This window comes from Pseudomonas sp. GW821-FHT02H09 (assembly GCF_059421425.1).
In genome coordinates, this window is the sequence record NZ_JBWKVA010000011.1 from 57,331 (window position 1) to 114,205 (window position 56,875).

Genomic DNA, 56,875 nt, shown 5'->3' on the forward strand with positions numbered 1-56,875 from the left:
CCCGAGGGGGCGTATTGGCCGGTGCCGGCCATCAGGGGTTCATTCAGCTCGTTGACGCCGTATTGCAGGAAGTTGGGCGTCGAAACCGGGCTGGTGCCCTTGAACGTGTAGGGGTTGAGTGTATCGAAGGTGCCAAATGCCATGATCCGCAAGATACCGCCTTTTGGCGCTGCAGGATTGACCCAATCGAAATGGGTGAATTTGGCCGGATACTTGAGCGTGCCGAACTGCGCATAACCATGGCTTTCGCTGATCGTCGCGCTTGCGGGAAAGCTCAAGGCCAGACTGATTAGGAGCAGGAGGAGGGGACGCGTCAAGGCAGAGATCCGATCCAGGCGGCTTGGGCTTTGTGATCGGTACAGTAACAGCTTGTATCGACAGGAAAAAGGTCGTGCACCTGTGGCGAGGGGGCTTGCCACAAGCGCCTGACTTTAACCGCTCTCAATGCGATAAATAAACGGTCAGCGTCTGCCCCGGCTTCAGTGCCTTGGCCGTGTTCGGGTTCCAGCGCTTGAGGTGCTGCATCTCTACATTGAAACGTTTGGCAACCATGTACAGCGAGTCGCCTTGCTTGACCTTGTACTGGGTCGCCTTCTTGCTGCTGGCAACGCCGTTGCTTTTGCCTTTGCTGGTGTCTTGCATGACCAGCGTCTGCCCGACTTTCAGATTTTTGCCGGTCAGTTTGTTCCAGCGTTGCAAATCCTTGATGTCGACCTTGTTGGCCTTGGCGATCAACGACAGGTTGTCACCGTGTTTCACCCGATAGTTGCGTTTCAACCTGGCCAGTTCGTGGCTGTCCATACCCTCGAAGACGGGTTTGAGCGGGCGCTGACTGATCAGCTCTTCGGGTTTCATGGTCGACAGGCTGTCGGCCAGCAACTGTGCCTTGGACGTCGGCACCAGCAAATGCTGGGGGCCATCGATGGTGGTGCGTTGCTTGAAGGCCGGGTTGAGCTGGAACAGTTCGTCTTCGTCGATATTGGCCACGGCAGCGACACGGGACAGGTCCATGCGCTGATTGATTTCGACGACCTGGAAGTAGGGTGCATTGGCAATCGGGCTCAGGTTGACGCCATAAGCTTCGGGCGCCAGCACCACCTGGGACAAGGCCAGCAGTTTAGGTACATAAGCCTGGGTTTCGGCAGGCAACGGCAGGTTCCAGTAGTCAGTCGGCAGGCCGAGTCTTTCGTTACGCTCGATGGCCCGGCTGACAGTACCTTCACCAGAGTTGTAGGCGGCCAGCGCCAGCAGCCAGTCGCCGTTGAACATGTCATGCAAACGGGTCAGGTAATCCAGTGCGGCAGTGGTCGAAGCTGTGATGTCGCGGCGGCCGTCGTAGAAACGGGTCTGACGCAGGTTGAAGTAACGCCCGGTGGACGGGATGAACTGCCACAGTCCAACGGCATCGGCCCGGGAGTAGGCCAACGGGTTGTAGGCACTTTCAATCACCGGCAGCAGCGCGAGCTCCAGCGGCATATTGCGTTCTTCAAGGCGTTCGATGATGTAATGGATATACAGGCTGCCGCGGTCACCGGCGTTTTCCAGAAACGACGGGTTGCTGGCGAACCACAAGCGCTGTTGCTCGATGCGCGGGTTTACGCCAAGGCCCTCTTGCAACTGGAAGCCCAGGCGCATGCGCTCCCAGACATCCTGAGCGGCTTGCGGATTGGGTTTTTCGTTGAGCCAGATAGGCTTTTGCTTGATGTGGCTGGAAAGATTCGGAGTGTGCACCGCGTCGGTTTGCGGGGCATAGTTGGTGCTTTGGCAGCCCGCCAGGGTGGCGGACACAGCCACCGCGATGGCTTGAGCCAGGCGGGTCAATGCGTCTGAATTGTTGGTTTTACGAATAGATGACGACATTGGCTGGAAGAAAGTTCCGGGCAAAAATGTCGGGCGATTCTAGAAAGCACGGAAGGTGCGGTCAACCATTCAGAATTTTTGTACCAATGGTGGCTCGGCTTAGAACTTATCTTTCCAGGCGCGCAAGGCAGCGAAAACTGCACTGGGAGCCCGGTTATCCAGGCCATTCCGCTCGTCCGCTTTTTGTTTAACGGATGTTTCGCCAGTACGCAGGAAAGGGTTGGTGAGTTTTTCCAGGGCCAGGGTCGAGGGTAAGGTCATGCGGCCGGTTTCTCGCAATTGAGTAACCGTCGCCAGACGTTCAGCGATGTACGGGTTGGTCGGTTCGACGGCCTGGGCAAAACGCAGATTGCTCAGGGTATATTCGTGGGTGCAGTACACCAGCGTGTCTTCAGGCAAGGCCGCCAGACGCGTCAAAGAGTTGTGCATCTGTTGCGGCGAACCTTCAAACAGACGCCCGCAACCGGCGGCGAACAGGGTGTCGCCACAGAACAGCAGCCCGTGATGGTAAAATGCGATATGCCCCAGGGTATGGCCTGGAACGGCCAATACCTCGAAATCCCGGCCGAGCACGCTGATGCGGTCGTTGTCGTTCAGGGCCACATCACGCGCCGGAATGTTTTCGCTCGCCGGACCGTAGACCTTGGCACCCGAGGCTTTTTTCAGTTGCTCGACGCCTCCGACATGATCATGGTGATGGTGCGTGACGAGAATGTCGCTCAGCGTCCACTCAGGATGTTGCTCAAGCCATGCCTGTACCGGCGCGGCATCACCCGGGTCGACCACGGCACAGCGCCGGGTGCTGTGATCTTGTAACAACCAGATGTAGTTGTCGGTGAAGGCGGGCAGGGCACTGATCTGTATCATCGTCGGATTCGCCAAGCGGAAAACAATGGCGCATCTTAGAACTTCTTGGCGAGTTGGAGAATGCAATGACCGATAAAGCGTTCGCTCAGGCTGATCCTGACTGGTTGGCATTGATCAGCGCGGCCCGTGAGTGGCTGTCAGGTCCCATCGGGCAATTTTTGCTGGATGAAGAACGGCGCATGCTCGAAGACGAGCTGGGGCGGTTCTTTGGCGGCTACCTGGTGCATTACGGTCCTTCGGCCGAGGCGCCGCCAGCGGCACCGCAAGTGCAGCGCAATGTCCGGCTCGGTGCACCGCTACCCGGGGTGGAGATCGTCTGCGAGGAGCAGGCCTGGCCGCTCAGTGAGCATGCCGCCGACGTGGTGGTATTGCAGCACGGTCTGGATTTTTGCCTGTCGCCCCATGGTTTGCTCCGTGAAGCCGCCAGCAGCGTGCGTCCTGGCGGACATTTGCTGATTGTCGGAATCAACCCCTGGAGTAGCTGGGGCTTGCGCCATGTGTTCGCCCATGACGCGCTAAGCAAGGCCCGCTGCATTTCGCCTTCGCGGGTAGGCGACTGGCTGAACCTGCTGGGCTTTGCGCTGGAGAAACGCCGCTTCGGGTGCTATCGTCCGCCGCTTGCGTCCCCCGCCTGGCAGGCCCGTCTGGCCGGTTGGGAGCGCAAGGCCGGCGACTGGCAGTTGTCCGGCGGCGGCTTTTATTTGCTGGTGGCACGCAAGATCGTGGTTGGCTTGAGGCCGGTGCGTCAGGTTCGGCGCGAACCAATGGGCAAGCTGATTCCGTTGCCGATGGCCAAGGTCAATCGTCGCCACATCGAGCCGTAAAACACTCTTTATATTCCCCGGCCGGGCTTGCCCGGCCAAGGGTCTGTTGACGTTTGGTGACGGCTTGTCACCCTGCATCAGCAGGCCCTGGGACGTTGCCGGTCAACGATCGGCAAGCCACAGGCATTTTCTGGATAGGTTGGCATGAGCGATAGCGTAGAACTCTTCACCGACGGCGCCTGCAAGGGCAACCCCGGCCCTGGCGGCTGGGGCGCATTGCTGGTGTGCAAGGGCGTTGAAAAAGAACTTTGGGGTGGCGAAGCCAATACCACTAACAACCGCATGGAGCTGATGGGGGCGATTCGTGGCCTGGAAGAGCTCAAACGCCCTTGCGACGTGCTGCTGGTCACCGACTCGCAATACGTGATGAAAGGCATCAACGAGTGGATGGACAACTGGAAGAAACGCGGCTGGAAAACCGCTGCGAAGGAACCGGTGAAAAACGCTGACCTGTGGAAGATGCTCGATGAACAGGTCAATCGCCATAACGTCACCTGGAAATGGGTTCGCGGGCATATCGGCCATCACGGTAACGAGCGTGCCGATCAGCTGGCCAACCGTGGCGTGGATGAGGTGCGGGGCTACAAGCCGGCGTAAACGACTCTGTCTGGTGCCGATTGCGCCCGCCAGGGCGGGCGCGACCGCGAGGCGAACGCAGGCTTCGCCAGCTGGGACATAGAGCGTGCTAAAATCGCGCGCTTTGAAAGATGAACCGTTGAGAGCTGACCCCTGATGGCCAACAGATCCGTTGTACTCGATACCGAAACCACCGGCATGCCGGTGACTGACGGCCACCGGATTGTCGAAATCGGTTGCGTCGAGTTGATCGGTCGGCGCCTGACCGGTCGGCATTTCCATGTTTATCTGCAGCCTGACCGGGAAAGTGATGAAGGCGCCATCGGCGTCCACGGCATCACCAACGAATTCCTGGTGGGCAAACCGCGTTTCGCCGAAGTGGCCGAAGAATTCTTCGAATTCATCAAAGGCGCGCAGCTGATCATCCATAACGCGGCGTTCGACGTCGGCTTCATCAATAATGAATTCGCCCTGATGGGTCAGAAGGATCGGGCTGATATCACTCAGCACTGTACGATCCTCGACACCCTGATGATGGCCCGTGAGCGTCACCCCGGTCAGCGCAACAGCCTTGATGCGTTGTGCAAACGTTATGGCGTCGACAACTCCGGCCGTGAACTGCACGGCGCGTTGCTCGACTCCGAGATCCTCGCTGACGTTTACCTGACCATGACTGGCGGCCAGACCAGCCTGTCTCTGGCCGGCAATGCTTCGGACGGTAATGGTTCAGGCGAAGGTTCTGGCAACCGTCCTGGCGAGATTCGTCGTTTGCCTGCCGATCGTCAGCCAACCCGAATCATTCGTGCCAGTGAAAATGACCTGGCCGAACACGTGGCGAGGATGGAAGCGATTGCCAAGTCCGCCGGTGCTCCGGCGCTCTGGGTGCAGTTGGCCGAGGCTAAGGGGTAATCTGCGTTCGCTTGCGAGGAATGCCCCTCGCCACATGGGGCTCAACCCTCTACCCTGAGGTCATTGGCAGGCCTCGGTCTGCCGCTTCAGGACGTCGAGCCCCATGTATAAAGACTTGAAATTTCCCGTCCTTATCGTGCACCGGGACATCAAGGCCGACACCGTTGCCGGTGATCGGGTCCGCGGGATCGCCAGGGAACTGGAGCAGGAAGGCTTCAGTATCGTTTGCGCGGTGGATTACACCGAGGGGCGACTGGTTGCCTCGACCCATCACGGCCTGGCCTGCATGCTGATTGCGGCCGAAGACGCCAGAGAAAACACCCATCTGCTACAGAACATGGCCGAGTTGATCCGACTGGCCCGTGTCCGCGCGCCGAACCTGCCGATCTTCGCGCTGGGCGAGCAGGTCACCCTGGAAAACGCCCCGGCCGACGCTATGAGTGAGCTCAATCAACTGCGCGGCATTCTCTACCTGTTCGAAGACACTGTACCGTTCCTCGCGCGGCAAGTAGCGCGGGCCGCACGCAGTTACCTTGATGGCCTGCTGCCGCCGTTTTTCAAAGCGCTGGTGCAACACACCGCAGACTCCAATTACTCCTGGCACACTCCCGGTCACGGCGGTGGCGTTGCCTATCACAAGAGTCCGGTGGGGCAGGCGTTCCATCAGTTTTTCGGGGAAAACACCCTGCGTTCGGATTTGTCGGTTTCGGTACCGGAACTGGGCTCGTTACTGGACCACACCGGCCCGTTGGCTGAGGCAGAGGCTCGCGCTGCACGGAACTTTGGCGCCGATCACACGTTTTTCGTGATCAATGGCACTTCAACGGCCAATAAAATTGTCTGGCACTCGATGGTCGGGCGCGACGATCTGGTGTTGGTGGATCGCAATTGCCACAAATCGGTTTTGCACTCGATCATCATGACCGGTGCTATTGCGTTGTACCTGTGTCCGGAGCGCAATGAACTGGGGATCATCGGGCCGATACCACTGAGCGAATTCAGTCCTGAATCGATCAAGGCCAAGATCGATGCCAGCCCGTTGACCAAAGGCCGGCCGCCCAAGGTCAAGCTGGCGGTGGTCACCAACTCGACCTACGACGGTCTGTGCTACAACGCCGAGCTGATCAAGCAGACGCTGGGTAACAGCGTCGAGGTGCTGCACTTCGACGAGGCCTGGTATGCCTACGCGGCGTTTCACGAGTTCTTTGCCGGGCGTTACGGCATGGGGACATCGCGCACGGCCGATAGCCCCCTGGTGTTCACCACCCATTCCACGCACAAGCTGCTGGCGGCTTTCAGTCAGGCATCGATGATCCATGTGCAGGACGGCGGTGCGCGGAAACTGGACCGTGATCGTTTCAACGAAGCCTTCATGATGCATATCTCCACTTCGCCGCAGTACAGCATCATCGCCTCTCTGGACGTTGCTTCCGCGATGATGGAAGGTACGACGGGCCGTTCGCTGCTGCAGGAAATGTTCGATGAGGCGCTGAGTTTCCGTCGTGCCCTGGCCAATCTGCGTCAGCATATCGCCGCCGATGACTGGTGGTTCTCGATCTGGCAGCCACCGTCGGTTGAAGGTATCGATCGGGTTATCACCTCTGACTGGCTGCTTGAGCCCGAAGCGGACTGGCACGGTTTTGGCGACATTGCCGAAGATTACGTACTGCTCGATCCGATCAAGGTCACGCTGGTCACGCCTGGGTTGAGCGCCGGTGGCGCATTGAGCGAGCGTGGCATTCCGGCAGCGGTGGTCAGCAAGTTTCTCTGGGAGCGCGGATTGGTGGTGGAGAAAACCGGTCTGTATTCATTTCTGGTGCTGTTCTCCATGGGCATTACCAAAGGCAAGTGGAGCACGCTGCTCACCGAGTTGCTGGAGTTCAAACGCAACTACGACGCCAACGTCAGTCTCGCCACCTGCCTGCCGTGCATAGCGAGACAGGACGTTGCCCGTTATCAGGGAATGGGCTTGCGAGATCTGTGTGACCAGCTGCATGCCTGTTATCGCAGCAATGCCACGGCCAAGCACCTCAAACGCATGTACACCGTACTCCCGGAAATCTCCATGAAACCTGCCGACGCCTATGACCAACTGGTGCGTGGTGAGGTTGAAGCCGTCTCCATTGACGCCCTGAATGGACGGATCGCCGCCGTGATGCTGGTACCCTATCCACCGGGCATTCCGCTGATCATGCCCGGCGAGCGCTTCACTGAAGCGACCCGCTCGATCATCGATTACCTGGCGTTCGCTCGCACCTTCAACAGTAGTTTTCCTGGCTTTGTCGCGGACGTGCATGGTTTGCAGCACGAAGACGTAGGCAATGGGCGTTGCTACACCGTTGATTGCATCAAGGTTTGAGGACTTTTCCTGCCATGCGACCTGTCATCAATCCCAAGCACCCAGGCTTGTCCGTGCGCGTTGCCGATGAGGGTTTCGCGACCTACGTCTGGGGCAGCGACTTCAGTTTTGACGTGAGTGTTTATGCTTCGGCGCAAATCGACAAAAGTGTCGATCAATGGCCGCTGGAGCAGGTCACCTCTTATCGCAAGTGTTATGGCATTGATCCGCAGGAGTTCAGCAGTTACCGCGACGCGGTCGACAGCGCAATTTTCATGGCCTATCTCGATGATCTTCCGGTGGGGCATGTCGTGGTCAGCACCAACTGGAATGGCTTTGCCCATATCGATGAGCTGGCGGTGCATGCGCCCGCGCGTCGACACGGTGTGGCCAAGGCTTTACTGGATGTCGCGCAGTTCTGGAGCCGCAAGAAGAAGTTGCCGGGCATCATGCTGGAAACCCAGAACAATAATCTGGGGGCCTGTCGGCTGTACGAGCGCTGCGGTTACGTAGTCGGTGGGATCGATCATCTGCGCTATCGCGGGATCGATCCGCAAACCTGCGAGGTGGCGATTTTCTGGTATCGCTTGTTTGAAGATCCGCAGGATAAGCCGATGATCAACCTGCCAGCATCGCCTCGGCTTTTTCCGTGACAATTTCCAGCAGTGCCTGCAAGGCGGGCGACGGCGTGTTGTTCTTGAGGGCGAGGGAGTAGAGCGTGATCGGCACGGGTGGTGACAGTGGGCACACGTCAAGACCGCCGGCTCGCGCGCCAATGGCGGTAAACGGGTCGACGATGGCCAGGCCTTCCCCGGCCTCGACCATGCTGCGCATCATTTGGTAGGTCTGTACCCTAGTCTGAATCACCGGTGCCGGGCGCAAGGCTTGCAGCTTGCTGTCGAACATCACGCTAAGCGGCTCATGCCCTTCCAGGCCGACCATTGACTGGCCCGCCAGGTCCTGTAGGGAGATGTACTTCTGCTTGGGTTGCAGCCAGCCATGGGGGGCCAGCAGTTGCAGTTTGCCTTGAGCAACAACCTCGCAATGGATGTCGCCGTGGTCGGGGTCGTACAGGCTAAAACCCAGAACGCTTTCCCGTAATAACAGGCTTTTGACGATGTCGCGGGTCGGTTGGCTGGAAAGGCTACAAGGTGCATCGGGAAATCTTCGGCGCAGCGCTGCGACACTCTGCGGCAATAATTGCTGCGCAAGCGCTGGTGTGCAGATGATCCGCAAAGGAGGCGCCTGATACTGCTTCAGGCTACTGGCCAGTCGCTGCACGGGCTCAAGCGCTTCATACACGCGGGTGATCCCGACTTGCAGCTCACGTGCTTCGCGAGTGGCTTGCAGCCGCCCGCGCACACTGGCGAACAGCATGAAGCCCAGCTGGTCTTCGGTATCACGCAGGATCGCTTCGACCTCGGCCACCGGCAATTGCAGCAACTCGGCAGCAGTGCCCAGATGACTGGTTTGCAGGAGCGCCTGGATCACTTCGATATGACGTAAACGCATGCTTGAAGTCCATGTCCAGCAGGTGAGGGATTCAGTGACTGAATCCTAACCCAAGTCCGCGCATATGACTTCTGCTCATGGCCGCAGGTTATGAGGAGATCGTTGTTTGGGGCTCACGAACGATGGTAACGCCTGTTTGAACCAGCATGAATTGGTTGTCATCCAGTTTGTTGACCCGGTCACCAATGGCCAGGCGATAGGTGGTAACAGGCTGCGAGCCAGTCAGGCTGTCTTGCGAGGGGGTGGATTCCTGGAACTCATGCACTGAATAGACACGGCCTTGCGCGTCTCTTGCATGGAATTGTCCGACGAGTACTGCTGCCATCTGCTTAGAACCTCTGGAGATAAATCACTCAATTTGCGGCTCTGTAGACCGTAGTTGGGCGGGGTAAGTTTTCCTGCAGGAAAAAAATAGTCGTGAGGGCCGAATCCTCGAACCAGATTGGTTGTCATGCCCCCTGGATCATCTATAACTACAGGCTCCTATAGCCAGTTAGTCGAGAATCCTCAATGAGCAACGTCTATACGATTGCAGTTCTGGTCGGCAGCTTGAGAAAACAGTCGATCAACCGGAAGGTCGCGCTGGCATTGGCAGACCTGGCACCCGCCAATCTCAAACTGAACATCATCGAGATTGGTGATCTGCCGCTCTACAACGAAGACATTGACGCGTCACCGCCGGCAGCCTACAGCACTTTCCGACAACAGGTGAGTTCATCCGACGCAGTGTTGTTCGTAACCCCGGAATACAACCGCTCCGTGCCGGGTGTATTGAAGAATGCGATTGACGTCGGTTCCCGTCCTTATGGCAAAAGCGCCTGGAACGGCAAGCCGGGCGCCGTGATCAGCGCTTCGCCGGGGGCTATCGGGGGGTTTGGCGCCAATCACCACCTGCGCCAGTCTATGGTGTTCCTCAACGTGCCGTGCATGCAGCAACCCGAAGCCTATCTGAGTCATGCAGGCTCTGCATTCGACGAAGCGGGCAAGCCTTCAGAGGCTATCCGGCCGTTATTGCAGAAATTTATCGATGCCTACGGGGATTGGGTCGAGCAGCATAAGAAGGTCTGAATCACGCTGCCACGCATGGATCATCTATAGGAACACGGCTTGCCGGCGATGGCGTCGTTGAGATCGCCATCGTCGGAACGCCGCCCGGACCAATCGAGCGTCAACTGGCTGCTCCTGCAAAAAGCTGGACACCTATACACTCCCAACCCTGTCGATATCTTAAAATCCCTCGCCTCGTCCGCTGCTGCCCCCATCAAACGACATTTTCTACCCCTTTCGAAGGCTGCTTTGCATGCTGATAGCGTCATTGATTTTTCTGCTGACCATGACCTTGGTGATCTGGCAGCCCAAAGGCCTTGGTGTTGGCTGGAGCGCGGTATTCGGTGCGGTACTGGCGTTACTCAGCGGCGTGGTACATCTGAGCGATATTGCGTTGGTATGGCAGATCATCTGGAATGCCACCGGAACGTTCGTGGCGTTGATCATCATCAGTCTGTTGCTGGATGAGGCCGGTTTTTTTGCCTGGGCAGCCTTGCACGTCGCCCGTTGGGGGCGTGGCAGCGGGCGCAAGCTGTTCGCCTGCATGGTGCTGCTGGGGGCGCTGGTTTCGGCGTTGTTCGCTAACGACGGAGCGGCGTTGATCCTCACGCCGATCGTAATCTCGATGCTGCTGGCTTTGCGCTTTTCTCCGATGGCGACCCTGGCGTTCGTGATGGGCGCGGGGTTCATTGCCGATACCGCAAGCTTGCCGTTGATGGTCTCGAATCTGGTGAACATCGTTTCGGCGGACTTCTTCAAGATCGGATTCAACGACTACGCGGCGGTGATGGTGCCGGTCAACCTGGTCAGCGTGGCGGCGACGCTAGGTATGCTGATGTGGTTTTTCCGTCGGGACATTCCCCGCGATTACGACCCTGAACAGCTTGAACAGCCTGAACACGCGATTCACGACAAGGCGACCTTTATCGCCGGTTGGTGGGTGCTGTTCATTTTGCTGGTGGGGTGCTTCGCCCTGGAACCGCTGGGGATTCCCATCAGTGCTATTTCGGCTGTCTGTGCGGCCTTGCTGCTGGCGATCGCTGCCCGCGGCCACAAGATTTCAACCCGCAAGGTCCTGAAAGAAGCACCGTGGCAGATCGTGATTTTCTCTCTGGGCATGTACCTGGTGGTCTATGGCCTGCGCAATGCCGGCCTGACCGGGCACCTGGCCGGTCTGCTGGACTGGTTTGCCGGTTATGGTATCTGGGGCGCTGCCATGGGCACCGGTCTGTTGACGGCGTTGCTCTCCTCGATCATGAACAATCTGCCGACGGTGCTGATCGGTGCGTTGTCCATCGATGCCAGCCAGGCTGTGGGTGTTGTAAAGGAGGCGATGATCTACGCCAACGTCATCGGCAGTGACCTGGGGCCGAAAATCACGCCGATCGGCAGTCTGGCGACCTTGCTCTGGCTGCACGTACTGGCGCGCAAGAACATCCAGATTGGCTGGGGGTATTACTTCAAGGTCGGGATCGTACTGACCGTGCCGGTGCTGCTGGTGACATTGGCGGCGTTGGCGCTGCGGTTGTCGGTGGGCATCCCTTAGACCGCGTCGCCCCCATCGCGGGCAAGCCTCGCTCCTACGGGTTTGGAGTCGATCACACCATGCTGGGCTGATCCGGATCTCTGTAGGAGCGAGGCTTGCCTGCGAAGAGGCCCTTCCAGACGCTGAAGGGCTTAACCCGTCCCGGGCACATTCGGCCAAAGATCAGCCACCAGAAACAGCCGCTCGGCTTCTTCCCAGTCGCCCGCGGAGTTTTCCGTCAGACGCACCAGCAACTGTGCGGGTGCCTGTGGTTCCAGATCGGCCAGCCAGGCATCCAGTCGGTCAGCGTCCCACGTCTGATCGGCAGGGTAATGCGCCGGTGCCAGCCAGGCGTGACGGGGCAGGGGTTGCCAGCGCCCCGGCGGCCTTTCAACGACAAATGTCAGCCAGTCACGCTGGTGTAACCAACGGCCGTTCAAATGCTGCGGGTGGGCGCCAGTCGGTGGCTGAGCCTTGCCCGGCCACGGATAAAGCAGATAGCCCCCCAGCCACAACTGCGCGCTGAAGTGCAGGATGTCGAGTGTGGCCAGTGCTTCGCGGCTTTCGGGGCGGGCGGAGATCGGTAACTGATGCTGGCTGAGGTGCGCCAGTTTGCGGTCCAGTCGGTCATGACAACCAGGGCCGAGCCATTGCGCGGTGTCATGACCGTCACCGTGCTGTGGTCCCAGGTAGAGTTTGATCGCCAGTTCCAGATGATGCACGCCATCGCGGTCGCGCAGTAGCATGTCCAGCTCGCCCAGGGTGTGGCCTTCACGGCGGATCGGTAAATTGGCGGCTATCAATTCGACGCCGGGGGCGTGCTGCACGGCGAATTGCCACAGGCGTTCGTAATACAGGCCCAGGCGCCGGGTCGGGCCCAGGGCCAGCCAGTGCCGCAAAGGGCCGCTGTCGCGATCCAGCTGTTTGAGCCACTGCACCAGTTGTTCGGGGGCCTGCACCCAATCGCTGCCCGCCAGAGGGTGGCGCTGCGGCCAAGGCGTTTCACTGAGCATTGGCGGCGCGAGGATGACCCAAGCCAGGTCGCGCACTTCGGGATGACGCAACTGGCGGGGTAGGTTGAGTAAGCCGGGAAACAGGATCATTCTGCGAGCATAGTCGTTTATGTGCCGGAAAGGATTTTGTCTGCGGCAAGGTTTCGCCCATAATCGACATTTTCGCCCGTCCCAGAACCTTGCAGGAACCCCATGGAGCAATTTCGTAATATCGGCATTATCGGTCGCCTGGGCAGTTCCCAGGTACTCGACACGGTTCGCCGGCTGAAAAGGTTTCTGCTCGAGCGGCACCTGCATGTGATCCTCGAAGACACCATCGCCGAAGTCCTCCCGGGCCACGGCCTGCAAACTTCCTCACGCAAAATGCTCGGTGAAGTCTGCGACATGGTGATCGTCGTCGGCGGTGACGGCAGCCTGTTGGGCGCCGCCCGGGCTCTGGCGCGACATAACGTGCCGGTGCTGGGGATCAACCGTGGCAGCCTGGGCTTTCTGACCGATATCCGCCCCGACGAGCTGGAGGTCAAGGTCGCTGAGGTGCTCGACGGCCATTACCTGGTGGAAAACCGCTTCCTGCTGCAAGCCGAAGTCCGCCGCCACGCCGAGGCCATCGGCCAGGGCGATGCGCTCAACGACGTCGTGCTGCACCCCGGCAAGTCGACGCGGATGATCGAGTTCGAGCTGTACATCGACGGCCAGTTCGTCTGCAGCCAGAAGGCCGACGGCCTGATCATCGCGACGCCGACCGGTTCGACCGCTTATGCGCTGTCGGCAGGCGGGCCGATCATGCATCCCAAACTCGATGCCATTGTTATCGTGCCCATGTACCCCCATACCTTGTCTGGAAGGCCAATTGTGGTCGATGGCAATAGTGAGCTGAAAATCGTTGTGTCCAAGGATATGCAGATATACCCGCAAGTCTCCTGTGACGGCCAGAATCACTTCACCTGTGCGCCCGGCGACACCATCACCATCAGCAAGAAGGCGCAAAAACTGCGCCTGATCCATCCTCTGGACCACAATTACTACGAAGTGTGCCGGACCAAGCTCGGTTGGGGCAGCCGGTTGGGTGGTGGAGGCGACTGATGCTCGATCCCGCGCGTAGCTACGACCTGATCGGTGACGTGCACGGTTGCGCTCATACTCTTGAGCATTTGCTCGACCGGCTCGGGTACCAAAGACTGGGCGGTGTCTGGCGCCATTCCTCGCGAATGGCGGTATTCCTTGGCGATGTCATCGACCGTGGCCCGCGGATCCGGGAAGCACTGCATATCGTCCGCGACATGAGCGAAGCCGGTCAGGCGCTGTGCATCATGGGTAACCATGAGTTCAACGCTCTGGGCTGGAGTACGCCGGCTCCTCCGGGAAGCGGCAAGCAATACGTGCGCGAACATACGCCGCGCCATGCTCGGCTGATCAACGAAACCCTTACCCAATTCGCTCAGCACCCGGCGGACTGGCATGACTTCCTCAAGTGGTTCTACAAGATGCCGTTGTTTGTCGACGCCGGGCGCTTTCGCGTGGTGCATGCCTGCTGGGATGCCGGGCTGATCGAGCCGTTGCGGGCGCTGCATCCCGATGGCTGCATCGACGAGCACTTCCTCCAGGCCGCTGCTGTGCCCGGCAGTTTTGCCTGCACGGTGTTCGATCGTTTGTTGCGCGGCACCGACATGCGTCTGCCTCACGGCTTGACCATGACCAGCGGTGACGGCCTGACCCGGGCATTCTTCCGTACCAAGTTCTGGGAAGACGACCCGCAAACCTACGGAGACATTGTGTTCCAACCCGACGCCTTACCCGAGCCAGTGGCCCGGACACCGCTGTCCGCTACCCAGAAAGACACCTTGCTGCGCTATGGCATCGACGAGCCACTGTTGTTTGTCGGCCACTACTGGCGCAGCGGAAAACCGGCACCGATCCGGCCGAATCTGGCCTGCCTGGACTACAGCGCGGTGCTCTACGGAAAACTGGTCGCTTATCGACTGGACCAGGAGACCCGCCTCGATCCGCGCAAGTTCGTCTGGGTCGATGTCGAACGTCCAGAGGTCATGCAATGAGTGCCGTCGCTGTATTGCGCCTGCCGCTGGCGGTCGACCTGAGTGGTTTCGTCAAACTGCTGCAACGCATGCAAGTGCCGCACAGGGTCAGCGAAGAGGCTGGCGAGCAGGTGCTGTGGGTACCCGATAGCATCAGCGATGACGTTCGTTCGCTGTACGAGCGTTTCCCGGCCGGCGATCCCGATCAGCAGCTGGACATCCCGGTGGCCGAGGCCACGATGCAGCCGGGCTTTGTCGAGCAATTGCGCTACAGCCCCGTAACCGCGCTGATCCTGCTTTTGTGCCTGATCGTTGGCGGCGTGACGATGCTCGGCGAAAACCTCGGCACCCTGCGCTGGCTGACCTTCCTCGAGTTCCGCGTGGCGGGTGAGTACATCCAGTTCACGCCACTGGCCGACAGCCTCGCAGCGGGGCAGTGGTGGCGCTTGGTGACACCGATGCTGATCCACTTCGGCATCCTCCATCTGGCCATGAACGGCATGTGGTACTGGGAACTGGGGCGGCGTATCGAGATTCGCCAGGGCAGCATCAACCTGTTGGGTCTGACGCTATTGTTCGGCCTGGTGTCCAATTACGCTCAATATTATTTCAGCGGTCCGAGCTTGTTTGGCGGGCTGTCCGGGGTGCTATACGGCCTGCTGGGGCATTGCTGGATCTACCAATTACTGTCGCCGAACCCGGCCTATCACCTGCCCCGTGGGGTGCTGGTGATGATGCTGGTGTGGCTGCTGCTGTGTATGTCCGGACTGATCTCGATGATCGGTTTCGGTGAAATTGCCAATGCGGCGCATATCGGCGGGTTGCTCGTCGGATGCGTCACCGGTTTGTTGGGTGGCTTGTTCAGCCGACGTAAACTGGCCGTCTAAAAAATTGCGATTTGAATAAAGAGCGCGGAGAACCTGATGTCCTCTTTTAACGAAATGATCAAAAACATCACCCCCCACATCTACCAGAGCCTGAAACTGGCGGTAGAGATCGGCAAATGGTCCGACGGCGGCAAGCTGACGGACGAGCAAAAAGCGCTTTCGCTGCAAGCCATGATTGCCTGGGAAATCCAGAATCTGCCGGAAGAACAACGTACCGGTTACATGGGCCCGCAGGAGTGCAGCTCCAAGTCGGCGCCAGTACCGAACATCCTGTTCAAGTCGGATGCCATCCATTGATCGAGATTGGCCGCGGTGCAATCAGCAAGATGTCGGCGCGCCTTGAAGCGTCGGCCGTTCAATACGCCTTTCGTCTTGGCGATACCGAGGTGCCGGTCAATCCAATGATCGGCACCACAGTGCGCCTCGAGTACCTGGGGGCGATCCACTGCACCCATTGCGGGCGCAAGACCAAAACCAGTTTCAGCCAGGGCTACTGCTACCCGTGCATGACCAAGCTGGCCCAGTGCGATATCTGCATCATGAGTCCGGAGCGCTGCCACTACGACGCTGGCACCTGTCGCGATCCGGCCTGGGGCGAGCAGTTCTGCATGACCGATCACGTGGTCTATCTGGCCAATTCGTCGGGGATCAAAGTCGGAATCACCCGTGCGACTCAGCTGCCGACTCGCTGGCTCGACCAGGGCGCCAGCCAGGCGCTACCGATCATACGGGTATCGACCCGTCAGCAATCGGGTTTCGTTGAAGACCTGTTTCGCAGTCAGGTGGCAGACAAAACCAACTGGCGTGCATTGCTCAAGGGTGATGCCGAGGCGGTGGACCTCAAACAGGTTCGCGAGCAGCTTTTCGACAGCTGTGCCGAAGGTCTGCTGGGTTTGCAGGAGCGCTTCGGCCTGCAGGCTATCCAGGTGATCGGCGATGTCGAGCCGATTGAAATCCGCTATCCGGTCGAGCAGTACCCGGCCAGGATCGTCAGCTTCAACCTGGACAAGAACCCGATTGCCGAAGGCACGCTGATGGGGATCAAGGGGCAGTACCTGATTTTCGACACCGGCGTTATCAATATTCGCAAGTACACGGCTTATCAACTCGCCGTGCATCAGTAGAAGGACTCCAGCATGCGCAACGAACAACCGAAGATGATCTACCTGAAGGACTATCAGGCGCCTGAGTACCTGATCGACGAGACGCACCTGACCTTCGAGTTGTTCGAGGACCACACCCTGGTCCATGCGCAACTGGTGATGCGCCGCAACCCGGCCTGCCTTTTGGACAGCGCTGCGGGCCTGCCGCCGCTGGTGCTGGATGGCCAGCAGCTGGAGCTGCTGTCGGTGAAACTGGCTGACCGCGACCTGACAGCCGCCGATTATCAGTTGACAGAGCATCACCTGACCCTGCATCCGGCGAGCGCTTCGTTCACCGTCGACACCAGCGTCAGGATCCACCCGGAAACCAACACCGCTCTGGAAGGCCTGTACAAATCCAGCGGCATGTTCTGCACCCAGTGCGAAGCCGAAGGTTTCCGCAAGATCACTTACTACCTCGACCGCCCGGACGTGATGAGCAAGTTCACCACGACGGTCAGCGCCGAACAGCACAGCTATCCGGTACTGCTGTCCAACGGCAATCCGATTGCCAGCGGCCCGCAAGAGGACGGTCGGCACTGGGCGACCTGGGAAGACCCGTTCATGAAACCGGCTTACCTGTTCGCGTTGGTGGCCGGTGACCTGTGGTGCGTTGAAGATACCTTCACCACCATGACCGAACGCTCCGTTGCACTGCGTATTTATGTCGAGCCGGAAAACATCGACAAATGCCAGCACGCCATGAACAGCCTGAAGAAGTCCATGCGCTGGGACGAAGAGGTCTATGGCCGCGAGTACGACCTGGACATCTTCATGATCGTTGCGGTCAACGACTTCAACATGGGGGCCATGGAGAACAAGGGCCTCAACATCTTCAACTCCAGCTGCGTGCTGGCTCGCGCCGAAACCGCTACCGACGCTGCGCACCAGCGCGTTGAAGCGGTGGTCGCTCACGAATACTTCCACAACTGGTCGGGCAACCGCGTGACCTGCCGCGACTGGTTCCAGCTGTCGCTCAAGGAAGGCTTCACGGTGTTCCGCGACGCCGAATTCTCTGCCGACATGAACTCGCGCACCGTTAAGCGCATCGAGGACGTGGCCTACCTGCGCACTCACCAATTCGCCGAAGACGCAGGCCCCATGGCCCACGCCGTGCGCCCGGAAAGCTTTATCGAAATCTCCAACTTCTACACCCTGACGGTCTACGAAAAGGGCTCGGAAGTGGTGCGGATGATTCGCACCTTGCTTGGTGACGAAGGTTTCCGCAAAGGCAGCGACCTGTATTTCGAGCGCCATGACGGCCAGGCTGTGACCTGTGACGATTTCATCAAAGCCATGGAAGACGCCAACGGCGTCAACCTGACCCAGTTCAAACGCTGGTACAGCCAGGCGGGTACGCCGCGTCTGACCGTCAGCGAGGCTTTTGACAGCACAGCGAAAACCTACAGCCTGACCTTCCGCCAGAGCTACCCGGCGACCCCGGACAAGGTTGAAAAGCTGCCGTTCGTGATCCCGGTCGAACTCGGTCTGCTGGATGCCAAGGGTGGCGCCATTGCGCTACGCCTGGTCGGTGAAGCCGCCGCTGACGGTACCTCCCGTGTGCTGTCGGTGACCGAAGCAGAGCAGACCTTCACTTTCGTCGACATCACTGAAAAGCCATTGCCATCCTTGCTGCGTGGCTTCTCGGCACCGGTGAAGCTGAGCTTCCCGTACGATCGCGACCAGTTGATGTTCCTGATGCAACACGACAGCGATGGCTTCAATCGCTGGGAAGCCGGCCAGCAATTGTCGGTGCAGGTGTTGCAGGAGCTGATTGCTCAGTATCAACAAGGCACTGCATTGGTACTGGATCAACGTCTGGTCAAGGCTTTGCGCACAGTGCTGGCGGACGAGACGCTGGATCAGGCCATGGTCGCGGAAATGCTTTCGTTGCCAAGTGAAGCCTACCTCACCGAAATCAGCGAAGTGGCCGACGTGGATGCCATCCATGCCGCTCGCGAATTCGCTCGCAAGCAATTGGCTGACAGCCTGTTCGATGGTTTGTGGCAGCGCTATCAGGCCAATCGCGAGCTGTCGAAAAAGACTGCCTACATCGCCGAGGCCGAGCACTTCGCCCGTCGCAGCCTGCAGAACATCGCGCTGTCGTACCTGATGCTCAGCGACAAACCGGAAGTTCTGGCTGCGACCCTTGAGCAGTTCGATGCTTGCGACAACATGACCGAGCGCCTGACCGCACTGGCGGTATTGGTCAACTCGCCATTCGTTGAAGAGAAGGCCAAGGCCCTGGCGACCTTCGCTGAAAACTTCAAAGACAACCCGTTGGTCATGGATCAGTGGTTCAGTGTCCAGGCGGGTAGTGGTTTGCCGGGTGGCTTGCAACGCGTGAAGGAGCTGATGAAGCATCCTGCGTTCAACATCAAGAACCCGAACAAGGTTCGTGCGTTGGTCGGGGCGTTTGCCGGGCAGAACCTGATCAATTTCCATGCTGCGGATGGTTCTGGCTATCGTTTCCTGGCGGATTTGGTGATTGAGCTTAATGGGTTCAATCCGCAGATTGCTTCACGGCAGTTGGCTCCGTTGACTCGCTGGCGCAAGTACGATGTTGCGCGCCAGGCGTTGATGAAGGGGGAGCTGGAGCGCATTCGTGCCTCGGGCGAGCTGTCCAGCGACGTCTTTGAAGTGGTCAGCAAAAGCCTGGCCTGACCCCTGTGGGAGCAGCCGGTCGACGCTCGATTGCTCGCGATGGCGGCCTGACAGCCGGCCTGGCTCCTGCGGATGTACACGATCCATTGTAGGAGCAGCCGGTCGACGTTCGATTGCTCGCGATGGCGGCCTGATAGCCGGCCTGTCTCTTGCTGGTGTACACAGATTTACTGTAGGAGCCGAGCTTGCTCGCGATGGCGGCCTGACAGCCGGCCTGTCTCTTGTTGGTGTACACAGATTTACTGTAGGAGCCGAGCTTGCTCGCGATGGCGGCCTGACAGCCAGCCTGGCTCTTGCTGGTGTACATATCCATTCCTGCGGTAACGGCCACTTAGGGTTTCGCCCTTACGGCGAGGCCCTTTTGGCAAACGCCCCAAAAGGACCCAAAAGGGCTTGCCCCGAGCGTACGGCACCTCGCTAAGGCTCGGCGTTCCCTCGTTCCGGCATTCATCAGGGGGCATCGCCTCCGGTCGGCTTCGCTTCGACCTCCTCTCGATGTGTTCGACTTCGTCGAACGGCGCTTCGCGCCCACCCCCTGATGAACGCCTCCGCTCGGCCTTCCGAAGGGGCGGGTAGATCAAGATCAAAAGCGGCAGGCGAGCTAACGCTCGGCCTGTTGAGTGGTGGGGCGGTGTATGCCGCTCTACCTTTCTGCCGTTTTTGTAGGAGCCGAGCTTGCTCGCGATGGCGACCTGACAGTCGACCTATCTCTCGCAGACGTATGCGAATCAAAACTGTGGGAGCATGGCTTGCCCGCGATATGGCGGCCTGACAGCCGACCAATCTGTTACAGGTGTACATATCCGTTACCGCAGAAACGGATATGTACCCGGTCAAAATCAACAGTGAACGCACCGCCGCTATCGCGGGCATGCCTCGCTCCTACAGGGGCCGTGCAACACGGCCGTTATTCATCATGACAGCGAATGTCTTGCCATTCAGGCACTCCTCCAAAGCGCCGGGTTAACAAAAGATAACGTGGCGTCGATTGTCAGACCTTTCCAAAGCTGGATAGGATAGGTCAGCTTCAGAGGGGGCTCTAGATTGCAGCTTTCAGGACAACCATCCGAAACGGCAAATCAGAAAAAACGCCCTGAGCGGCGCCCTGAAAGGTTGAATGACCTAACAATAATAATGGGGGAAAGGTCTATGAGTGAGCCTGTCATGGGTGTGGTTTTTTGCCGCCCGCCGGCGTTACGCAGATTCGCGTTGCTGGCTACAGCGCTCTCGCTGTTGGGAGTTGCCGCTCTGTCGGCCCCTGTCCAGGCTGCTGCCACGGCGGCGGCCGGTACTGTCTATTCGATTGAATCCGCAAAGTCCGCCAAAGGCCTGATGCTTGGCGTTGTGCATGCCGGTGCGCGTCTGGTGGCGGTGGGTGATCGCGGCCACATTCTCTATTCCGATGACCAGGGCAAGAACTGGACCCAGGCCAAAGTGCCGACTCGGCAGCTGCTGACGGCGGTGTTCTTTGTCGATGACAAGCACGGCTGGGCAGTCGGGCATGACGCGCAGATTCTTGCCAGTGAAGACGGCGGCGCCACCTGGACCAAACAATTCGAGGACTTGAAACGTGAAGCGCCGTTGCTCGATGTCTGGTTCAAGGACGCCAGCAACGGCTTTGCCGTGGGCGCCTATGGCGCACTGCTGGAGACCACCGACGGCGGAAGGAGCTGGGAAGATGCCAGCGATCGCCTGAACAACGAAGACCAGTACCACCTCAACGGCATCGCGGCGGTTAAGGATCGCGGTCTGTTCATCGTCGGCGAGCAGGGCAGCATGTTCCGCTCCGCCGATTGGGGGCAAACCTGGGAGCGCCTGGAAAGCCCGTATCACGGCTCGCTGTTCGGTGTGATCGGTACCCGCCAGTCCGGCACACTGCTGGCGTATGGTTTGCGCGGCAACCTGTTCCGCTCCACTGATTTCGGTAGTACCTGGGAGCCGGTTGAGCTGAAAGCTGCTCGCGGTGCACTCGAATTCGGTCTGTCCGGTGCGACGTTGTTCGACGACGGTTCACTGGTCATCGTCGGCAACGGCGGCAGCGTGGTACGCAGCAACGACGATGGATTGACCTTTAGCGTATTCAATCGACCAGACCGCATTTCCTTGTCGGCGGTCACGGCGGCGGGCAACGGCAACTTGATTCTGGTGGGACAGGGCGGCGTTCGCGCTACCACGCCAACCGGCGCTGAGCTGGGCAAATAATAAGAAGGCGGGGGATTTCCATGAGCAGTCATCAACAAGACACGATTTCCATCAGCAGTCATCACCAGGACAAGGCGACGTTTCTCGAGCGCCTGATTTTCAACAACCGCCCGGCGGTGATCGTCATCTGCCTGCTGGTCAGCGTTTTCCTGTTCTGGCAGGCGACGCTGATCCGGCCGTCCACCAGTTTCGAAAAAATGATTCCGCTCAAGCACCCCTTCATCGAGAAGATGCTTGAGCACCGCAACGATCTGGCCAACCTGGGCAACACCGTGCGGATCTCGGTGGAAGCCACTGATGGCGACATTTTCTCCAGGACGTACATGGAGACCTTGCGGCAGATCAACGACGAGGTGTTCTACATCTCCGGTGTTGACCGTTCCGGTCTCAAGTCGCTGTGGAGCCCCAGCGTTCGCTGGACCGAAGTGACCGAGGAAGGTTTCGCCGGTGGTGAGGTGATTCCGCAGAGCTACAACGGCTCGGCCGACAGCCTCGATCTGCTGCGTAACAACGTGCTCAAGTCCGGTCAGGTCGGTCGGCTGGTCGCCAACGATTTCAAGTCGAGTATCGTCGATATCCCGTTGCTGGAGTCCTACCCGGACCCGCAAGACCAGGGCAAGTTGCTCGCGCTGGACTACCAGAAATTCTCCCACGAGCTCGAAGAGAAAATCCGCAACAAGTTCGAAGCGCAAAACCCCAATGTGAAGATCCACATCGTCGGTTTCGCCAAGAAGGTCGGCGACCTGATTGATGGCCTGATCATGGTGGTGATGTTCTTCGGCGTCGCTTTCATCATCACCCTGGTGTTGCTGTACTGGTTCACCAACTGCCTACGCAGCACCATCGCTGTGTTGAGTACCACGCTGGTGGCGGTGGTCTGGCAACTCGGGCTGATGCACGCCTTCGGTTTTGGGCTGGACCCGTATTCGATGCTGGTGCCGTTCCTGATTTTCGCCATCGGTATTTCCCACGGCGTGCAAAAGATCAACGGCATCGCCTTGCAATCCAGTGAGGCCGACAACGCCCTGACAGCGGCGCGACGTACCTTCCGGCAATTGTTCCTGCCGGGGATGATCGCGATTCTGGCGGATGCGGTGGGCTTCATTACCTTGCTGATCATCGATATCGGCGTGATTCGCGAACTGGCCATCGGCGCGTCCATCGGCGTGGCGGTGATCGTGTTCACCAACCTGATCCTGTTGCCGGTAGCGATTTCCTATGTCGGCATCAGCAGGCGCGCCGTCGAACGCAGCAAGAAAGACGCAGTGCGTGAGCATCCGTTCTGGCGTGTGCTGTCGAACTTTGCCAGCCCGAAAGTTGCGCCGGTGTCGATCGTCCTGGCCCTGCTGGCCTTCGGCGGCGGTCTCTGGTATAGCCAGAACCTGAAGATCGGCGACCTCGATCAAGGTGCGCCGGAGCTGCGTCCTGATTCGCGCTACAACAAGGACAACAACTTCATCATCAGCAACTACTCCACCAGCTCCGATGTACTGGTGGTGATGGTCAAGACTGCTCCGGAAGGCTGCTCGCGTTATGCAGCCATGGCGCCGATCGATGAGTTGATGTGGAAGATGCAGAACACCGAGGGCGTGCAGTCGGCGATTTCCCTGGTGACTGTCTCCAAACAGATGATCAAGGGCATGAACGAGGGCAACCTGAAATGGGAAACCCTGTCGCGCAACCCGGATGTGTTGAACAACTCCATCGCTCGAGCTGATGGTCTGTACAACAACAGTTGCTCGCTGGCGCCGGTGCTGGTGTTCCTCAACGACCACAAGGCCGCAACCCTTGATCGCGCGGTGCAGGCGGTGCAGGCGTTCGCCAAAGAGAACAACAAGGATGGCCTGGAGTTTATCCTTGCGGCCGGTAACGCCGGGATCGAAGCAGCCACCAACGAAGTGATCAAGGAGTCGGAGCTGACCATCCTGATCCTGGTTTACGCCTGCGTGGCGACCATGTGCATGATCACCTTCCGTTCCTGGGCGGCAACCTTGTGCATTGTGCTGCCGCTGGTGTTGACCTCGGTGCTCGGAAACGCCCTGATGGCCTTCATGGGTATCGGCGTGAAAGTCGCGACCTTGCCGGTGGTGGCGCTGGGCGTGGGGATCGGTGTCGATTACGGCATCTACATTTACAGCCGCCTCGAAAGTTTCCTGCGTGCCGGTCTGCCGCTGCAGGAAGCCTATTACCAGACCCTGAAATCCACCGGTAAAGCAGTGCTGTTCACGGGTTTGTGCCTGGCCATCGGCGTCTGCACCTGGATCTTCTCGGCGATCAAGTTCCAGGCCGACATGGGCCTGATGCTGACCTTCATGCTGCTGTGGAATATGTTCGGCGCGTTGTGGCTGTTGCCAGCGCTGGCGCGGTTCCTGATCAAGCCTTCGAGCCTGGCCGGGCAGAAGGGTAATTCGTTGTTCGCCCACTAAGGGTCAGCTGAAACATCAAAGCCGCAACTCAGGTTGCGGCTTTTTTTTTTTGATCGTTCCCACGCTCTGCGTGGGAATGCAGCCCGTGACGCTGCGCGTCACAAGAGCGGACGCAGAGCGTCCAGTGAGGCATTCCCACGCGGGAGCGTGGGAACGATCAGCGCAGGGAGTGAAGTTCGTTGATGGGCTATCATTGCACCTTTCCAATTGATGATTGATCGCCATGACTGCCGTTACCAACACCTTGCTGACCGCCCTCCAAACTTGCGACATGCTGGAAATCGACGGGCTGCATGCTTTTGATTTCTCCCTCGATGACAGCCAGTTGCAGATCGAATGCATGGACGGCCGGGCAGCCAAACGCTGGAGTTTCAGCGTGGCCCAGGTTCAAGCCGCGACCTTTGATGAAACGTTGCAAAGCTGGACCATCACCGGCGACTCCGGCGAACACCGACTGGTGTGCATGAGCGCATTCAGCGCCGGAGACGAAGAGGACGATGAGCATGAGGATGCGTAACTTCTGGCCATTGCTGATGGCTGGTAGTGTGGGGGCGATGTCCGTGCAGGCTGCACCGGTTGATAACTATGAGCTGTTGGTCGGTTCCTACACCCAGGGCCAGAGCCAGGGCCTATATCGCCTGCAGTTCGACAGTCGCACAGGTCAGCTCGATGCCAAACCGTTGCAGGTGGTGAAGAGCTCCAACCCGTCCTGGTTGACCCTGTCCAAGGATCAGCAGCGACTGTTTGTGGTCAACGAGAACGGCCCCGGTCAGAGCGATCCGGTCGGCCGTGTCAGCAGTTTTTCTATTGAGCCGAAGAACCATCAGCTAAACCTGATCAATCAGGTCAATTCCCTGGGCAATGAGCCGACTCACTCCAGTCTGAGTGCCGACGGGCGCTACCTGTTCGTCAGTAACTATTCGGTGCTGGAAGATCCGGGTGGCAGCCTCGCGGTCTTACCTGTGGCGGCTGATGGCAAGCTGGCACCGCCGGTGCAACTCAGCAGTCATCCGTCCAGTCGGGTCAATCCTGAACGGCAGATGTCAGCCCATGTGCATTCGGCGGTGTCATCGCCGGACGGTCAGTTTGTGTTTGCCAGTGACCTGGGGGCGGACAAGATCTTTGTCTACCGTTATGACCCCAAAGCCAGCCCCGAGCAGCCGTTGACCGCCGCTACGCCAGCTTCGGTGCAATTGCCACCGGGCAGCGGGCCGCGGCATTTGCTGTTCAGCGGTGATGGCAAGCATGCCTGGTTGACGATGGAAATGAGCGCGCAAGTAGCGGTGTTCGATTATCAGGCAGGCAAGCTTGTGCAGCGGCAGATGGTCGAACTGGCCGCCAACCGGCCTGCGCAAGAGAAAGCCGCTGGCGCGCTGCATGCATCGCAGGATGGCAAATTTCTCTACGTCAGCAACCGTGGCAGCGCCAATCAGTTGCTGGTGTTTGCCGTTGATCCTGCGACGGGAGAGCTCAAGGAAATCCAGCGACGCTCGGTAGAAGGTGATCATCCGCGCGAATTCAGCCTCGATCCGAGCGGCAAGTTCTTGTTGATTGCCAACCAGAAAAGCAACCATATCGTCGTGCTGGAGCGGGACGCCAAGACTGGTTTGTTAGGCAAAACCGTACAAAAACTGCCTTTCGATTCCCCCAGCAATATCAGGTTTCTGCTGCGTCAATAGGCCGCAGGCCCCGAAGGTCGGGGCCTGCGTACTTCTATTAATGACGCTGATATTCGCTACTGCTGCAAAGCATTTCAACGCGCCGAACCTCGGGCGTAAGTTTGCTTCACGGCCCACCCGGGCAAGCAAGCCAACTGAATTCACGAGGGTTACCGCCATGAACTTCAATCTCTTCTCCGTCATCGCTGCTTCCGCTATCTCGGCTACCGTGGCTTTGCCAGCCAGTGCCAGCGTTGAGATCAGCGATAGAAAATCCAGCACCCATACCTACACCCAGAAATACCTGCAACAAAGCGCCAACTTCTACGCCGCACTGGATCACAAGATCCAACACTGAAAACTCGGCATTGAAGAATTTATGCGGGAGCGAAGTCACTTACTCCGATCGGCGATTATTTTCGTCAACCGGGACCAAGAGTGATGTCGCTCCTGCATAAATCGCTGTGCTGTTGATTTGTGCGTCGAGTGCAAATTCCTTTGGTAATATCACATGGCCATGTGTTTAAATTTGACGCTAATTTATTGACTCAGTCTCTCCAAGGGATCGACAGCATGGTTATGCGTCTGGCAGTGGTTCTTCTGTTCCTCTATTCCACCCCCATTTTGTCGGCTGCCCAGCCCGTTCCAGACGAGCCGGACGCTGCGCGCGAGCGGTTAATGAGCTTGCTGCAGGACTAAAACACGTCGGATTAAAGATCAATAAAGCTGATAGCTACTATGCATAAAGGTCGCTATTCATTGCCGGTTTTTTGATCGAATCTGTGGGCATTGAAACATGCCCACGGAGAATCCCATGGCCAGCACACTTCTTACCTCTGCCAAACACGGTGCGTACGTCGCGATCGGTTTGTACGTGGTCATGATCATCGTGGTCACGCTGTCGGCACAGACTAAAGCCTGGGTCGACGCGCCGATTCAAGTGGCTTACCCAGCCATTCAATTTGAACATCGCGCACAAAGCGTCACTGCCGAACAGGCACAGACTGTGGGAGTGGCGACGCTATGAAAGGAGGCAAGCTTTGGGTCATTGCCTTCCTGGCGTTCTTGACCAACGGCTCTTCGTTGCTGGGGATCGGGCAGGGTTCAGCGGGCTCTTTGGCCCGGGCCATCGAATGCAATCACAACATCGCCCACAACATTCAAACCGCCAAGGCGTTGGGGCTGCTGGCGGGTAATCCGCCGATCAAGCCGAAAGCCGCATTTTTCGGCCCGTTCAAAGTGGATTGCTCGGCGTTGCAAATGTGCAGTGTGTTTGCCGAGCCTGTGGTGGCTTAAGCCGATATCAGGAGCGACGAACCTTCTGTAGCAGCTGCCGCCAGGCTGCGTCCGGTCGCGCAGCGGTCGTAGAATGATTGACCGCAATTTTTCTGGATGAGCCGGGATGCCGATTTACGACTGCTTCGCCCGAACGCGGACCGAGCCGGACGCAGCCTTCGGCAACTGCTACGGGTTTTGTGGCGCAGCTTCTTTGGCCATCACCCCGATAAACAACTCTGACTCCAGAAATCGCTGCAACCATGCCTGCAAATGCCGATACGGCGTCTGTGCGAACCAGTGCTGATCGACATGAGCAAACTGCCGCAAGAACGGCGCCAGGGCGATGTCCGCGAGGCTCAAGTGATCGGCTGCCAGATAGACATGCTTGTGCAAGAGGTCATCGAGCTTCTGTAAAAAAACGGCGCCTTGCGCGCGGTAATGCTCCATTGGCTGCTCCGGATAGCGATCGGCGTACTTGTAGCGATCCAGATAGCGCTTGAACACCTGATCGTTCTCTTCGATCAGCGCGGCGCTCGCTTGCTCTGCCGCGAGGTCGTCCTTGAGCCGCCAATCCTGCGGATCATGGTGTTCCAGCGCCCAGCGCATGATCTCCAGGCTTTCTTCGATTACCCGGCCATTAACGTTCAACACCGGCACCGTCCCTTTACTGGACAGCAGGAGCATTTCGGCAGGCTTGGCTTTCAGGCTGACCTCGACAATGTTCACGCTCACACCTGAATAACGCAGTGCCATGCGCGCACGCATCGCATACGGGCAGCGACGGAAGGAATAGAGGGTCGGCGTACTCATTTCACCTCCAGTGTGCTCAGGCCGTTGCCTTGGCGGCGGACCTGAATCTGCACCGGGATTCGCTCGTGCATTTCCTGCACGTGGGAAATCACCGCGACCTTGCGCCCTTGCGCCTGCAGACCGTCGAGTGCATCCATCGCCAGTTGCAGCGACTCAGGATCAAGACTGCCGAACCCTTCATCGATAAACAGCGATTCGATTTTCAGCGTGCTGGAGGCCATCGACGCCAGGCCCAGGGCGAGCGCCAGGGAGACCAGGAACGTCTCGCCACCGGACAACGAATGCACCGAGCGCAGTTCGTCACCCATTTCAGTATCCATCACCAATAGACCGAGCATGCTGCCGCCGCGCTTCAGGCGATAGCGGCGCACCAGTTGACGTAATTGCGCGTTGGCATGATGCACCAGCAGGTCAAGGTTGTAGGCCTGAGCGATCTTGCGAAAGGTGTCACCGGTGGCCGAGCCGATCAAGGCATTCAGCCGTGCCCAGCGCTGCCATTCGCTGTAGGCCTGGGCGATGCGTTGCGCCAGTACCTGATTGGCGTTCTGCCGGCGTTGGTCTTCGGCTTGCCGGGCACGCAGTTCGGCGCTGAGTTGTTCAGTGGCGGTGAACTGGCTTTGCAGTTCGCTCAGGGCGCTGGCCAGCTGTTCGGCATCGAGGTTGCCATTGTGCTGCGCCTGGTGGTGGTGCAGGCGCTGTTCGCGTTCATGCAGTAGAACTTTGGCTTGTTCGATGGTTTTTTCGCTGTGTTGCAACTGCTGGCGCAACTGGCTGATCTGCTCGTCGTCGAAGGCCAGCAACTGTTCCAGACCGCCGTCGTCCAGCTCGGGATGCCGCTGGCGCCAGTCGGCGATTTTGCTGCTCAACTCTCGGCTCTCTAGCTCAAGGGAGTGCAAGCGCTCTTGCTTGGCCTTCAGGTCCGCGCCGTGCTGGATCAGTTGGCTACGGGTTTCTTGCAGCGCCTGGTCGGCCATTGTCTGGGCGTTGCGTGCCTGTTCGACGGCCTGATCCAGTTGCTGCTGCCATTGCTCGGCATTGGCGTGTTCACCCAGTAGCCCACGCAGTTTTTGCTGACAGGCTTGCTGCTGATCGGCGAGGGCGGTGAACTGCTGTTGCGCGGCATCGGATTGCTGCGTGCGCAGTTGCTGACGATCCTGTTCCTTATCCAGCGACTGCTGACGCTGCTGCTGTTCGCTGAGCTCGTCGCGCTGCTGCTCAAGGTGCTCCAGGCGTTGGGCAATCTGCTGATCGAGCTGCATGAAGGTCGCGGCTGGCTGCCGGCGCAAACCTTCTAGCGTATCGGGCGGGAGCAGGGTGCTGAAAGCTGACAGCTCTTCCTCCAGGCGCTGGCGGTCTGCGGCCAGTTGCCGTTGTTGTTCCGCTAATTGTTGGGCAGCCTGCTGGCTGGCCTCCTCAGCGGTGCGTAGCTGTTGCTGGAGGCGTGCGGCGTCTTGCTGCAAGGTCAGCAGCGCATTCTGGCGCTGTTCATCCTGGGCGATGCTCTGGTTCAGCTGGCTGGTTTGCTGATTGAGCCAGGCATCGTGCTTGCCGGTGTCCTGGGCCAATAGTTGCCCCCACAGCGGGTGCGCTTCCAGGCTCAGGGCCAGCGCTTGTTGCTGGGGGGCGAGCTGCTCCAGCTGTTGCAGCAGTTCCTTTTGCCGGGCGATAACGCCGCCGACGTCGGAACGCAACTCATCGAGCTTTGCCTTCAGCGTATCGACAGCTTTGCGCGCATTGGCTTCTTCGCCTTCGTCGTGACGACCCAGGCTTTGCAGCAGGGCTTCAGGCTGATGGTAAGGATGTTCGTGACTGCCACAGACCGGACAGGGCTGGTCGTCCTGCAACTGCTCGCGCAGATCTTCGACGCTGGCACTGCGAGCCAGGCGCTGACGCTCCAGCAGTTGGAGAGTGACGTTCAGGGTTTGCTCGGCAACCGTCAGCTCGGCCTTGGCCTGAACTCCGTCGTGGGTCAGGCGCTCGCGTTCTTGTTGCGCGCTGTGCTGGCGCTGTTGCAGTTCCAGCGCTCGCTGATCCATTTGTTGCTGGCTGGCCCACAACCGCGCCAGCTCTTCGAAGGCTCGCTGCTGCTTACGGTTGTCTTGTAACAGGCTGCCGAGAATCCGGATCTGCTCGGCCACCGCTTCAGGCTCGGCGGCGGCTTCGCGGTAGAGCAGTTCGAGCTGTTTGCGTTGCTCGCCCAGTTGCTGCGCGGCGGTGGCGGCGCGATGTTCCAGTTGAGGCAGTTCGGCCTGCCCCTGATTCAGACGATTACCGACTAGCACCAACTGTTGCAGACGATCGCGGTAGGCATTCCAGGCTTCGCCCAGCGGTGCCAGAGACGCGCTGTGTTCAAGTTGTTCGGCGATTTTAGTCAGGCGCTCGGCGACCAGACGTTGTTGCTCGAACATGGCCTGGATTGCGCTTTGCCCTTGGGTGCAGGCCAGCTCCGTTTGTTGCTTGAGCGCTGCACCTTGGCCCAGATCCTTGGTCAGGCGCACGAGGGTGCTTTGTTCTTCAAATGCTTGACGTAGCAGTGGCGCGCCAGCGGTTTGTCGGGCTTGTGTGTCGGCCAGGGCGGTCTGAGCATCCAGCAGGCTTTGTTCGAGCTGGCCCTGACGGGTTTGCAGATCAAGCTGCTGCTGGCTGTGTTGCTGAATTTGTACCGCCAGCGGATTGAACAGGGCGGTGAGTTCTGTCTGGCGGGCAAACTGATGCCGCTGCGGCGCCAGTTGCTCCAGGCGGGTCAGATTCAGGCGCTCGCTGGCCTGACCGTCCCAATGCTGTTGGGCTTGCTGTAGTTGCTCGGCGGCGCTCTGCTGCTCGTCTTGCAACTGGCGCAGTTCCTTGAGCCAGGTGTGCTGCAACTCAAGTTGTTTGAGTTGCGCCTGTTGCGTCTTGAGTTGCTGTTGAGCGTCATTGAAACGCTGATCGAGCTCGGCGCGCGCGTTGGGCTCCAGCGGCGTGACACCGGTGGCCTGGTCTTGCAACAGCTTGTGGGCTTCGCGGGCGTCTTTGCTTTTATCGAAGGCGCGCTTGCCGAGGCGAGTGTAGAGGGCTGTGTCGGTGAGTTTTTCCAGCAACTCGCTGCGGTCGTTGTCATCAGCCTTGAGGAAGGCGCTGAACTCACTCTGTGCAAGCATCACCGCGCGGGTGAACTGTTCGAAATTCAGGCCCAGCACCGCTTCGAGCCGGGTTTTGTACTCGCCTTTCTGGCTGGCCAGCAGTTGATCGGTGTCCAGGTCGCGCAGGCTTTGGCGGCTGGCTTGCAGTTTGCCATTGGCTTTTTCCCGCGCCCGGTTGGCTTCCCAGCGTGCGCGATAGCGACGACCGTCGATACCGAGAAAGTCCACCTCGGCATAACCGTCACCGGTGCCACGACGCAACAGCGTACGCGGATCGCCCGTGGCAATTTCACCGTCCGCATCCGGCACTTTGGCGTCGCGCCCGGTGTTGTTGAGTCGCGGCACTGCACCAAACAGCGCCAGGCACAAGGCATCGAGCAAGGTGCTTTTGCCGGCGCCGGTAGGCCCGGTGATGGCGAACAAGCCGGCGCTGGCCAAGGGCTCGGCGGTGAAGTCGATTTCAAAGGGGCCGGCCAGCGAGGCGAGGTTTTTCAAACGGATCGCGAGGATTTTCATGGCTGTTCGCTCTCCAGTTGAACGTCTTGCAACAGCACGGCGAAGTCGTTGAGGGTCTGTTCGTCGACCTCGCTGCCATAGCTGTCCATCCAGGCTCGGCTGAACAGTTCCTGGGGCGTGAGTTGGTCCAGCTCGATCAGCTGAGTGCCTTCATCGGCGCCTTCACGGTCACCATTGCCGGCGTATTCGGCGGCGATTCGTACCAGGCGCACGGCTTTGCCTTGCAGCGCTGTTTCCACTTGCTGGCGCAGGTCCGGCTGCGGCTCGTCGAGGCGAACCCGCACCTCCAGCCAGGGTTGGCGCTGGATATCGGCCAGCAGGTCGATATTCGGCAGGTCTTGCAGCTGGCTCAATATCTCGGCCAATGGCGCAGGGCCCAGGCGTTGCAGGTTGACGGCACGGGGGATCAGCCGGGGTTCGACACTGAGCAGGGTTTCACCTGCCAGTTCGATGTCGAGAATCTGATGCTGATAACCAATCTCGGAAAATGACAGTGGAATCGGCGAACCGCTGTAGCGAATGCGTTCCTCACCGTTGACCTTTTGCGGTTTGTGCAAATGGCCGAGGGCGACATAGCTGATGCTCGGCCCGAACAGACTGGCGGGCAACGCTTCGGCGTTGCCGATGATCAGGCTGCGCTCGGAGTCTTGCGAAACCGAACCGCCGGCCAGGTGCGCATGGCTGATGGCGATCAGCGCCTGCCCCGGTTGGCGTTTGGCGTTGGCGGCGGCGATCAGCCATTCATGAACCTGGCCGATGCCGCGCAGGTAGTCGTCACCCAAATGCGCGCCGGTGACTTCTGCCGGACGCAAAAACGGGAGCGCCAGGCACCAGCCGGCGATTTCTCCGGTTGCATCGGGCAAAGGGATCAGCAGGCGCTCGGCATCCAGTTGGCCGTCATCGAGCCACAACACCCGCCCCAGCGCGTGAGTGCGCAGGCGCCGCATCAAGGACGCGGGCAGCTCGATGCGCGAGCCGGAATCGTGGTTGCCGGCGATCATCACGATGGTCAGCAATGGCTGTTGCTCGTGGGCGCTGACAATGAAGTCGTAAAGGCGTTCCTGGGCTTTGACCGGCGGGTTGACCGTGTCGAAGATGTCGCCGGCGATCAGCAGGACATCGGGCTTCTCCAGACCAAGCTGGCGAAGCAGCCAGTCGAGAAAGCAGGCGTGTTCAAAGTCGCGTTCCTGGCCGTGCAGGTTCTGCCCAAGGTGCCAGTCGGAGGTGTGAAACAGACGCAAGGCAAACTCCGCTTGAAAAATGAGGTGTGGCCGCGGGAAAAATGATAGCGGCGAAAGGGCAAAGAGTTTACTGGCAAAAAACTGTAAGAGCGCGGTTGATGTGGATTCGCGCGACCCGTAGCAGCTGCCGAAGGCTGCGTTCGGCTCGGTCCGCGTTCGGGCGAAGCAGTCGTAAATCATGTGTCCACGGTTAACCTGTAAAACCGCAGTGCCTGACTTTACGACCGCTTCGCGCTCGAACGCAGCCTTCGGCAGCTGCTACGGGAAAAATGCGGAGCCAGAAATTACTCTCCACTATTTCGGATAAAGCGGCGGCAGGCCGCTGTCGCCAACCGGGTCCTGAACGCGTTCGGTGATCGGGATGGCGCGGATCACCCGCCACAGCTCCTCGCCTTGCCAGTGTTGGCCGGTTTCGCTGTAGAGCGCCCCGTTCAGGCCGTCCAGTGCATCGGACAGCGGCACGTAGCGGGCGGCCATATCGGCCAGGGTTTCCGGTTGTTGCCGGGCCCAGGCGTCCAACGCTTGTCGGGTTGCTTGCGGGTCGTTGGCCAGGCTCGCGCGTTTGATATCGTCGAGCAGGGTGCGCGGGCTTGGGCCTGTCTGCGCCGTGCGCAGGATCGCCGGTTGCCAACGGGCGCGCCACCAGAGACCGAAGCCGAGCAGGGTGGTGCAGGCCAGAATAAGGGTGCTGAGCTGCCAGCGTCGAAGTTCTGCGTAGTCAGTCGATGAGCCGGTCGGTGTGTTGCTGGCGGGGGTGTCGACCACCAGGCTCGGGTTGTTCGCCACTTGCAGAGTGTGGGCCGGCAGGCTGCTGCGTTCCAGGTGATCCTCAAAGGTGTTCCACCAGACCACTTCCACCGCTGGCAGCTCGATTGCGCCGCTGCGGGTCGGCACCAGAGCGTCGCGGTCTTCGCGACTGCCGATCAGGCCACGCTCGCCGCTCTTGTTGCTCAGTATCGGTTGGTCCGGGTAACGGCGCAGGCCGTTGACATCGGTGGTGGGCAGGGGTGCAAGTTGTGAGCTGGACAGGCCTTCAGCCTTGATCGTCAGGCTGCGGGTCAGAGAGTCGCCGACCTGGCTGTGATCCGGCTCCGGGCTCCAGCTTTCGCTCAGGCTCAGGCTGCGTGCCGGCAGCCAGGGTACGTCGGCCGGATAGTCGAGAGGTTTGGCTTTGACCGTCAGCGGGATCTCGGTGGAGCTGACGCGTATCAGTTTGCCTTGTTTCGGACCCTGGGGTGCCGGGTCCTGGGATGGTTGAGCGTCGACCAGGGTTGCGCTGAATATCTGCGCTGGAATCTTCAGCTCGCCGCTGTGTTGCGCAAAGATCGCGTAACGCATTTCGATCACGCCATGGCGCAGGCCGTTGATGACTTTTTCGTAGGTGCGCGACTCACCCAGCTGTTCGATTCGCGCATCGGGAATTTGCAAGGGTGTCAGGCTGCTGTCGTCATACAGTGACACCGAGTGGTAGATGCGCAGGGTCAGGATCGCCTGGGCCTGCACATAGACGCTGTCCTGATCGAGGCTGGCATCGATGAACACCGGCGCCAGTTTGTTGGCACTGTCCTGGGTTTCGCTTTCGATCACCTGCAGGCTGATCGGCTGGCTTTTGAATTCCCCCAGTTGCAACGACGGGATCTCCACGGTGCCGTTGTGTCTGGGCAGCAGGGTGATAATCCAGCGGGTGGTGGCACGGTTGTCACCGCCCAAGGTGGTGGGTTGGTTGATCTGGCGGGTGCCGCGGACTTCGAACAGAGCATCCAGCGGAGTCAGGTCGGGTTTGCCGAACAGCGTTGCATCGCTGGATTCGAGGGTCAGTTCAATGGTTTCTCCAGAGTTCAAACGGCTGCGATCTACGCTGGCGACCAGCCCTGCAGCCAGGGCCTGACAGGTCCAGAGAAGGAGTGCGAGCAAGAGGGCGGTGAAGCGGGTCATCGAATTTTTCCCTGATCCTGATGTTGTTGCTGTTCGTACCAGAATTTGCGTCTGAGCAGTTCGCTCGGGTTGTCCGGAATTTGTCGCAGCCATTGTTCCAGCGCTTGTCGGCGCTCATCGTCGAAGTTGTTTTCGGCCGATCTGATGGGCGGCGTGGTGGTGTGTTCGTCGCCCAGCTCGCTGCCCGGCACTTCATTATTGCCCGGTTGCGGTGTGCCGTGTGCCTGAGGTTCGCTGGTCGACGACGGGTTCTGCGTCTCGGTTTTCTGTTCACCGCTGGTCGGGGGCGGCGTCGCCGCGCCGGGTGGCGGGTTTTGCGTGGCTTGCTCGGCGTCAGATCCTTCGGTCTTGTTCGGTTCGCTCTGCGCCGGTGGCTGTTTCTGTTTAAGCAGACTTTCCACCAGGGCTTTGTTACTCAGTGCTGGCTGCAAATCCGGCTGGCGCTCCAGTGCCTGTTCGTAGGCATCCAGCGCAGCTTCCAGCTCACCGCTTTTGGCCAGTGCGTTGCCACGATTGTAATGGGCGCGGGCGTCGTTGCCTTCAGCGAAACGCTGGGCGGCAGCGGCATAATTGCCGGCTTCATAGAGCGCGAAACCTTGCCATTGTGGGTCTTCAAAATGCCGGGCGGCATCGGCCGGGCGTTGTTGCTCAAGCAAATGCTGGCCCTGTTGATCCGGGCGCAGCCAGAGGTCGTTGAACTCGAAGGCGTAACCCGGCTGCGGCAGCATGAACAGCAATGGCAGGCAAAACAGCCAGCCCCGTCGTCCGGCACAGGCAGCGAGCAGCAGCAATGGCAGCAACAGCCAATAGCCTTGATCGGCCCAGGTATCCAGGTGCAGGGTCTGGCCTTGATTGCGCAAGCTTTGCGGGCCGTTGAACAGGCCAAGGCCGCGCAGATCGTTATCGTCCAGCCGTGCCTGCCGATAGCGACCGCCCAGCTCATTGGCAAAGGCCTTGAGGCTTGCTCCATCCAGCCGCGCGACGAGAATTGCGCCTTGGGCATCCTTGAGGAAACTGCCGCCTTCCTGAGCGACCGGCGCACCTGCGCGGCTGCCGATACCCAATATCGAAAACTCTGGTGCCTGGCCGCTGAGTGCCTGACGAATCCCTTGGCGTTCCTGCTCGGTGAGGGATGAACCGATGAGCAATATCCGGCCCTGACCGAGGGTGCCGCGATCAAGCAGGGTCAAGGCTTTTTTCACCGCCAGATCGGCGCGATGACCTATCTGGGGCATGATCGACGGTTTCAGCGCTTCCAGCAGGTTGCGGCTCGTGGCCAGATCATCCGACAACGGCACCAGGGTGTGAGCGCTGCCTGAGTAGACGACAATCGCGGTTTGCGCATCGCTGCGGTTTTGCAGCAGGTCCAACAGCTTGCGTCGGGCCTGCTCCAGGCGGTTCGGCGAAACGTCCGTGGCAAGCATTTCCGGGGTCAGTTCGAGCAATACCACCAGCGGGTCGGCCGGCTTTTGGCTGGTCTGTTCAACCCGCTGCCAGCTCGGGCCGAGCAGCGCCAATACCGCCAGGGTCCAGGCCAGGCCGAGGGCGACCCATGGCAATTTGCTCTCATGGCCCCTGCCACCGCTGAGCAATGTCGCGTGAAACGCAGGGGGCAGAATCACCTGCCAGCGTCCGGCGCGTTTTTGTCGATGCCAGAGTTGCCACAGCAACCATCCCAGCAGCGGCAACAGTAGCAGCCACCAGGGACGGAACCAGTGCGGCCAGAGCGCGATCATCGGCGCCTCCGCAGACGCAGGCGCTTGAGTCGCTGGCGCCATTCAGGGTGTTGGTGCAGGAAAATCTCCTTGGTGAATAAACGCTGCACCGGGTTGTCCGGCCAACGCTGGCGGATCACCAGCAGCATGCTCAGCAGCAACGCCGCGGCCAGCGGCCAGTTGTATAACGCCTGGGCCGGGCGGGCCTGGGTCGGTTGTTGTGCAACAGGTTCAAGCCGATCGAGGGTTTCTTTGATCGCTCGCAACTCTTCGCCATCGCGGGCGCGGAAATAGCGTCCACCGGTGACCTCGGCTATTTCCTTCAGGGCAGGCTCGTCAAGGTCCAGGCTGGGGTTCAGCCCCAGAAAGCCCAGCGTGCCGCTTTGCTCCGGATCGGCGCCGATGCCAATCGGGTAAATGGTCACGCCTTCTTCGGCGGCCAACCGCGCAGCGGTGATCGGGGCGATCTGGCCAGCATTGTTCGCGCCATCGGTGACCAGGATCAGTACCCGGCTTTGCGCTGGACGTTGACGCAGGCGTTTGAGGGCCAGGCCGATGGCATCACCGATGGCGGTGTTCTTGCCGGCGATACCGATTCGCGCTTCGTCGAGCCAGATCCGCACCGTACGTCGGTCAAATGTCAGTGGTGCCTGCAGATAGGCCTGACTGCCGAACAGAATCAAGCCGACGCGATCGCCTTCGCGGCCTTCGAGGAAGTCGCCGAGCAGGCGCTTGACCAGCGTCAGGCGGCTGACGTCTTCGTCCTGCCACTGCATGTCGGGAAAGTCCATGGAACCAGAGACATCCACTGCCACCAACAGATCGCGGCCACTGGCGGCAATTGGTAACGGCTCGCCCAGCCAGTGCGGACGGGCAGCGGCGATCAGCAACAGCAGCCAGAGTAAAATGAACGGAGCCTGCTGGCGCCAGGCCGGAAGGTTAGCCCGGGCGCGACGTCGGGCCAGGCCTTCGAGATCGTTGAGGAAACTGACTTTGAGTGCCGGTTCGCCGCTGTCTGCCACCGGCAGCAACATCCGCAGCAGCCAGGGTAACGGCAGCAGGACGAAGATCCACGGCCAGGCGAACTCAAACATGTTTACGAATCCAGGTGTCGACCGCTTGGGTCAGGCCGGCGATGGCCTTGTCATCGAGTTTGCATTCGGGCTTGTAGGCGCCTTCGACCAGCACCATCCAGCGGGTCAAGCCGGCAGCGGGGCAGCGATTGTCGAGAAACGCCAGCCATTTGCGGCCATTGAGGGTATGGCTTTGGCTGTAGGGATAATGGTTGCGGCACAGGCGTTTGAGCAGCCCGTTAAGCTGCTGCAGCCAGGCGCCTGCTGGCGCGCCGTCATAGGGTTTTGGCATCTGCGCCAGTTCGGCCAGAGCCGCCAGTCGCACGGGGTCGAGCGGTTGCTCGGCGCGGGCCACAGGGCGTTTTTTCGGTAGAAAGCGGCGCAGCGTCCAAAGGCCGAAACCGATCAGCGGCAACAGAATCAACAGCAGCCACCAGCCTGGCGCAGGCGGCCAGAAGCCAACAGGCGGCGGGGTGATCAAGGGCTGTAATTGTTCCAGGCTGCTCACTTGGCTTTTCCCGGACGTAGCTGTGGATTCAGGTACTCGCGCAATTGCTCGACCATTTCGCTTTGGGTGCTCAAGGGCATCAATGGTACCCGCAGTTTTTGTGCAAGCAACTCCCAGCGGGCAATGCGCGCTTCGCCTTGAGCGCGATAGGCCTGGCGCAAGTCGTAGTTGAGCGTGTCCAGTTCCAGTTGTGCGCCACGCTCGGCGAAGCGCAGCAGACCGGCGGCGGGCAGGGCATGGTCCAGCGGATCGGATAATGGCAGCAACAACAGGTCGCAATGCCGTGACAGCAGGCTCAGTTGTTGCTCGGCGGCATCCGACAAGGCGCGTTCATCGCAGATCACGATCCCCAGACTGCCCGGGCGCAACACCTCCCGGGCGCGGCGCAGGGCTATACCGAAGGTATCACGGTCTGGCTCGCCGTCGGTGCGCAGCGACTGATTGACCCGTACCAGGCGGTTGAGCAACTGCAGCAGGCTTTGCTTGCTGCGTCGCGGCTTGATCTCGTAGTGCTCGTTATCACCGAACACCAGCCCGCCGACCCGGTCGTTGTGACCCAGCGCCGCCCAGCCGATCAAGCTCGCGGCCTGGGCGGCGAGTACCGATTTGAACATCAGGCCGGAACCAAAGAACAACCGGCGGCTTTGTTCCACCATGATGAAAATCGGCCGTTCGCGTTCTTCATGGAACAGCTTGGTGTGGGGCTCCTGGGTGCGTGCAGTAACGCGCCAGTCGATGGTCCGCACGTCGTCGCCGGCCTGATAGACCCGCACTTGATCGAAGTCCACACCGCGTCCGCGCAGTTTCGAGTGGTGCAGGCCAATCAGCGGGCTGCGCTGGTTGGGCGTTGAAAACAACTGCACTTCACGCACGCGATGGCGCATCTTGATCAGCTCGGCGAGGCTGACGCGAATGCCCGGTTCGTGAATTGGGTGGGTCATAGGGGTCAAGCGACGGCTACAACGTCAAGAATCCGCTGGACCACCCGGTCCTGGTCGATGCCCGCGGCTTCGGCTTCAAAGGAAAGAATAATGCGGTGGCGCAATACGTCGAACAGCACGGCCTGGATATCTTCCGGGCTGACGAAGTCGCGACCGGCCAGCCAGGCATGGGCCCGGGCGCATCGATCGAGGGCAATCGAGCCTCGCGGGCTGGCGCCGTAGGCGATCCACTCGGCCATTTCCGGATCGAACTTGGCCGGGGTGCGGGTGGCCATGACCAGTTGCACCAGGTATTCCTCCACGGCATCGGCCATGTACAAACCGAGGATCTCCTTACGCGCGGCGAAGATTGCCTGCTGGCTGACGCGGCGCTCGGGTTTGATTTCGCCGTTGAGGGCTTCGCCGCGAGCCTGCTGCAGAATGCGCCGCTCGACGGTAGCGTCTGGAAAGCCGATTTTGACGTGCATCAGGAAACGATCGAGCTGAGCCTCGGGCAGCGGATAGGTGCCTTCCTGCTCGATGGGGTTCTGGGTTGCCATCACCAGAAACAGCGGCGACAGCTCATAGGTGCTGCGGCCGACGCTGACTTGCCGCTCGCCCATGGCTTCGAGCAAGGCCGACTGGACCTTGGCCGGGGCGCGGTTGATTTCGTCGGCCAGCACCAGGTTATGGAAAATCGGCCCTTGCTGGAATACGAAGCTACCGGTTTCCGGGCGATAGATCTCGGTGCCGGTGATGTCGGCGGGGAGCAGGTCGGGGGTGAACTGGATACGATGGAACTGCGCTTCAATACCTTCGGCCAGCTCTTTGATGGCCTTGGTCTTGGCCAGACCAGGGGCCCCTTCGACCAGCAAATGGCCGTCAGCGAGCAGGGCAATGAGCAAGCGCTCGATGAGTTTTTCCTGGCCTAGAATCTGCGTTGAAAGAAAGGTTCGCAGCGCTAGCAGCGCTTCACGATGTTCCATCTATGACTGTTCCTGGAAAGGGTGACCGAAGGCGTTCGAATAACGCTCTGGCTTGGGGGCGTTACTTTAATCCATAGCGGGGGGTGGCGACTAACGGCGATCGGGGATTTTTCGGGATTTGTGGGGGTTATGGAGGTTTTTTTGCGCGTATAAGGAGATCTTTCCCACGCTCTGCGTGGGAATGCCGCCATGGACGCTCTGCGTCCGCTTCTGAAGCTGTGACGCGGAGCGTCACGGGATGCATTCCCACGCAGAGCGTGGGAACGATCATTCTTGCGCTTTTTGCCAAAGGCTCAGGCGAGCTGGCTTATATAGGTGCCGGTACCTTTGAGGATGTTTTGCAGGGTTTCTTCAACCTCGGGCAAGTCCATCGCTGCGGTGCTGTGATGGATTTCCAGATGGTCGTCGCCATTGAGCACATCGGCATCGGCGGCGCCGATTTCGATCAGCAGGCGATCGGCGCTGAGGGTGACTTTCAAACCATCGAGTGTGGAAGGTTCGCCATCGAGGGTGAGCTCGACTTCATCCTCGTCGGGGTAGCGAGTCATCAGGAACATCTCGCCCTTGTCACTATGGCAGCAGAGCATTGCCATGTTGTCTTCTTCGTCGTCGCAGGGGTTGGCGATCAAATGGGCGGTGGTCAGTTGCATGGGGCGGTTCCTGGCTCTGGGGGCGCTGTGAAAGCAAGCAAAGTCTAATTCTGCCAGCCCGAAGAATTTTCTGCTGACTTGTGTGTCAGAGCCTGTGCTATGAACGGAGTGAGTCTTATCGGTCACTTCTGGTACGGATGTACTGTAAAACCTGGTTTGAACCAGCGATTTTCCTGCGCAACTGCTAGTGTTGTTCGATGCGCAGCACCCGAGTTACTTACCGATGACCGAATATGTCGCAGCATCGCAAGCAGTGGCCTTGCCGCACTGGTTAAGCTGCGCAACTGATGGACACCTGTAAAGACATTGCTTGTCTGCCCGGCAGTCGTTTTTGCAGATGCCCATCGAAGGAAGGTGAATGTGACCTGAGTGTCTCGTCCAGCTTCACCCACCTGTCGCCCTGTTTCCTCTGCCCGAGAATCAGGAACCGGGTGACGGACCGCCCCGTAAGGGGTTTTGCACGCGACGCTTCCATCAATAACAAGCCCAAGCGGAGTACCACAGATGGCGTTCTTCACCGCAGCCAGCAAAGCCGACTTCCAGCACCAACTGCAAGCGGCACTGGCGCAGCACATCAGTGAACAGGCACTGCCACAAGTGGCGCTGTTCGCTGAACAATTTTTTGGCATCATTTCCCTGGATGAACTCACCCAGCGTCGGTTGTCTGACCTCGCCGGCTGCACCCTTTCTGCCTGGCGCCTGCTTGAGCGCTTTGACCACGCCCAACCGCAGGTGCGTGTGTACAACCCCGATTACGAACGTCACGGCTGGCAGTCGACCCACACTGCAGTCGAAGTGCTGCACCACGATCTGCCGTTTCTGGTGGACTCGGTGCGCACCGAGCTGAACCGTCGCGGTTACAGCATCCACACGCTGCAGACCACCGTGCTGAGCGTGCGTCGCGGCAGCAAGAACGAGTTGCTGGAAATCCTGCCAAAAGGCACCCAGGGCGAAGGCATCCAGCAAGAATCTCTGATGTACCTGGAGATCGATCGCTGCGCTCATACCGCCGAGCTCAATGTATTGAGCAAAGAGCTGGAGCAGGTTCTCGGCGAAGTCCGCGTTGCGGTCGCCGATTTCGAACCGATGAAAGCCAAGGTCCAGGAGCTGATCGACGGCATCGACAAAAGCAAGTTTGTTATTGATGCAGACGAAAAGAACGAGATCGAGGGTTTCCTCGAATGGCTGGTGGGCAACCACTTCACCTTCCTCGGCTACGAAGAGTTCGTGGTTTGCGATGACCAGAATGGCGGTCATATCGAGTATGACCAGAACTCCTTCCTCGGTCTGACCAAACTGCTGCGCGCCGGCCTCACCGCCGATGACCTGCGCATCGAAGACTACGCCGTGAATTACCTGCGCGAACCGACCGTGCTGTCGTTCGCCAAGGCTGCGCACCCAAGCCGTGTGCACCGTCCGGCTTACCCGGATTATGTGTCGATCCGCCAGATCGATGCCAACGGCAAGGTCATCAAGGAATGCCGTTTCATGGGCCTGTACACCTCCTCGGTGTATGGCGAGAGCGTGCGGGTCATTCCGTACATCCGCCGCAAGGTCGGGGAAATCGAACGTCGTTCCGGTTTCCAGGCCAAGGCTCACCTGGGCAAGGAACTGGCTCAGGTACTCGAAGTACTGCCCCGTGACGACCTGTTCCAGACTCCGGTCGACGAGCTGTTCAGCACCGTGATGTCGATCGTGCAGATCCAGGAACGCAACAAGATCCGCGTGTTCCTGCGCAAAGACCCGTACGGCCGCTTCTGCTACTGCCTGGCTTATGTGCCGCGCGACATCTATTCCACCGAAGTGCGTCAGAAGATCCAGCAAGTGCTGATGGATCGCCTGAAAGCCTCCGATTGCGAGTTCTGGACCTTCTTCTCCGAGTCCGTGCTGGCCCGTGTGCAACTGATTCTGCGGGTCGACCCGAAGAACCGTCTCGACATCGATCCGCTGTTGCTGGAAAAAGAAGTGGTGCAGGCCTGCCGCAGCTGGCAGGACGACTACTCAAGCCTGGTGATCGAAAGCTTCGGCGAAGCCCACGGCACCAACGTGCTGTCCGACTTCCCTAAAGGATTCCCGGCCGGCTACCGCGAGCGCTTCGCTGCGCACTCGGCTGTGGTCGACATGCAACACTTGCTGAGCCTGAGCGAAGCCAACCCGCTGGTCATGAGCTTCTACCAGCCGCTGCTGGGTCAAACCGCCGGTCAGCAACAGTTGCATTGCAAGCTGTATCACGCCGATACCCCGCTGGCACTTTCCGACGTGTTGCCGATCCTGGAAAACCTCGGTCTGCGCGTCCTTGGCGAGTTCCCGTATCGCCTGCGCCACAGCACCGGGCGCGAGTTCTGGATTCATGACTTCGCATTCACCGCCGCTGAAGGCCTGAACCTCGACATCCAGCAGCTCAACGACACGCTGCAGGACGCATTCGTCCACATCGTTCGTGGCGAAGCCGAGAACGACGGGTTCAACCGTCTGGTACTGACGGCCGGCCTGCCATGGCGCGACGTGGCGCTGCTGCGTGCATACGCCCGTTACCTGAAGCAGATTCGCCTGGGCTTCGACCTCGGCTACATCGCCAGCACCCTGAACAACCACACCGACATCGCTCGCGAGTTGACCCGGTTGTTCAAGACCCGTTTCTACCTGGCCCGCAAGCTGACCAGCGAAGACCTCGACGACAAGCAGCTGCGTCTGGAACACGCGATCCTGAGCGCGCTGGACGACGTTCAAGTACTGAACGAAGACCGTATCCTGCGTCGCTACCTGGACCTGATCAAGGCAACTCTGCGGACCAACTTCTACCAGACCGATGCCAACGGTCAGAACAAGTCCTACTTCAGCTTCAAGTTCAACCCGCACCTGATTCCGGAACTGCCTAAACCGGTTCCGAAATTCGAAATCTTCGTTTACTCGCCACGGGTTGAAGGCGTGCACCTGCGCTTCGGCAACGTCGCGCGCGGCGGCCTGCGCTGGTCCGATCGTGAAGAAGACTACCGCACTGAAGTGCTGGGTCTGGTAAAAGCCCAACAAGTGAAAAACTCGGTGATCGTACCGGTCGGCGCCAAGGGCGGCTTCCTGCCGCGTCGCCTGCCATTGGGCGGCAGCCGTGATGAAGTCGCGGCAGAAGGCATTGCCTGCTACCGGATCTTCATCTCCGGCCTGCTGGACATCACCGACAACCTGAAAGACGGCGCTCTGGTGCCTCCGGCTAACGTGGTTCGTCACGATAACGATGACCCGTATCTGGTGGTGGCAGCGGACAAGGGCACTGCGACCTTCTCCGACATCGCCAACGGTATTGCCATCGACTACGGTTTCTGGCTCGGTGACGCGTTCGCCTCCGGCGGCTCGGCCGGTTATGACCACAAGAAAATGGGCATCACCGCCAAGGGTGCGTGGGTCGGCGTACAGCGTCACTTCCGTGAGCGCGGTATCAACGTTCAGGAAGACAGCATCACGGTGGTCGGCGTCGGCGACATGGCCGGTGACGTGTTCGGTAACGGCTTGCTGATGTCCGACAAGCTGCAACTGGTCGCAGCCTTCAACCACCTGCACATCTTCATTGACCCCAATCCTGCGCCAGCCAACAGCTTCGCCGAGCGTCAGCGTCTGTTCGATCTGCCGCGTTCGGCCTGGTCAGACTACGACACCAGCATCATGTCCGAAGGCGGCGGGATCTTCTCTCGTAGTGCAAAAAGCATCGCGATTTCCCCGCAGATGAAAGAGCGCTTCGACATCTCGGCCGACAAACTGACTCCGACCGAACTGCTGAACGCCTTGCTCAAGGCACCGGTGGATCTGCTGTGGAACGGCGGTATCGGAACTTACGTCAAGGCCAGTACCGAAAGCCACGCCGATGTCGGCGACAAGGCCAACGACGCGCTGCGCGTGAACGGCAACGAACTGCGCTGCAAAGTCGTGGGCGAGGGCGGTAACCTCGGCATGACCCAACTGGGTCGTGTGGAGTTCGGTCTCAATGGTGGCGGTTCCAACACCGACTTCATCGACAACGCCGGTGGTGTGGACTGCTCCGACCACGAAGTGAACATCAAAATCCTGCTCAACGAAGTTGTGCATGCTGGCGATATGACCGAGAAGCAACGTAACCAGTTGCTTGGCAGCATGACCGATGAAGTCGGCGGCCTGGTCCTGGGCAACAACTACAAGCAGACCCAGGCGCTGTCCCTGGCGGCCCGTCGTGCCTACGTACGGATCGCCGAGTACAAACGCCTGATGAACGACCTTGAAGGCCGCGGCAAGCTGGACCGCGCCATCGAGTTCCTGCCGTCGGAAGAGCAGCTCGACGAGCGCGTCGCGGCTGGCCATGGCCTGACCCGTGCCGAGCTGTCGGTGCTGATCTCCTACAGCAAGATCGACCTCAAGGAAGCGCTGCTCAACTCTCTGGTGCCGGATGACGCCTACCTGACTCGCGACATGGAAACGGCATTCCCGCCGACGCTGGTCAGCAAGTTCGCCGAAGCCATGCGCCGTCACCGTCTGAAACGCGAGATCGTCAGCACCCAGATCGCCAACGATCTGGTCAACCACATGGGCATCACCTTCGTTCAGCGCTTGAAAGAGTCCACCGGCATGAGCCCGGCGAATGTTGCGGGTGCCTATGTAATCGTTCGGGATATCTTCCATCTCCCGCACTGGTTCCGGCAGATAGAGGCCCTGGATTACCAGGTTTCGGCGGACGTACAACTGGAGCTGATGGATGAGCTGATGCGTCTGGGCCGTCGGGCTACTCGCTGGTTCCTGCGCAGCCGTCGCAACGAGCAGAATGCTGCCCGTGATGTGGCGCATTTCGGTCCGCATCTGGCGGCGTTGGGTCTCAAGCTCGACGAACTGCTGGAAGGCCCGACCCGCGATGGCTGGCAGACCCGCTACCAGGCCTACGTCGAAGCCGGCGTGCCTGAGTTGCTGGCGCGCATGGTTGCAGGCACAACTCACCTGTACTCCTTGCTGCCGGTCATCGAAGCCTCTGATGTGACCGGTCAGAACCCTGCCGATGTGGCCAAGGCGTTCTTCGCCGTGGGCAGTGCGCTGGACATCACCTGGTACCTGCAACAGATCAGTGCTCTGCCGGTGGAAAACAACTGGCAGGCGCTGGCGCGCGAAGCCTTCCGTGATGACGTCGACTGGCAGCAACGGGCGATCACCATCTCGGTTCTGCAAATGGCCAATGCCCCGCAAGAGGTGGAAGCACGTCTTCAGTTGTGGCTGGAACAGAACCGCACCATGGTCGAGCGCTGGCGCGCCATGCTGGTGGACATCCGTGCCGCCAGCGGCACTGACTACGCCATGTACGCAGTGGCCAACCGCGAACTGCTGGATTTGGCGATGAGCGGTCAAAATGCCGTCGCCAACCGCGAACTGCCGGACCTGGAGATGGACAGTCAAACGGTGGCTGCCGCCACTGCCTGATTGAGTGCTGCATGAAAAAAACCCGCATCGAATGATGCGGGTTTTTTTTCAGCCTGAAAATCATGTGGTGTCTGATTTGACGCCATCGCGAGCAAGCTCGCTCCTACAGGTGGTACGTGTACTCTGTAGGAGCGAGCTTGCTCGCGATGAGGCCCTGACAGACACCACACATTGATGTCCTTATTTTTTCAACGGGGTCAACACTTCATCCTTATCGCCCAGCAACATGAACACCAGCAGTTTGGCGGGTTTGGTCTGGCTGGCATTGGCCGAGACCGGGTGCCTGGAGCCTGCGGCTTCGTACCACGACTCGCCGGCCTTGTAGGTGATGGCTTTTTCGTCGTTGACCTGGGACGTTATTTCACCTTCCAGCACATAAGCCATCGCTGAACCCGCATGCATATGCGGCGCAGTGGCCTGGCCCGGGGCGTAGTCGACGGTGAGCATCATGGCTTTCTTGCCCGGTGCGTTGGTCAGTTCATGTTCTTGCAGTACGTTGCGTTTTTCCTTGCCATAGACCGGGTCGTGGGCGAAGGCACTGAGCGAGGCCAGCATGGCCAGACCAGCGAAGATCGAGGTCGCGAGCGAGAGGGCTTTCATGGCGGTTCCTTTTATGTCGTCGGGGGAGGTGACTCACCCTAAGTCCCAATCCCGGACCGACCAATAGCCAATCCCGGGAAAGAACAGGAGGCCAATGGCTCAGTGATTGAAGTCCAGTCGGCAGGCCAGGCGATTGCCGATCAGCTCGATGAAACCCTGCAACGCCGGCAGTGCGAAGTGCGACTCCATGCATTCGCGGGTCTGCCAATGGCCGTTGACGGTCCACAGGCCAGGAGTGCTCGGGCACTCCTGCACCGCATAATCGAGACAGCCCCGCGCTTCACGCAGGGTGTCGGCAATCCGCGTCAGGTGTAGGCCAAGCTCATCCGAACGACCTTTAGCGGCCTGGATCTGGACGGTATTGATCGCGATGCTGGACATGGCAGGTTCTCCGAGTGACGTGCGGGGAGTTCGTGAGGAGAAGAGTAGGGCCGGACTCGTTCAACACCCATATCCAATCCGCAGGAAAACCACTGAGCCAATCAGGCAATCTGTTTGAGAATATCCCTGACCTTGTCCAGCGCCGGGTCGATGTCCAGGGTCTCTATCGCTCCGAAGCCGATGATCAGTCCGCTTCTAACCGGTGTGTCGTGGAAGAAACTGTCCAGGGGGTAAAGCCCGACCTCGACTTTCTTCGCCAGCTCGATCAGCAAGGGAACTTCCACTGGCACCTTGCACAGCGCGGCCATGTGGAAACCGGCAATCGATGGCACTACCTCGAACCAGGGCGAAAGATCACCTTGCAGGCGGTTCAGTATTCGTTCCCGGCGCCCGGCGTAGACCGCGTGGCAGCGGCGGATGTGCTTGAGCAGATAGCCCTCGGAAATGAACTTGGCCAGCGCCCATTGCGGCAGGGTCGAGGTGTGGCAGTCGGTCAGTTGCTTGGCCTTGACCACCGCACTGTGGATCGCCGGTGGCAGTACTGCATAACCGAGTCGCAACTCGGGCAGCATGGTTTTCGAGAAGGTTCCGACGTAGGCGACCACGCCCCGGCTATCCATGCTTTGCAGGGAATCGGTGGGCCGGCCCTCATAGCGGAATTCGCTGTCGTAGTCGTCCTCGATCACGATCGCACCCAGCACTCGGGCGCGTTCCAGCAAGGCTTCGCGCCGCGTCGGACTCATTGGCATGCCGAGGGGAAACTGGTGCGACGGGGTGACGTAAATCAGCCTCGCGCCGTCGGGGATCAACTCGACCTGGATACCTTCGGCGTCCACCGGGACACCGACCACCATCGCGCCCTGGGCGGTGAACAGCAACCGTGCCGGGGTGTAGCCGGGGTCTTCCATGGCGACGATGCTGCCCGGTTCGATGACCACCCGGGCAATCAGGTCCAGCGCCTGTTGGGCGCCGTTGCAGACCACAATGTCGTCGTCATGACAGGCCACGCCACGGGAGAACGCGACATGCCCGGCGATGGCACTGCGCAAGGCTGGCAGGCCTTCCGGTTGGCTGTAGAACCCGCCGTTGAGGGCGATTCGGCGTAGCGCGTCCTGAGTGCAGCGCCGCCATTCTTCCTGGGGGAATTGATTGCGCGTAGTCGCGCCGCCGATGAATTCGCAGCGCAAGGTACCTTCCAGGGTTGGATGGCGCAAGGGCGCGGGCAGGTTCTGCCAGTTTGCCAGGCTTTGTGCGCAGGCCAGGTCCGCCGCGCTTTGCTTGCGCTCGGCCTTGGCCGCCCGGGCATTGACGAAGGTGCCACGGCCGATCTTGCCGATCAGGAAGTTTTCATAGGTCAGCAGCGCGTAGGTGTCGGAGACCGTCTTGCGCGAAACGCCCAGTTGCTCAGCCAGTAAACGACTGGGTGGCAGCTGTGCGCCGGCGGCAAGCCGACCGGACTCGATGGCACCGCGCAGTTGCTGGTACAGCTGCTCGGCCAGGTCCTTGCGGCCATTGATGACAACATGAAGTTCCATGGGTGAAGTCCTGAAGGCGGTCGTGTGCAAGGTTACGCGCAACAATACATTTCGTGTAGCCGGGCTACAGGCTACGGCTGCGGGTTTTGGTGCATGGGTGGTCTTTCGAAAAAATCGGCAATTGGATATAGGGCCTTGGCGCCTCGGGTCTTAGGCTTTGACTCACCGCATGTCAGCCTAAGGTCACGCCCATGGAACCTCGTCTGGATTACTACACGGCCTCGCCGCAAGCCCTCAAGGGGATCCTCATGCTCGAGGCGGCGACCTTTGGCCTGTCGATTGAAAAACCGTTGCTGGAACTGATCAGGATTCGCGTCTCGCAGCTCAATCAGTGTTCGTTCTGCACCGACATGCATGCCGTCGAGGCCCGCCGTCAGGGCGAGACCGAACGCAGGTTGTACGCAATCAGCGTCTGGCGTGATTCACCATTCTTCAATGCACGGGAAAAGGCCGCACTGGCCTGGAGCGAGTCGGTGACGTTGCTGCCTGCCTCCAATGTGCCGGACGAGCTGTATACAGCGCTGCGGGCCGAGTTCAGCGAGCGGGAGATGGTCGATTTGACCGTTGCGGTTGCCACCATCAATTGCTGGAACCGGTTGGCGGTGGGGTTTCGGCAGCAGCCCAGTGATTAAGGCGCCTGCGTCGTACGCGAACCGCCTCCTGAGTCAATCGCCCAAGGCAAACGCCACGGCTGCCCGGGCGTGTAATTCGGTGGTGTCGAGTAGCGCCAGCGAGCTGTGTTCGGGTTTGATCAGCAGGCCGATTTCAGTGCAGCCGAGGATGATTGCCTGGGCACCGCGTGCGGCCAGGGATTCGATGATCCGTTGATAGGTTTGCCGTGAACGCTCACTGACCACGCCGACACACAGCTCGTCGTAGATGATCCGGTGGACCGCGTCGCGCTCGGCGGCTCCTGGCACCAGAACGCTCAGCCCTTGGGCCGCGAGACGATCCTTGAGGAAGTCCTGCTCCATGGTGAACGCGGTCCCGAGCAGGCCGACTGTCAGCGCGCCGGCATCCACCGCGGCCTGCCCGGCCGGGTCGGCAATGTGCAGGAAAGGCACCGATATCGCCGCCTGAATCTGCTCGGCCACCCGGTGCATGGTGTTGGTACAGAGCACGACGCACTCGGCGCCGCCGGCTTCCAGACGGCGCGCCGCGTCCACCAGAATCAGTGCCGCATCGTCCCAGCGCCCGGCATGTTGGGCCTGTTCGACAGGGCCGAAGTCGACGCTGTACATTAACAACTTCGCTGAACGCAGCGGGCCCAGCTGGTCGCGTACTTGCTGGTTGATGATGCGGTAATATTCGGCGCTGGACTCCCAGCTCATGCCGCCGATCAGGCCAATGGTGCGCATGCTGTTCTCCTGTTGATGGCAAATTTTTGTCGGAGAGAGTTTCCCGTGACGCAGCGGTTCGATCTATCAAGAAATTTCACATGCCAGGCCCGCTGAGCCAGACCCTGCTGGGCGGCAAACTCTGCCTGCAACTCTTGCCGCGCGTCGCTTACAGTGCCCGTGATCCGGCACAGTGGCAAACCCTGGGCGTGACCCTTGAGCGTCAGCAAGGGGTACATGCGATCGATTCGGACCGACGGGTGGATTTCGACACCTTGCCCGGTGTGCTGGCCTATACACCGGTGGGTGTGGAAGTGTTTTCCGAGTCGGCCAGTGGCGGTGAGTACCTGTTGGCACGCTGGGATGAGCCGTTTGCTGGCGACGAACCGCTCAATCTCAGACACCGTGTGCAGGTCCCTGGCCATCGCCACGCTCTGGCGCTGGGCCGCGAGCTGCGACGGTTGTTGCTCGATCCGCAACCCGATCCGCTGGCGCTGGAGGCCTGCGCCCTGAGTTTCGTTGGTTTGCCGTTGGTCCAGGCGCAAAAGCCGGAACGTGTGACGCCAAAAGCGTTAGCTCGGGTACTGGAGCAGATTGCCGGGCAGTACCATCAACCGTTGACGCTGGAGCAGTTGGCTGCCACCTACGGGCATACCGAGCTGCGTTTGCTGCGCGATTTCACCCGGGCGATCGGCACGACGCCCCACGCCTGGATTGTCGAAGTCCGGGTCCAGGCTGCACGGTGGATGATCGAGCACACAGCGCTACCACTGGCCGCTATCGCGCTGGATGCAGGCTTTGCCCATCAGTCGCACATGGGCAGCGCATTCCGCACGCTGTTGGGGATGACGCCGGCTCAGTACCGTCGGCGGTTTTAGTCATACGCTGCTTGCTGGCATCTGCCATGATCAGAACCTTGAAGTCATGCTTGATCCGAGGAACAACGCAATGGACGACGTAACGCAGCTGGGCGAGATGCTTCGCCACTATGCAGAAAGCGAAGCGCACAAGAAGCAGGTGTTCGAGACTCAATCGGCCGAATGGGCGGTGCGCATCGGCGAGCTGTTCGACCATATCGAACAGTGGCTTGAGCCTGTGGAGAGTCCGAACCTGCTTGAAGTCAGTCGCGAAGGCTATGTCGCTTCAGGTCCGAACGTTCCTGTCGAAACCTCTCCCTTCAACACCTGGAAGCTGACGGTGCAGATTACCGGCAAACCGGTGGAATTCGTACCGGAAGCGATGGGTGTCGGTGGCTTGATCTCTGTGGCGGTGATGGGCCTGACGGCCGCACGTTACGGCAGTGTCTCGCTGGTGTGCCAACCGCCGTCGACCGACTGGCAGTGGCGCAAGGCCAACGGTTTGAAAGACCCGGATATCTTTGCTTTTGATGCGAATTTCCTGGCGCAGCAGTTGCAAAGCCTGATTCCCCGGGAACGGGGGTAAGGATCGTTCCCACGCTCTGCGTGGGAATGCCGCCCCGGACGCTCCGCGTCTGCTTTTGGATGTGACGCAGAGCGTCACGGGATGTATTCCCACGCAGAGCGTGGGAACGATCAATCACATGTCTACATTCCCCCAGCCTTCCTTCGCCACTTCAGGCGCCACGGCCTTGATGGTCTTGCCCGTCGCCAATTCCACTCTTCGCGCCACTTCCGGGTCGTCGGCAAAGGGGATCAAGCTCGCATCGTCGAGGCTCTCGGCCGACTGATTCCTCAAGCAATACTCCACCGACAGGTACAGACACACCACGGCCAGTACACTCAGTGCGATTTCAATCATCTCAACCTCCTGGTCTCAGGCAATTTGCACTTCACTCACGGCCATTTTCAGGTCTTCGACGCGCACTGTGCGCCAGGTGTTGTAGGCCATCAGCAGCATGCCGCTGAGGAAGAACACGCCACCGGCAAAGCGCACAACGAACCCGGGATGGCTGGCTTGCAGTGCCTCGACGAAGGAGTAGGTGAGGGTGCCGTCGTCGTTGATCGCGCGCCACATCAGGCCCTGGGTGATGCCGTTGACCCACATCGAGGCGATGTAGAGTACGGTACCGATGGTCGCCAGCCAGAAGTGCAGGTTAATCAACGGGATGCTGTGCATCTGTAAACGTCCGAAGACTTTCGGGATCATGTGGTACATCGAGCCGAAGGTGATCATCGCCACCCAACCCAGGGCGCCGGCGTGTACGTGGCCGATGGTCCAGTCGGTGTAGTGGGAGAGGGCGTTGACCGTCTTGATGGCCATCATCGGTCCTTCGAAGGTCGACATGCCGTAGAACGCCAGTGACAGCACCAAAAAGCGCAGGATCGGGTCGGTACGCAATTTATGCCAGGCGCCGGAGAGGGTCATCATGCCGTTGATCATCCCGCCCCAGCTCGGTGCCAGCAGGATCAGCGACATGGCCATGCCCAGCGACTGCGCCCAGTCCGGCAGCGCGGTGTAGTGCAAGTGATGCGGGCCGGCCCAGATGTACAGGGTGATCAGCGCCCAGAAGTGCACGATGGACAAACGGTACGAATACACCGGCCGACCGACCTGTTTGGGCACGAAGTAATACATCATCCCCAGAAAACCGGTGGTCAGGAAGAAGCCCACGGCGTTATGCCCGTACCACCACTGGACCATCGCGTCGGTGGCGCCGGAATACACCGGGTAAGACTTGAACCAGCCCACCGGGATCGACAGGTGATTGACCACGTGCAGCATGGCGATTACCACAATGAACGCACCGAAGAACCAGTTGCCGACGTAGATGTGCTTCGTTTTGCGTTGCACCACGGTGGTGAAGAACACAATGGCGTAGGCGACCCAGACCACTGTCATCCACACCGCGCCCGAGAATTCGATCTCGGCGTATTCCTTGGTGGTGGTGTAGCCCAGCGGCAAGGTGATCAGCATGATCGTGACCACCGACTGCCAGCCCCAGAAGGTGAAGGCGGCGAGCTTGTCGGAGTACAGCCGCACCTGGCAGGTGCGCTGTACCGCGTAATAACTGGCGGCGAACTGCGCGCTGCCGGCAAAGCCGAAAATCACCAGGCTGGTGTGCAGCGGCCGCAAGCGACCGAAAGTGGTCCAGGGCAGGTCCAGATTCATTTGCGGCCAGACCAGTTGCGAGGCGATCCACACGCCCATTGCCATTCCGATCACGCCCCACACCACCGTTGCCACGACAAATTGGCGGACGACCCTGTAGTTATAAGCCTGTCCGTTTGCTGCTGTGCTCATGGTCAATTCTTCCACGGTTGCAAAGTCTTGCCAGGCCACCCGGTCTGGCATGCGCTGAACTGTAGAAAGCATGGGAGAAACAAAACAGACTCAGAAAAACTGCATTAATACAGATCAGATGGAGTGCCTGCCGACGGCCATGCGTCGCACTCTGATATGGTTTTTTAGTCTTTACCTGAATCTGTAACGTGCTGAGCTGCAGGTGCATAGTCGCCATATCCACCCTGTAGCAGCTGCCGAGCCCGCGAGGCTGCGTTCGAGTGCGCAGCGCTCGTAATCCAGACGACGCGGTATGACAGACGCACCGCATGCTCGGGCTCTACGACTGCTTCGCCCGAACGCGGACCGAGCCGAACGCAGCCTCGCGGGCTCGGCAGCTGCTACGTGATGTGAGAGTTTGGGGTCAGCACTGATGAGGTAGGACCATGTATCACTATGACGACTATGACCGTGCCCTGGTCTTTGAACGGGTCGCGCAGTTTCGCGATCAGGTCGAGCGTTTCATGGTGGGTGAGTTGAGCGAGGAAGAGTTCCTGCCGCTGCGCCTGCAAAACGGCCTGTACATGCAAAAGCACGCTTACATGTTGCGGGTCGCGATTCCCTACGGCACCCTCGGCGCGCAGCAGATGCGCACCCTGGCGAGCATCGCCCGGGATTACGACCGTGGCTACGGTCACTTCACTACCCGGCAGAACATGCAATTCAACTGGATTGAACTGGCTCAGGTGCCAGACATCCTCGAGCGTCTGGCCCAGGTCGAGATGCACGCGATCCAGACCTCGGGCAATTGCGTACGCAATATCACCACTGAAGCCTTTGCCGGGGTCGCCGCCGACGAGCTGCTCGATCCGCGGCCGCTGGCGGAGATCCTGCGGCAGTGGTCGACCATCAACCCGGAATTCCTCTTCCTGCCACGCAAATTCAAGATCGCCATCTGCTCGGCCAGGCAAGACCGGGCGGCGATCATGATGCATGACATCGGTCTTTATCTTTACCGCGATGGCGGCGGCCAGATGCTGCTGCGGGTGATTGTCGGTGGTGGTCTGGGACGCACGCCGATCCTTGGTTTGCAGATTCGTGAGGGTTTGCCGTGGCAGCACTTGCTGTCGTATGTCGAAGCGGTGCTGCGGGTCTATAACCGCCATGGCCGACGCGATAACAAGTACAAGGCGCGGATCAAGATTCTGGTCAAAGCCTTGGGCATTCAAGCCTTTGCCAGGGAAGTGGAGGAGGAGTGGCAGCACCTCAAGGATGGCCCGGCGCAGTTGACTGACGTCGAGTACGAGCGCGTCGCCAGCGCCTTTGTACCGCCGAACTACCAGCCACTGGTGGATACCGATCTGGACTTCGGCACCCATCTGAGTGAAAACCCGGCTTTCGCCCGTTGGGTCTCGCGCAACGTGCAGCCGCATAAAGTGCCGGGCTACACCAGTGTGGTGCTGTCGACCAAACCCGGTATTGCCTCACCGCCCGGCGACGTCACCGCTGAGCAAATGGAAGCGGTCGCCGATTGGTCCGAGCAGTTCGGCTTTGGCGAAATCCGTATTGCCCATGAGCAGAACATCGTCCTGCCGGATGTGCCCAAGGCCGATCTCTATGCGCTCTGGCGTCTGGCCAATGAACAGGGGCTGGGCTGCGCCAATATCGGCTTGCTGACGGACATCATCGCCTGCCCCGGTGGTGATTTCTGTGCCTTGGCTAACGCGAAGTCGATCCCCATCGCGCAGGCCATTCAAGCGCGTTTCGATGACCTCGATTACCTGCACGATCTGGGGGATATCAGCCTCAATATCTCCGGCTGCATGAACGCCTGCGGCCATCACCACATCGGCAATATCGGCATCCTTGGCGTCGATAAAAACGGCAGTGAGTGGTACCAGATCACCCTTGGTGGCTCCCAGGGCAAGAACAGCGCATTGGGCAAGGTGATCGGCCCCTCGTTCAGCGCCACCGAAGTACCGCAGGTCATCGAGCGCATTATCGCGACCTTTGTCCTTTACCGGGAAAGCGAAGAGCTGTTCGTCGATACCTTGCAACGCATTGGCCTGGAGCCATTCAAGGAAAGGGTCTATCCGAAGGTCCTGGAGGTCTCGATATGAACAATGTGTTGCGTTTGCGAGAGGGTGTCGCCGAGTGGGTGCGCGACGATCCCTGGCAGTTGGTTCGTGACGCGGCGGATGAGTTGCCCAGTGGACCGCTGATCCTGCCGCTACCCCAGTGGCTTGCCCGCAGTGCTCAAACCACGACGGCGCTCTCGGGCGTCTGGCTCGGCCCTGACGACGAAGTGGAAAACCTGACGCCCTGGTTTTCCAGCCTGCCGCTGATTGCCCTGGACTTCCCGAGCTTTCGCGACGGCCGTGCCTACAGCCAGGCTTATCTGCTGCGCACTCGTTTGGGTTGGCAGGGCGAGTTGCGCGCAATTGGCGATGTGCTGCGCGATCAGCTCAGCCATATGCGCCAATGCGGCTTCGATGCCTTCGCGGTGCGTGAAGACAAATCCGCCGAAGATGCCCTCAAGGGCCTGGCCGGGATGAGCGTGTTGTACGGCCGCTCGGTGATCGAGCCACGACCGTTGTTTCGCAGGCGTTAGAGGGGGGCTATTGAGCTGACACGCTGGAATGCCAGGCATAGGGCCTGTGGCGAGGGAACGTGCTCCCTTGCCACAAATGACCATCACACCATCATCGTTGATTCGGCACTCTTTACTTCAACGCCGAATCCCCGGGTCTGGTTCTTGAACGTGATGCCGTTGAAGCCAGCCAACAATCAGGCGCATGTTCACGGCGTGTTACTCAATGGGTGTCAGCAGCGGCATTTTCCACTGTCCGCTGACCACTTCCGGTTTGGGCAAGTAGATCCGCAACACGGCATAGAATGGTCCGTGCGGCGCCGGCAGCCAATTGCTCTTTTTGTCCTTGACCGGTTCTGAGTGCTGCAGGTAAAGGGTCAGGCCGCCGTCGGCATCGAGTTTCAGGTTCGGCAACAGGTGCGAGTTGATCAGGTAGCGCTTCATATGGTTGGCCACCAGCAACTGGCTCTTGCCGTCGTACATGGTCAGTGACCAGAAAGCGTCGGCCGGCGGCAGTGAATCTTTGTCGAAGTGCAGGGTGTAACTGCGTTTCGCGCCATTGGCCGGCTTGCCCTTGTTGTCGACCAAATAAACGATGTCGTTCGCCTCTTCGGCCGAATTGCCGAAGATCCCCATCCTGGCGCCGGCATAGCGGTACAGGTAGTTGTTGTTCAGGCGGTCTCGGGTGCCGTATAGATTACCGCTGTTGACCTGGTGAGTGTCGACCTTGTCCTTCTTGAGTGCGGCAAACTCGGCCTTGCCGTCGGCGATCCCGGCCTCCAGGGCTTTGCGCTGCTCGGCACTCAGGTCGCTGACCTTGAACGGTTGTCCGGCGACGATGCCGATTTTGGCGAAGCGCGCCAGCAGGTCTCCTTCAACCGCTTGCGGTGCAGCGAAGGCCAGCATGAAGTTCAGGTAGCGAAACAGCTCCGGGCTGTCGCTCATGTTGGCCTCGGGTTTTGGCCAATCTACCCTGGAGGCTGCTTGGGGCGCAGGTTCGCCCAGGTAGCGGCTCAGGGGCTGAACCTTGTATCCCTTCTGTATCTGTCTGACCTTGTTCAGGTCTTTTTCGTCGAACAACTGCGTGCGATACATGGCATAGGCAATGTTGCTTTCACTGCGGATCATCCGGTCGATGTTGACCGGTTGCTGACCATTCCAGTCGGGGCCGGCGATCATGAAATGGCCACCTTGGTTGCCGGTGCTACGGGTGCCGAGATAGGCGAAGTTCTGCGTGTAAAGGTCGATCAACTGGACCGAGTAATAACGACTTTCCTCGATCGCCGGCAGTGTCAGGACCACAGGTTCGGTTCGCAGGTCCATCCAGACGAACGAGTAGGGCGTGTCGGAGTCAGGGGTGAGGAAGGCGGTGTCCTTGGGCGTGAAGAGCATGGCGGTATTGCTGATCTGATTGAACGGTGCCTTGTAGTTCGGAGCTTTTTTGTCCACGGCCTGGGTGTACAGGGTCTTGTACATCTCCACCACCGGGAAGCCATAGTGGTACGCCTCTTTGGCAATTGCCCGGGCTTCGGCGGGTGTGGCGCTGAAGTCGGCCCAGGCAGTGCTG

The 56,875-nt window shown here is 59.7% G+C and carries 49 protein-coding genes (2 of these 49 running past the window's edge); 26 read left to right on the plus strand and 23 right to left on the minus strand.

Annotation, left to right across the window (positions count from 1 at the left end):
• The 3 genes from AC07VR_RS16540 to gloB form a co-directional block, all read right to left on the minus strand.
• Nucleotides 1-317, minus strand: the 5' end (the start) of a protein-coding gene (locus AC07VR_RS16540) for an extracellular solute-binding protein (protein ID WP_495011861.1). It extends 1,516 nt beyond the left edge of the window; only the first 317 of its 1,833 coding nucleotides appear in the window; its start codon is at nt 315-317; its stop codon lies off the left edge, out of view.
• Between the two features lie 124 nt (nt 318-441).
• Nucleotides 442-1,860, minus strand: coding sequence for a transglycosylase SLT domain-containing protein (locus tag AC07VR_RS16545; protein WP_494991450.1), 1,419 nt, complete (start codon nt 1,858-1,860; stop codon nt 442-444).
• A gap of 99 nt (nt 1,861-1,959) precedes the next feature.
• Complete coding sequence (gene gloB / locus AC07VR_RS16550; protein WP_495011862.1) at nt 1,960-2,727, minus strand: hydroxyacylglutathione hydrolase; 768 nt, start codon at nt 2,725-2,727, stop codon at nt 1,960-1,962.
• 65 nt (nt 2,728-2,792) lie between these two features.
• On the opposite strand from gloB, the gene AC07VR_RS16555 reads away from it, so the two are divergent.
• The 5 genes from AC07VR_RS16555 to AC07VR_RS16575 all read left to right on the plus strand — a co-directional run bounded on the left by AC07VR_RS16555 (nt 2,793) and on the right by AC07VR_RS16575 (nt 8,027).
• Nucleotides 2,793-3,551 (plus strand): methyltransferase domain-containing protein, encoded by a 759-nt coding sequence (locus AC07VR_RS16555; RefSeq protein WP_494991452.1) that lies wholly within the window; start codon nt 2,793-2,795, stop codon nt 3,549-3,551.
• Between the two features lie 144 nt (nt 3,552-3,695).
• A complete protein-coding gene (gene rnhA, locus AC07VR_RS16560; RefSeq protein WP_494991453.1) occupies nt 3,696-4,148 on the plus strand; it encodes a ribonuclease HI in 453 nt (150 codons plus the stop codon).
• Nucleotides 4,149-4,283: 135 nt separating this feature from the next.
• Nucleotides 4,284-5,036, plus strand: coding sequence for a DNA polymerase III subunit epsilon (dnaQ, locus tag AC07VR_RS16565; RefSeq protein WP_494991454.1), 753 nt, complete (start codon nt 4,284-4,286; stop codon nt 5,034-5,036).
• A 103-nt stretch (nt 5,037-5,139) separates the two neighbouring features.
• The gene (locus tag AC07VR_RS16570; RefSeq protein ID WP_494991455.1) at nt 5,140-7,395 is read left to right on the plus strand and encodes an Orn/Lys/Arg family decarboxylase; all 2,256 of its coding nucleotides are present in this window, start codon (nt 5,140-5,142) and stop codon (nt 7,393-7,395) included.
• A gap of 14 nt (nt 7,396-7,409) precedes the next feature.
• Nucleotides 7,410-8,027 (plus strand): GNAT family N-acetyltransferase, encoded by a 618-nt coding sequence (locus tag AC07VR_RS16575; RefSeq protein ID WP_495011863.1) that lies wholly within the window; start codon nt 7,410-7,412, stop codon nt 8,025-8,027.
• On the opposite strand, the gene AC07VR_RS16580 is transcribed toward AC07VR_RS16575, so the two are convergent.
• Together AC07VR_RS16580 and AC07VR_RS16585 are read right to left on the minus strand one after the other, a co-directional pair.
• Nucleotides 7,993-8,886, minus strand: a complete 894-nt coding sequence (locus AC07VR_RS16580) for a LysR substrate-binding domain-containing protein (RefSeq protein WP_495011864.1) — start codon at nt 8,884-8,886, stop codon at nt 7,993-7,995. The two genes, AC07VR_RS16575 and AC07VR_RS16580, sit on opposite strands and share 35 nt — an antisense overlap.
• An 88-nt stretch (nt 8,887-8,974) precedes the next feature.
• Entirely contained in the window at nt 8,975-9,211 is a 237-nt protein-coding gene (locus AC07VR_RS16585; RefSeq protein ID WP_494991458.1) for a hypothetical protein, read from the minus strand.
• A 185-nt stretch (nt 9,212-9,396) separates the two neighbouring features.
• On the opposite strand from AC07VR_RS16585, the gene AC07VR_RS16590 reads away from it, so the two are divergent.
• On the plus strand, nt 9,397-9,954 hold the full coding sequence (locus AC07VR_RS16590) for an NADPH-dependent FMN reductase (RefSeq protein ID WP_494991459.1): 558 nt from the start codon (nt 9,397-9,399) through the stop codon (nt 9,952-9,954).
• A 232-nt stretch (nt 9,955-10,186) separates the two neighbouring features.
• Nucleotides 10,187-11,479: an arsenic transporter gene (locus AC07VR_RS16595; RefSeq protein ID WP_495011865.1), complete on the plus strand. Its 1,293-nt coding sequence runs from the start codon at nt 10,187-10,189 to the stop codon at nt 11,477-11,479.
• Nucleotides 11,480-11,610: 131 nt separating this feature from the next.
• Here the strand turns inward: AC07VR_RS16595 and AC07VR_RS16600 are convergent, their stop codons facing one another.
• Nucleotides 11,611-12,762 carry a DUF1853 family protein gene (locus AC07VR_RS16600; RefSeq protein WP_495011941.1) on the minus strand — a complete coding sequence of 384 codons (1,152 nt, stop codon included), beginning with the start codon at nt 12,760-12,762 and terminating at the stop codon, nt 11,611-11,613.
• Here AC07VR_RS16600 and AC07VR_RS16605 point away from each other — a divergent pair.
• From AC07VR_RS16605 to AC07VR_RS16665, 13 genes are all read left to right on the plus strand, one after another.
• Complete coding sequence (locus AC07VR_RS16605) at nt 12,664-13,554, plus strand: NAD(+) kinase (protein WP_419115794.1); 891 nt, start codon at nt 12,664-12,666, stop codon at nt 13,552-13,554. The genes AC07VR_RS16600 and AC07VR_RS16605 overlap by 99 nt on opposite strands.
• Entirely contained in the window at nt 13,554-14,525 is a 972-nt protein-coding gene (locus AC07VR_RS16610) for a metallophosphoesterase (RefSeq protein WP_494991462.1), read from the plus strand. Before AC07VR_RS16605 ends, AC07VR_RS16610 begins: the two co-directional genes overlap by 1 nt.
• Nucleotides 14,522-15,391, plus strand: coding sequence for a rhomboid family intramembrane serine protease (locus AC07VR_RS16615; RefSeq protein WP_495011866.1), 870 nt, complete (start codon nt 14,522-14,524; stop codon nt 15,389-15,391). The genes AC07VR_RS16610 and AC07VR_RS16615 overlap by 4 nt, the downstream gene beginning before the upstream one ends.
• 36 nt (nt 15,392-15,427) lie before the next feature.
• Nucleotides 15,428-15,688: a YeaC family protein gene (locus AC07VR_RS16620; RefSeq protein ID WP_494991464.1), complete on the plus strand. Its 261-nt coding sequence runs from the start codon at nt 15,428-15,430 to the stop codon at nt 15,686-15,688.
• A complete protein-coding gene (locus tag AC07VR_RS16625) occupies nt 15,685-16,515 on the plus strand; it encodes a DUF2797 domain-containing protein (protein ID WP_495011867.1) in 831 nt (276 codons plus the stop codon). Before AC07VR_RS16620 ends, AC07VR_RS16625 begins: the two co-directional genes overlap by 4 nt.
• Nucleotides 16,516-16,527: 12 nt before the next feature.
• Nucleotides 16,528-19,197, plus strand: coding sequence for an aminopeptidase N (gene pepN, locus AC07VR_RS16630; protein ID WP_495011868.1), 2,670 nt, complete (start codon nt 16,528-16,530; stop codon nt 19,195-19,197).
• A gap of 1,149 nt (nt 19,198-20,346) precedes the next feature.
• Nucleotides 20,347-21,399, plus strand: coding sequence for a WD40/YVTN/BNR-like repeat-containing protein (locus AC07VR_RS16635; protein WP_495011869.1), 1,053 nt, complete (start codon nt 20,347-20,349; stop codon nt 21,397-21,399).
• A gap of 20 nt (nt 21,400-21,419) precedes the next feature.
• Complete coding sequence (locus AC07VR_RS16640) at nt 21,420-23,825, plus strand: efflux RND transporter permease subunit (RefSeq protein ID WP_495011870.1); 2,406 nt, start codon at nt 21,420-21,422, stop codon at nt 23,823-23,825.
• Between the two features lie 223 nt (nt 23,826-24,048).
• Nucleotides 24,049-24,342, plus strand: coding sequence for a DUF5629 family protein (locus tag AC07VR_RS16645; protein WP_494991469.1), 294 nt, complete (start codon nt 24,049-24,051; stop codon nt 24,340-24,342).
• On the plus strand, nt 24,329-25,504 hold the full coding sequence (locus AC07VR_RS16650) for a lactonase family protein (protein WP_495011871.1): 1,176 nt from the start codon (nt 24,329-24,331) through the stop codon (nt 25,502-25,504). The genes AC07VR_RS16645 and AC07VR_RS16650 overlap by 14 nt, the downstream gene beginning before the upstream one ends.
• 157 nt (nt 25,505-25,661) lie before the next feature.
• Complete coding sequence (locus AC07VR_RS16655; protein ID WP_494991471.1) at nt 25,662-25,841, plus strand: hypothetical protein; 180 nt, start codon at nt 25,662-25,664, stop codon at nt 25,839-25,841.
• Nucleotides 25,842-26,297: 456 nt separating this feature from the next.
• Nucleotides 26,298-26,510, plus strand: coding sequence for a hypothetical protein (locus tag AC07VR_RS16660; protein WP_495011872.1), 213 nt, complete (start codon nt 26,298-26,300; stop codon nt 26,508-26,510).
• Complete coding sequence (locus AC07VR_RS16665) at nt 26,507-26,779, plus strand: hypothetical protein (protein WP_495011873.1); 273 nt, start codon at nt 26,507-26,509, stop codon at nt 26,777-26,779. Before AC07VR_RS16660 ends, AC07VR_RS16665 begins: the two co-directional genes overlap by 4 nt.
• A gap of 168 nt (nt 26,780-26,947) precedes the next feature.
• Here the strand turns inward: AC07VR_RS16665 and AC07VR_RS16670 are convergent, their stop codons facing one another.
• The 10 genes from AC07VR_RS16670 to AC07VR_RS16715 all read right to left on the minus strand — a co-directional run bounded on the left by AC07VR_RS16670 (nt 26,948) and on the right by AC07VR_RS16715 (nt 40,237).
• Nucleotides 26,948-27,571: a glutathione S-transferase gene (locus AC07VR_RS16670; protein ID WP_495011874.1), complete on the minus strand. Its 624-nt coding sequence runs from the start codon at nt 27,569-27,571 to the stop codon at nt 26,948-26,950.
• On the minus strand, nt 27,568-31,209 hold the full coding sequence (locus tag AC07VR_RS16675) for an AAA family ATPase (protein ID WP_495011875.1): 3,642 nt from the start codon (nt 31,207-31,209) through the stop codon (nt 27,568-27,570). The genes AC07VR_RS16670 and AC07VR_RS16675 overlap by 4 nt, the downstream gene beginning before the upstream one ends.
• Nucleotides 31,206-32,450, minus strand: a complete 1,245-nt coding sequence (locus AC07VR_RS16680) for an exonuclease SbcCD subunit D C-terminal domain-containing protein (protein ID WP_495011876.1) — start codon at nt 32,448-32,450, stop codon at nt 31,206-31,208. The genes AC07VR_RS16675 and AC07VR_RS16680 overlap by 4 nt, the downstream gene beginning before the upstream one ends.
• A gap of 294 nt (nt 32,451-32,744) precedes the next feature.
• Complete coding sequence (locus AC07VR_RS16685; RefSeq protein WP_495011877.1) at nt 32,745-34,385, minus strand: BatD family protein; 1,641 nt, start codon at nt 34,383-34,385, stop codon at nt 32,745-32,747.
• Nucleotides 34,382-36,121 carry a vWA domain-containing protein gene (locus AC07VR_RS16690; protein ID WP_494991479.1) on the minus strand — a complete coding sequence of 580 codons (1,740 nt, stop codon included), beginning with the start codon at nt 36,119-36,121 and terminating at the stop codon, nt 34,382-34,384. The genes AC07VR_RS16685 and AC07VR_RS16690 overlap by 4 nt, the downstream gene beginning before the upstream one ends.
• A complete protein-coding gene (locus AC07VR_RS16695; RefSeq protein WP_494991480.1) occupies nt 36,118-37,194 on the minus strand; it encodes a vWA domain-containing protein in 1,077 nt (358 codons plus the stop codon). The genes AC07VR_RS16690 and AC07VR_RS16695 overlap by 4 nt, the downstream gene beginning before the upstream one ends.
• Nucleotides 37,187-37,681: a DUF4381 domain-containing protein gene (locus tag AC07VR_RS16700; protein WP_494991481.1), complete on the minus strand. Its 495-nt coding sequence runs from the start codon at nt 37,679-37,681 to the stop codon at nt 37,187-37,189. The genes AC07VR_RS16695 and AC07VR_RS16700 overlap by 8 nt, the downstream gene beginning before the upstream one ends.
• A complete protein-coding gene (locus AC07VR_RS16705) occupies nt 37,678-38,622 on the minus strand; it encodes a DUF58 domain-containing protein (RefSeq protein WP_495011878.1) in 945 nt (314 codons plus the stop codon). Before AC07VR_RS16705 ends, AC07VR_RS16700 begins: the two co-directional genes overlap by 4 nt.
• 5 nt (nt 38,623-38,627) lie before the next feature.
• Nucleotides 38,628-39,587, minus strand: a complete 960-nt coding sequence (locus AC07VR_RS16710) for an AAA family ATPase (protein ID WP_494991483.1) — start codon at nt 39,585-39,587, stop codon at nt 38,628-38,630.
• Between the two features lie 293 nt (nt 39,588-39,880).
• Nucleotides 39,881-40,237, minus strand: coding sequence for a hypothetical protein (locus AC07VR_RS16715; RefSeq protein WP_494991484.1), 357 nt, complete (start codon nt 40,235-40,237; stop codon nt 39,881-39,883).
• Between the two features lie 504 nt (nt 40,238-40,741).
• Between AC07VR_RS16715 and AC07VR_RS16720 the strand changes: the two genes are divergently transcribed.
• Nucleotides 40,742-45,664 (plus strand): NAD-glutamate dehydrogenase, encoded by a 4,923-nt coding sequence (locus AC07VR_RS16720; protein ID WP_495011879.1) that lies wholly within the window; start codon nt 40,742-40,744, stop codon nt 45,662-45,664.
• A gap of 180 nt (nt 45,665-45,844) precedes the next feature.
• On the opposite strand, the gene AC07VR_RS16725 is transcribed toward AC07VR_RS16720, so the two are convergent.
• From AC07VR_RS16725 to pdxR, 3 genes are all read right to left on the minus strand, one after another.
• The gene (locus AC07VR_RS16725) at nt 45,845-46,264 is read right to left on the minus strand and encodes a cupin domain-containing protein (RefSeq protein ID WP_494991486.1); all 420 of its coding nucleotides are present in this window, start codon (nt 46,262-46,264) and stop codon (nt 45,845-45,847) included.
• Nucleotides 46,265-46,363: 99 nt separating this feature from the next.
• Nucleotides 46,364-46,645, minus strand: a complete 282-nt coding sequence (locus AC07VR_RS16730) for an antibiotic biosynthesis monooxygenase family protein (RefSeq protein WP_494991487.1) — start codon at nt 46,643-46,645, stop codon at nt 46,364-46,366.
• A gap of 101 nt (nt 46,646-46,746) precedes the next feature.
• A complete protein-coding gene (gene pdxR / locus AC07VR_RS16735) occupies nt 46,747-48,180 on the minus strand; it encodes a MocR-like pyridoxine biosynthesis transcription factor PdxR (RefSeq protein WP_495011880.1) in 1,434 nt (477 codons plus the stop codon).
• Nucleotides 48,181-48,371: 191 nt separating this feature from the next.
• Between pdxR and AC07VR_RS16740 the strand changes: the two genes are divergently transcribed.
• Nucleotides 48,372-48,812 (plus strand): carboxymuconolactone decarboxylase family protein, encoded by a 441-nt coding sequence (locus AC07VR_RS16740; protein WP_494991489.1) that lies wholly within the window; start codon nt 48,372-48,374, stop codon nt 48,810-48,812.
• A gap of 33 nt (nt 48,813-48,845) precedes the next feature.
• On the opposite strand, the gene AC07VR_RS16745 is transcribed toward AC07VR_RS16740, so the two are convergent.
• Nucleotides 48,846-49,538, minus strand: a complete 693-nt coding sequence (locus tag AC07VR_RS16745) for an aspartate/glutamate racemase family protein (RefSeq protein ID WP_495011881.1) — start codon at nt 49,536-49,538, stop codon at nt 48,846-48,848.
• A gap of 80 nt (nt 49,539-49,618) precedes the next feature.
• Here AC07VR_RS16745 and AC07VR_RS16750 point away from each other — a divergent pair, with 80 nt between their 5' ends.
• Together AC07VR_RS16750 and AC07VR_RS16755 are read left to right on the plus strand one after the other, a co-directional pair.
• Nucleotides 49,619-50,395: a helix-turn-helix domain-containing protein gene (locus tag AC07VR_RS16750; RefSeq protein WP_495011882.1), complete on the plus strand. Its 777-nt coding sequence runs from the start codon at nt 49,619-49,621 to the stop codon at nt 50,393-50,395.
• Between the two features lie 70 nt (nt 50,396-50,465).
• Nucleotides 50,466-50,960 (plus strand): hypothetical protein, encoded by a 495-nt coding sequence (locus AC07VR_RS16755; protein ID WP_494991492.1) that lies wholly within the window; start codon nt 50,466-50,468, stop codon nt 50,958-50,960.
• Between the two features lie 114 nt (nt 50,961-51,074).
• Here the strand turns inward: AC07VR_RS16755 and AC07VR_RS16760 are convergent, their stop codons facing one another.
• Complete coding sequence (locus tag AC07VR_RS16760) at nt 51,075-51,296, minus strand: cbb3-type cytochrome c oxidase subunit 3 (protein WP_495011883.1); 222 nt, start codon at nt 51,294-51,296, stop codon at nt 51,075-51,077.
• Nucleotides 51,297-51,311: 15 nt separating this feature from the next.
• Entirely contained in the window at nt 51,312-52,739 is a 1,428-nt protein-coding gene (gene ccoN / locus AC07VR_RS16765; RefSeq protein ID WP_495011884.1) for a cytochrome-c oxidase, cbb3-type subunit I, read from the minus strand.
• Between the two features lie 425 nt (nt 52,740-53,164).
• Between ccoN and AC07VR_RS16770 the strand changes: the two genes are divergently transcribed.
• Together AC07VR_RS16770 and AC07VR_RS16775 are read left to right on the plus strand one after the other, a co-directional pair.
• Complete coding sequence (locus AC07VR_RS16770) at nt 53,165-54,838, plus strand: nitrite/sulfite reductase (RefSeq protein WP_495011885.1); 1,674 nt, start codon at nt 53,165-53,167, stop codon at nt 54,836-54,838.
• Nucleotides 54,835-55,329 (plus strand): DUF934 domain-containing protein, encoded by a 495-nt coding sequence (locus tag AC07VR_RS16775; RefSeq protein WP_495011886.1) that lies wholly within the window; start codon nt 54,835-54,837, stop codon nt 55,327-55,329. Before AC07VR_RS16770 ends, AC07VR_RS16775 begins: the two co-directional genes overlap by 4 nt.
• Nucleotides 55,330-55,527: 198 nt before the next feature.
• On the opposite strand, the gene AC07VR_RS16780 is transcribed toward AC07VR_RS16775, so the two are convergent.
• A protein-coding gene (locus AC07VR_RS16780; protein ID WP_495011942.1) for a DUF1254 domain-containing protein crosses the window boundary here: on the minus strand, nt 55,528-56,875 show its 3' portion. 53 nt of this gene lie beyond the right edge of the window; only the last 1,348 of its 1,401 coding nucleotides appear in the window; its start codon lies beyond the right edge, outside the window; it ends in the stop codon at nt 55,528-55,530.

What these genes read in the sequence shown, in the direction of transcription:
- AC07VR_RS16615 (WP_495011866.1), top strand. Translation starts at nt 14,522, where the DNA reads ATGAGTGCCGTCGCTGTATTGCGCCTGCCGCTGGCGGTCGACCTGAGT.
- AC07VR_RS16740 (WP_494991489.1), top strand. Translation starts at nt 48,372, where the DNA reads ATGGAACCTCGTCTGGATTACTACACGGCCTCGCCGCAAGCCCTCAAG.
- AC07VR_RS16610 (WP_494991462.1), top strand. Translation starts at nt 13,554, where the DNA reads ATGCTCGATCCCGCGCGTAGCTACGACCTGATCGGTGACGTGCACGGT.
- dnaQ (WP_494991454.1), top strand. Translation starts at nt 4,284, where the DNA reads ATGGCCAACAGATCCGTTGTACTCGATACCGAAACCACCGGCATGCCG.
- AC07VR_RS16750 (WP_495011882.1), top strand. Translation starts at nt 49,619, where the DNA reads ATGCCAGGCCCGCTGAGCCAGACCCTGCTGGGCGGCAAACTCTGCCTG.
- AC07VR_RS16590 (WP_494991459.1), top strand. Translation starts at nt 9,397, where the DNA reads ATGAGCAACGTCTATACGATTGCAGTTCTGGTCGGCAGCTTGAGAAAA.
- AC07VR_RS16595 (WP_495011865.1), top strand. Translation starts at nt 10,187, where the DNA reads ATGCTGATAGCGTCATTGATTTTTCTGCTGACCATGACCTTGGTGATC.
- AC07VR_RS16660 (WP_495011872.1), top strand. Translation starts at nt 26,298, where the DNA reads ATGGCCAGCACACTTCTTACCTCTGCCAAACACGGTGCGTACGTCGCG.
- AC07VR_RS16655 (WP_494991471.1), top strand. Translation starts at nt 25,662, where the DNA reads ATGAACTTCAATCTCTTCTCCGTCATCGCTGCTTCCGCTATCTCGGCT.
- AC07VR_RS16745 (WP_495011881.1), bottom strand. Translation starts at nt 49,538, where the DNA reads ATGCGCACCATTGGCCTGATCGGCGGCATGAGCTGGGAGTCCAGCGCC.
- AC07VR_RS16720 (WP_495011879.1), top strand. Translation starts at nt 40,742, where the DNA reads ATGGCGTTCTTCACCGCAGCCAGCAAAGCCGACTTCCAGCACCAACTG.
- AC07VR_RS16545 (WP_494991450.1), bottom strand. Translation starts at nt 1,860, where the DNA reads ATGTCGTCATCTATTCGTAAAACCAACAATTCAGACGCATTGACCCGC.
- AC07VR_RS16675 (WP_495011875.1), bottom strand. Translation starts at nt 31,209, where the DNA reads ATGAAAATCCTCGCGATCCGTTTGAAAAACCTCGCCTCGCTGGCCGGC.
- AC07VR_RS16575 (WP_495011863.1), top strand. Translation starts at nt 7,410, where the DNA reads ATGCGACCTGTCATCAATCCCAAGCACCCAGGCTTGTCCGTGCGCGTT.
- AC07VR_RS16645 (WP_494991469.1), top strand. Translation starts at nt 24,049, where the DNA reads ATGACTGCCGTTACCAACACCTTGCTGACCGCCCTCCAAACTTGCGAC.
- AC07VR_RS16705 (WP_495011878.1), bottom strand. Translation starts at nt 38,622, where the DNA reads ATGACCCACCCAATTCACGAACCGGGCATTCGCGTCAGCCTCGCCGAG.
- AC07VR_RS16640 (WP_495011870.1), top strand. Translation starts at nt 21,420, where the DNA reads ATGAGCAGTCATCAACAAGACACGATTTCCATCAGCAGTCATCACCAG.
- AC07VR_RS16585 (WP_494991458.1), bottom strand. Translation starts at nt 9,211, where the DNA reads ATGGCAGCAGTACTCGTCGGACAATTCCATGCAAGAGACGCGCAAGGC.
- AC07VR_RS16570 (WP_494991455.1), top strand. Translation starts at nt 5,140, where the DNA reads ATGTATAAAGACTTGAAATTTCCCGTCCTTATCGTGCACCGGGACATC.
- AC07VR_RS16635 (WP_495011869.1), top strand. Translation starts at nt 20,347, where the DNA reads ATGAGTGAGCCTGTCATGGGTGTGGTTTTTTGCCGCCCGCCGGCGTTA.
- AC07VR_RS16760 (WP_495011883.1), bottom strand. Translation starts at nt 51,296, where the DNA reads ATGATTGAAATCGCACTGAGTGTACTGGCCGTGGTGTGTCTGTACCTG.
- AC07VR_RS16605 (WP_419115794.1), top strand. Translation starts at nt 12,664, where the DNA reads ATGGAGCAATTTCGTAATATCGGCATTATCGGTCGCCTGGGCAGTTCC.
- AC07VR_RS16620 (WP_494991464.1), top strand. Translation starts at nt 15,428, where the DNA reads ATGTCCTCTTTTAACGAAATGATCAAAAACATCACCCCCCACATCTAC.
- AC07VR_RS16665 (WP_495011873.1), top strand. Translation starts at nt 26,507, where the DNA reads ATGAAAGGAGGCAAGCTTTGGGTCATTGCCTTCCTGGCGTTCTTGACC.
- AC07VR_RS16710 (WP_494991483.1), bottom strand. Translation starts at nt 39,587, where the DNA reads ATGGAACATCGTGAAGCGCTGCTAGCGCTGCGAACCTTTCTTTCAACG.
- AC07VR_RS16685 (WP_495011877.1), bottom strand. Translation starts at nt 34,385, where the DNA reads ATGACCCGCTTCACCGCCCTCTTGCTCGCACTCCTTCTCTGGACCTGT.
- pepN (WP_495011868.1), top strand. Translation starts at nt 16,528, where the DNA reads ATGCGCAACGAACAACCGAAGATGATCTACCTGAAGGACTATCAGGCG.
- gloB (WP_495011862.1), bottom strand. Translation starts at nt 2,727, where the DNA reads ATGATACAGATCAGTGCCCTGCCCGCCTTCACCGACAACTACATCTGG.
- AC07VR_RS16555 (WP_494991452.1), top strand. Translation starts at nt 2,793, where the DNA reads ATGACCGATAAAGCGTTCGCTCAGGCTGATCCTGACTGGTTGGCATTG.
- AC07VR_RS16725 (WP_494991486.1), bottom strand. Translation starts at nt 46,264, where the DNA reads ATGAAAGCCCTCTCGCTCGCGACCTCGATCTTCGCTGGTCTGGCCATG.
- pdxR (WP_495011880.1), bottom strand. Translation starts at nt 48,180, where the DNA reads ATGGAACTTCATGTTGTCATCAATGGCCGCAAGGACCTGGCCGAGCAG.
- ccoN (WP_495011884.1), bottom strand. Translation starts at nt 52,739, where the DNA reads ATGAGCACAGCAGCAAACGGACAGGCTTATAACTACAGGGTCGTCCGC.
- AC07VR_RS16695 (WP_494991480.1), bottom strand. Translation starts at nt 37,194, where the DNA reads ATGTTTGAGTTCGCCTGGCCGTGGATCTTCGTCCTGCTGCCGTTACCC.
- AC07VR_RS16580 (WP_495011864.1), bottom strand. Translation starts at nt 8,886, where the DNA reads ATGCGTTTACGTCATATCGAAGTGATCCAGGCGCTCCTGCAAACCAGT.
- AC07VR_RS16755 (WP_494991492.1), top strand. Translation starts at nt 50,466, where the DNA reads ATGGACGACGTAACGCAGCTGGGCGAGATGCTTCGCCACTATGCAGAA.
- AC07VR_RS16730 (WP_494991487.1), bottom strand. Translation starts at nt 46,645, where the DNA reads ATGTCCAGCATCGCGATCAATACCGTCCAGATCCAGGCCGCTAAAGGT.
- AC07VR_RS16775 (WP_495011886.1), top strand. Translation starts at nt 54,835, where the DNA reads ATGAACAATGTGTTGCGTTTGCGAGAGGGTGTCGCCGAGTGGGTGCGC.
- AC07VR_RS16715 (WP_494991484.1), bottom strand. Translation starts at nt 40,237, where the DNA reads ATGCAACTGACCACCGCCCATTTGATCGCCAACCCCTGCGACGACGAA.
- rnhA (WP_494991453.1), top strand. Translation starts at nt 3,696, where the DNA reads ATGAGCGATAGCGTAGAACTCTTCACCGACGGCGCCTGCAAGGGCAAC.
- AC07VR_RS16690 (WP_494991479.1), bottom strand. Translation starts at nt 36,121, where the DNA reads ATGATCGCGCTCTGGCCGCACTGGTTCCGTCCCTGGTGGCTGCTACTG.
- AC07VR_RS16650 (WP_495011871.1), top strand. Translation starts at nt 24,329, where the DNA reads ATGAGGATGCGTAACTTCTGGCCATTGCTGATGGCTGGTAGTGTGGGG.
- AC07VR_RS16670 (WP_495011874.1), bottom strand. Translation starts at nt 27,571, where the DNA reads ATGAGTACGCCGACCCTCTATTCCTTCCGTCGCTGCCCGTATGCGATG.
- AC07VR_RS16770 (WP_495011885.1), top strand. Translation starts at nt 53,165, where the DNA reads ATGTATCACTATGACGACTATGACCGTGCCCTGGTCTTTGAACGGGTC.